The organism is Nocardia xishanensis NBRC 101358 (assembly GCF_001613365.1).
Classification (GTDB): domain Bacteria; phylum Actinomycetota; class Actinomycetes; order Mycobacteriales; family Mycobacteriaceae; genus Nocardia; species Nocardia xishanensis.
Genome location: NZ_BDCF01000005.1, coordinates 1 through 57213 on the forward strand (window position 1 = coordinate 1; position 57213 = coordinate 57213).

The window sequence follows — 57213 nt, forward strand, 5'->3', positions numbered from 1 at the left end:
CGATCTGATGTGATCCGGCCGCACCTGGATGGGCGACCACCACCGTGGTCGAGGCAAGGCTGTACCGGCCGAGCGATTGGACATGATCGTTCGAGATTCCGGCGACGATGACCCAGTCGGTGGACAGGATGACCTTGACGGGGTTCTGGGTCTTGTCCACTTCGGCGATCGCCCGGCCTATTGCGGCCTCCTTGTTGGCGGAGATCGCCGCGGGGCAGGTTGAAATCGCGGGGTTGTTGTACGCGTGACGGTCTTCGCTGATCCAATTTTCGACCGTCGATTCATCCAGCACGTAATCATCACCGGTCACGCGATAATAGTGGTCGAACAATTTTTTGGCGACGGGGCGATCTCTCGAGCTGAAGTAGATCCCCACGGCCGCCGCTTGGGTGGCATTGGCTTGAATCAACTCGCCGGTGAAATCGTGAAGCGTCTTGAATTTACTCGTGTCCACTACCGGAAAATTTGGATGGATAGAAGTGTCGTAGCTCTTGATCGGCGGAGCCTGTCCATTCTCGCCACCTAGAACTTCCTCGTACATCACATTCTCCAACTCGCAGGCCTTCGATACTCCTGCGGGGTCCGATTCCGGTCAGCCACTCGGACTCTACTTCGCCGGGGGTTCGATGGCCACTCGCGGTAGCACCGAATCGGCTGCGGTGCAGCGCATCCGGGTTATCGGCGGTCAGTCCAATCGCAATCCGTGCAGGGCGAGCTAGTACTCCAGCCGCAGTTCGTGATGTTGTTGGGTCGCACGCGGTTTCGTGCTGGCGCGCCACCCGCCACGCGCGTCGGCGCCGAGCGGTTGGACGCCAGGTAATGCGGTCTGACATCCGCGGTGCGAGGTGGGCGAGGTTGCATATCCCGCCCTCACCACCGGAATCATCGGTCGATCAGCGGACGACCGGGAACCGACCTGAGCGCACAGCGTGGAGTCCGAAGTGGTCGGCGATGTGTAAACCGTGGTGTGTGAATCTCAGTATTCTGACCTCGGCGGTGATCGGGCAAGGGCCTCGGCGCCAGGGCAATTCGGGCTGGCGGCGATCACGATTCGGGCCAGCGGTGTGGCGATTTGGGCGGGCGGGACTTCGTACTGCGACGTCAGACGGGGGAGTGGGCGCTGAGGCGGCGGCAGTATTCTCCGACGGGCACGAGTTCCGCCGGACCAAGAGGATGCGTCGATGTCGTCACCGATACCGGGAGCCCTAGCCTGGGCGGTGATCGGTTACGTCGCGGTTCTCTTGGCGGGTCGGTTCTGGCTCGTCGGCGGCGCTGCTATGGATCGGCTCGTGAACCGCATGGGTCTGTGGAGCATCGCGGCTCTGCTGATGTACCGGTGCGCATCGACGCCGACCCTCGATGACCCGGCGAATCAGGTTGCCCTTGGCTGCGTTCTCATGAACACCACATACCTGTACAGCATCGGTCGGCTTGTCGGCGCCGATGCTGAGCAGGACGTTGTCAGGCGCCACCAGCGCAACGGCGCTCTGCTCGCCTTGGCCGCGACGGCCTCGATAGTCCTGACCGCGACATCAGCGAGATACTCGGGACGATCTGTCGACCTGCGCCTCGTGGAGGATGCACTGGGCATCGGCTGCGCCTTCGCGGTACCACTCACCTACAACACGGTTGTGTTCACTCGCAGATGTCTGGGCGCACTCCGCGATGTCGATACCCCGCGCGCGGCGCGGATCGTGTGCATCGGCCTGATCGGCAGCAATGTCATTCTCTGGGGCGCGCTGGCACTCTCGCTTTTCCAGCCGGCCACCGGGTGGCCCGACGGACCGCAACTGTCGCTGGTTCAGGCCGCGTTCACCTTGTGGGTCGCGATCGATTCGACACTGCTTGCGATGCCGCTGGTCGCGGAGCTGGTGCTGCGAGCGGGTATGGATCGCGCCACCAGGACCTGCCGTCGGCTGTTGCCGCTGTGGCGTGATCTCACCGCTGCGGTCCCGCAAATCGTCATGCCCGCCGATCCGCGGCACGGCTCTGATCCAGCCACCCGCCTCTTGAGAATGACCGTGGAGATCCGCGACGCGATGCTCCACCTAGGCCCTTACCTTCCGCCCGAAACCGATGAAACGCAACGCAATACGGTCCCAGAGCCCGAATCGGACCGCGCGCTTACCGATTACGCCCATCGGCTGATACGGGCGGCGCAGGCCAGAAAGGCGGGCCTACCACCCGCAGGCACCGGCGCACCACCGCCATTGCCTGTAATCGCGCACGATTTCGACACCGAGCTTTCGCACCTGATGGACCTGGCCCGCGTCTGGCCGCGGGCCAGGGCTGCGGCGGAACCAGCCGACCGCGCGTCGGTCGATCAGCGAACGACCGGGAACCGGCCTGAGCGCCAGTCATCGATGCGACGGCGGATGCTGTCGAGCATCGGTAGTTCGTCGATCTCGTCCGGCGCGAACCAGGCGACCTCGTGCGACTCGTCCGAGACCGCCAGTTCGCCGCCGACGGGACGGCCCAGCAGGCAAATCGAAAACTCTTGCCGGACTTCGCCATCGGCGTAGGTGAAGACGTGGCCGGGATTCGCGCTCTCGTTCGCGAGTCGCTTCGCCGTGCGGTGAGGGCGGCATGGCGGGCCAAGCGGTGCGGTATCAGTGCGGGATGGAATCGATGAGCGCGCGAGCGCCTTGGCGGAGCAGGTCGGCGCCGACGAAGAAGCCAAGGGCCTTCGGGTCCTCGGGCACGCCCCAGTGTTTGGCGTCCAACCACCGGCTGCCGTCGCTGTCGAAAACCTTGCCGTGCAAGGTGAGCCGTCCCGCGGGGTCGGTGGTGGCGTACCCGGCGATGGGGGAGTTGCAGTGGCCCTGTAGCGCGTGCAGCATGGCGCGTTCGGCGTCGGCGTGCCGGTGCGTCTCCGGGTGATCCAGTTCGCCGCCGACATCGCGCAGCCAGGCGTCGTCGGCGCGGCATTCCAGCGCGATGACGCCCGCGCCGACCGGCGGGCACATGATGTCCAGGTCGAGGATCTCGGTGATGCGGTGTTCCTGGCCGACCCGGTGCAGTCCGGCCACCGCCGCGATGAGCACGTCGACGTGGCCCTCCTCGAGCCGTGCCAGACGGGTGTTCACGTTGCCGCGCAACGGTTTCACGGTGAGGTGCGGGAAATGCAGATTCAGCTGCGCCTTTCGGCGCACCGAACTGGTGCCGACCACGGTGCCCTCCGGCAGCTCCGCCAATGGCGCGCCGCTCGCGGTGATCACCGCGTCGTGCACGTCCTCGCGGGCCAGGAATCCGGCGAAGGCCAAGCCGTCCGGCACCGGGATGTCGCCGGGAATGTCCTTGAGGCAGTGCACCGCGAGGTCGGCCTCGTCGGTCTGGAGGGCGAGGTCGATCTCCTTGACGAAGGCGCCCTTGCCGCCGAGTTTCGACAGATCCCCCATCCAGCGGTCGCCCGCGGTGGTCACCTTCACCAGCTCGCTGTCCACCCCCAGCCCGGCCAGCAGTGCCGCCACGTGCTCGGCTTGCGCGAGCGCCATGGGGCTGGATCGGGTAGCGATGCGAATGATGCGCGTCCGCGACATGGGCAGCAGACTACTCCCGGGGTGATCGCCCCGTCGCCGAGGGCAAGGAGAAGTGATGAGCTGGAACGCCGCCGGGCTGCTGGTGCAGGGTGAGGTCGGATCCCATGTGCTCGCGGCGCTGCCGGGAGACCCCCGTGAATCGGGCGAAAAAGGTTCGGGCGACGAGGTTTTCAGTAGCGGCTTTGCCGCCGATTACGCGGTCGCGACGGTCGGCGGCTGGACCGTGCTCGCCGACCCGTGGATCAGCGCGCTCTACGACGAGGAACTGTCGCCGCGCCTGGCCGAAGGACGCCGGGTGCTGACGTTCATCGCCAACGGGATGACCGATACCTACGGCATGGGCTGGTACATCGACGGCGCTGTCGTGCGCGATGTGCTCGTGGTCGAAGGGGAAACGGTCGCCGAGGAAGGGGTCCCGCTGCCCGAAGAGGAGGGGATCGCTCTGTCGGAGGAGGACGATGTCTTCGCCCTGATCGCGCGGCTCACCGGGGTGGACTTCGGAACCATCGCGGAGGCCGAGTATCGCTTCCTGATCAACACCGGAGCGGAGTGACGCGCGGCGGGGCCGGTCGGTGACCGGCCCCGCCGCGAGCGTCGGCGTCAGTAGGCGCTGCCACCGGTCGCCGGGGTGCGGCCGTGCCGCATGACCACCGCGATGAGCAGTGCCAGTGCCGAGGCGCCCGCCGCGACCCAGAAGCCAAGCTCGTAGCCGTGGTCGCCGAAGATGCCTGGCACCGGGCTCGGTGGAGCGGGTTGACCCGCGACGCTGACCAGCGCCCGCATCGGGCTGGCGTTCAGGAACGCCGTGACGATGGCCAGCCCGATCGCCACGCCCATGGACTGCATGACCCCGAGCATGCCCAGGCTGATGCCCTGCTGTTCCTGCGGGACCGCCTCGACCATGAGGATCGGCATGGCCGCGTAGTAGAACCCGAATCCGATGCCGAACGCGGCGCTCACCCAGAGAAAGGTCACCCAGGTGTGCGGGAGCACGGCGTAGCAGACCCCCGCGCCGACGAACAACGCGAGCGCAACGATCAGCGGCAGCCGGGCGCCGATCCGGCGGGCCAGCGCACCGGCCAGCGCGCCGCACAGCATCGCGAGCACGGCTTGCAGCAGAGCGATGCGGACCGCGAATTCCAAGAGGGTGTAACCGTTTCCGTAGGTGTAGCCGGGATCGAGGGTCACCTGCACGGCCTCGGCCGGTATCGGTTGTCCGGTCTGCTGCTGGATATGCGCCAGCGTGGCCTGCTGCACGCCCGCGGTGACAGTGGCCTGGTCAGGCGTCTGCGTCATGTAGCCGAGCGCGTAGGACTGCACGCCGATCAGGAACGACGCGAACAGCGCGCCGGCGAGCACGAGCGCGACCCTCGGGTGGAACAGCAACCGCATGTCCATGATCGGCCTGCTGACCCGGTTCTCGATCACCACGAACAGCACGATCAGCACGAGACCGGCCGCGAGCCAGGCCAGCGTCGTCGGCCTGCTCCAGCCCCAGTCCTGGCCCTTGTCCAGGTAGATCAGGGTGAGGCCGGCGCCCGCGGACAGCAGTACCGCGCCGACGACGTCGATGCGTTCCGGCACGCGCAGCTTGGACTCCGGCACCACGAAGTAGACCAGCGGCAGCATCAGCAGCGTGAACCCGGCCAGGCACCAGAAGATCGCGCGCCAGCTGTAGTTGTCCACCAGGAACCCGCCGAGCAGCGGACCCGCGATGGCCGAGAGGCCGAGACCCGTCGCGGTGATGCCGAGGCCGATCGGAACGTACTTGCGCGGCATCAGATCCCGGATCAAGCCGTAGGCGATGACGGCGGTCGCGATGGCGGTCGCCTGGAGCCCGCGCCCGAGCAGGAACAGCGCCCAGTTCGAGGTGATCGCGTCGAGCGCGCAGCCGAGCATGAACAGCACGCCGCAGACGAGGAACATCCGCTTCTTGCCCCAGACGTCGCTCATCTTGCCGATCAGCGGCGAGGCGGCCGCGCCGATGAGACCGAAAACGATGATGGCCCAGTTGATGTTCGCGCCGACGCCGGGAAAGGTCGGCGCGATCTTCTGTAGTGCCGCGGCCACGATCGTGTACTGCATCGGGGCGACCTCGGTGAACAGCACGATGACCGCGAGCACCGCGAAGATCCGGCCGCGCGACGCGCCGTCGAGTCTTCCGGTGCCGTCGGCGGATTCGGAGACGACGCCCGGACTTTCGGTGGTCGCGGGGTCGCGGGGAATGGTGGACATGGATCGCCCTCCGATGTTCTGGTGATACGTGTTGTGAAACCTGTCACACCGGGGCCGGATCGATGCCTCGCGAATCCCACTCACCGAGATTTCTCACCTGTCATATGCCTAGGCGATATAGTCCTAGCGTGACCGATGCCAAGCCTGTTTCCGTGGACGCCGGGGTGCCCGATCTACCGACGACGAGCTGGGCCGTGCTCGGAATGCTCTCGCACGCCGAGGAATTGTCCGGCTACGACCTGAAGAAGTGGGCCGACTGGAGCCTTCAGTTCTTCTACTGGAGTCCGTCGTTCAGCCAGATCTACGCCGAGCTCAAGCGACTGGAGAAGCACGGCTACGCCACCTCGCGCACCGTGCTGCAGGACGACGGCGTGCGCGGCAAGCGGATGTACGCCATCACCGAGGCCGGTCGCGCGGCGGCCGCGCACTGGGTCAATCACGCGCCGGTCGAAGCGCCCGTGCTCAAGCACAGCGTGATGCTGCGCGCTTGGCTCGGCCACCTCGCCGAACCGGACCGGCTGCGCGAGATCCTCACCGAGCACATCGGCTACGCCGAGCGGATGCGCAAGCTCGCCGAGGTGGACGCCGAGGGCGCCGAGGAGAATCCGGACTGGGCCTTTCCCGGCGCGGTGCTGCGCTGGTGTGTGCGGCACTACGAGGCCGAGCGGGACTTCGCGCGGGAGTTGCTGGCCGACGTCGACAAGCTCGCCGAGGAGCGGCGTCCCAAGCGCGCCGCCAAGGGCAAGGGGCGTCGCGCGTCCTGAGCGTGGCCCGCTGAGCGGGACTACCGCTTTCTATATCGATTAGGGATATTTCTACTAGTCATATAGGAGGAGGTGGTCATGCGTACCGAATTCGCAGGACAGCGGACGTTGGATCCGGTCGAGACGGCGATCGCGGCGATCGCCGCGGGCGGGATGGCGGTCGTCGTCGACGACGAGAACCGCGAGAACGAGGGCGATCTGATCCTCGCCGCGGAACTGGCGACCACGGAGTCCATCGCGTTCCTGGTCCGCCACACCAGCGGCGTGCTGTGCGCCCCGATGGCCGGACCCGATCTGGACCGCCTGCTGCTGCCGCCGATGACCGCGGTCAACGAGGACCCGAAAGGCACCGCGTACACCGTGTCGGTCGACGCGGCGCACGGCGTCGGCACCGGCATCTCGGCCGCCGACCGCGCCCACACGCTGCGCACGCTCGCCGACCCGCGCACCGAGGCGCACGAGCTCACCCGTCCCGGGCACGTCTTCCCGTTGCGCGCCCACCCGAGCGGCGTGCTCGGCAGGGCGGGGCACACGGAGGCGGCGGTGGATCTCGTCCGCCTCGCCGGACTGCGCCCGGCCGGGGTGATCGCGGAGGTCGTGCGTGACGACGGCGCCATGGCCAGGCTGCCGGAGCTGTGGGAGTTCGCGCGCGCCCACGGCCTGCCGATCATCTCGATCGCCGACCTGATCGAGTACCGCCGCCGGGTCGAGCGGACGGTGACCCGGGTGGTGCAGACCAGGATGCCGACCGAGTACGGCGAGTTCCGCCTCGTCGGCTACCGCGACGAGCTCACCGGAAGCGAAGCGCTCGCCATGGTCTTCGGCGAAACGGGCGCGGACGCGGTGCTCGCGCGGCTGCATTCGGAATGCCTCACCGGCGACGCGCTCGGCTCGCTGCGCTGCGACTGCGGCGACCAACTCGACGCGGCACTGCGCGCGGTCGCCGCCGAGGGGAGCGGCGTGGTGGTGTATCTGCGCGGGCAGGAGGGGCGCGGCATCGGACTGCTGAACAAGTTGCGCGCCTACGAGCTTCAGGATCTGGGCGCCGACACGGTCGAGGCCAACGTGGCGCTCGGGCTGCCGGTGGACGCGCGCCGCTACGCGGCGGGCGCGCAGGTGCTCGCCGATCTCGGCGTCCGCTCGGTGCGCCTGCTGAGCAACAATCCGGCCAAACAGGCCGGACTCGAGGAGCACGGCATCGCCGTGGTGCGCACGGTGCCGCTGCAATCGACGCCGACCGAGCACAACATCCGATACCTGCGTGCCAAGCGCGACCGGATGGACCACCAGCTGCCGAAGATGGACGCGGAGCTGGAGCGCGCCAGCTCCTGAGAGGGCGCGGCCGGAGCGGGGCGGATGGAGTACGAGGGGAATCGGATCTTTTCCGGTTCGGTGGTCCCGGTGGCGGGTGAATGCTGGCTATTTGCTTCCGGTTTGCCCTCTGCTGAACCCCGCACGGTGAAGAATTTCCGTTCGGGCCGCGCGGTATGAATTCTGCTGCTTTCCTTGTCGAGTCAGGATCGACAGTCCGCGAGCGGGGAGAGCTGGAAGCCGGGGACAGGGGTGCACCGAATACCGATACAGCAGGGTCGTTTTCGGATGGGCTGGGTGTGGTCGGTCGTCGGCGCGACGATCGCGGCGGTCGGCGTCGCGGTGTGGGCAACGTGGCCCGAAGCGGTCTCGTGCGAGCCGGCGGCGGACACCGGCGTGCGGGCCCTCCCGACGTGGTCGCCGGTGACCGGGAACAATTCCGGTGCGCCCGCGCGGCATTGGCCGCCGCTGCCGCCGATGCCGGGCGAGGCACGGTACTACTCGTCCAAGGCGACCGTCGCGTGCTCGTTCGAAGACCTGCCCGCCGACGGTCTCTACGCCGGGCTCTCCACCGCTGAGTTCGGCCGCGCCGACCTGTGCGGCGGCCACCTCGACGTCCGGGGTCCGCGCGGCGCGGTGCGCGTGCTCGTCGCCGATCGTTGCCCGGGATGCGCTCCGGGACAGCTGGATCTGAGCACCGCCGCGTTCGACCGGATCGCCGACCGTGCCGACGGCGTCGCGCAGATCAGCTATCGGCTGGTGCGAGACCCCGAGCCCGCCCCCGAAATCGGTTACGCGGTGAAGCCGGATTCGACGAGAGGCTGGCTGGCCCTGCTGATCACCGGCACCGGCAACCCGATCCGTCAGGTCGCGCTGCGCGACGAGGCGGGTGAGCAGTGGCGCGAGCTGACGCGCGGGACGGACAACTACTGGACCCTGGTCGGGGCCGGATCGGGACCGTTCACCGCGCGGATCACCGACGCTTACGGGCACGAAGCCGAGATCGTCGGGGTGTCGATGGATTCCGGAGAACGCCGGACCGGCGTGCGGCTGTATTCCGCCGCTGCCGTCCCCGCGCCGATCATCGTGCCCGCCACCTCGCGGGCGCAAGCCGAGTCGTCGGTCGCCACACCATCGCTCTGCGTTCGCTAGCGCGGCGGGCGTGCCGCGGCGCCAGGCGGACCCGAAGTTCGGCGAACGCCACATCGCCTCGGCGTCGCCGGGCCATTAGCCTGGTCGGGTGAGAGCGAGTGGACTCGACCGCGATCGCGGCGCCGACTGGGAGATCGGACGCCCCGACGGCGCCGCGCCGGTCGGCGGCGCCTCGGTGATCGGGTACCGAGGTCGCGGCGCCACCGCGTTGGACCTCCGTGTCGTCGCGATACCCGCGATCACCTTGGTGATCGAGTTCGGGGACAACCAGCTGATCGTCGACAGCGCCGCCGGTCGGCAAACGCTCGCCGGCTTCGCCTCGGGGTTCTCCGCGGGAACGATGCGTGTCCGCGGCGAGCGCGTCGAGTGCATCGAGGTGCGTCTGTCGCCGGTGCGGGCCTACTCGCTGTTCGACGTGGCCCCAACGGATCTGGGTGGCGCGGTCGTCGGACTGGACGACCTGTGGGGGCGGCGGGCGCTGTTGCTGCGTGAGCGACTCGCGGCCGCCGCGACATGGGACGAGCGCTTCGCGCTGACCAGATCGTTTCTGGCTCGGTGCGACGACCCGGCGCGCACGCCGCACCCGGAAGTGGTCGCCAGCTGGGAACGCATCGTCGCCCGCCGGGGGCGGGTCATGGTCGGCGAGCTGGCCGAGGCGTGCGGGTGGAGCCGCAAGCGGCTGTGGGCCCGGTTCGAATCGCAGATCGGTCTGACGCCGAAGCGCGCCGCGATGCTGGTCCGGTTCCGGCACGCCGTCGAAGGACTCGTGACGGGCGTTCCCGCCGCCGACGTCGCCGTGACCTGCGGCTACACCGATCAGTCCCACCTGTGCCGTGACGTGTCGAGCTTCGCCGACATCACGCCGGGGGTGCTGGCGGGGGAACCGCTCGCCGGATTCTCGAAGGACCGCCACGAGGCATGGGGAACCTTCTTCCAAACCCGACCGGCGCGGGACCTCGGGAACGCACGACGCGCCCGGTCCGGCCAGGGGAGTAGCCGGGAGTGCGCGCGCGGCGGCGAGATCGTGTCAGACTGATCCGAGCCCGTCACATCGCGAAGAGGTGATTCGGAGTGCATCGATGATCGCGTGGCGAGTCCGCCGCCCCGGCCCGATCGAGGACGGGCCGCTGGATCTGGTGCGTGAACCCGTGCCCGAGCCGGGCGCGGGAGAACTGCTGGTGCGGGTGCTCGCCTGCGGTGTGTGCCGCACGGATCTGCATGTGGCGGAGGGTGATCTCCCGGTGCACCGGGTCGGTGTGACGCCCGGGCACGAAGTGGTGGGCGAAGTGGTCGCGCTGGGTCCCGGGGCGACGGCGTCCGCCGGGCGGCCATTCGCGCCGGGCGACCGGGTCGGTATCGCCTGGCTGCGCCGCACCTGCGGGGTGTGCCGCTACTGTCTGCGCGGCGCCGAGAATCTATGCCCCGACTCGCGCTACACCGGCTGGGACGCCGACGGGGGATATGCCGAGTTCGCGACTGTCCCAGCGGATTACGCGCATCACCTGCCCGCGGGGTACGACGACGCCGAGACTGCGCCGCTGCTGTGCGCGGGCATCATCGGCTACCGCGCGCTGCAACGCGCCGACCTTCCCGAGGGCGGGCGGCTCGGGATCTACGGCTTCGGCGGCAGCGCCCATATCGCCGCGCAGGTCGCGCTGGCCCGCGGTGCCGAAGTGCATGTCATGACCCGTGATGAGGCCGCGCGCGAGCTGGCCCGCGAGCTCGGCGCGGCGTCGGTGCAGGGCGCCGCGGATCCGCCACCGGCGCCGTTGGATTCGGCGATACTGTTCGCGCCCGTCGGCGAGTTGGTGCTGCCCGCGCTCGCGGCGCTGGACCGTGGCGGCGTGCTCGCGATCGCCGGAATCCACCTGAGCGATATCCCCGCGCTGAACTATCAGCGACACCTGTTCCAGGAGCGGGAAATTCGCTCGGTCACCGCGAACACCCGCACCGACGCACGGGAATTCCTGGCCCTGGCCGAAAAACACCGGATAACCGTGACGACGCAGGGGTACTCCCTGGACAGGGCGGATCGCGCCCTCGCCGACCTCGCGCACGGACGATTCACGGGCGCAGCGGTTCTCGTCCCGTAGCGCCCCCGCCGCACCGGGCAGCCTTCGCGCACAACGATTGTGCGGTGACTCGGTCTCGCTTGGATTGAGTTGCTTGACGCAACTCACTGCCGTTCTTACCTTCGCGGATATAGCCGAGTGATAGTCACTGACAACCGTCACTCGGTGTTCTCACAACGGCGTGAGTGGGTGATCGTCATGGCGAACCGGAAGGTAAATCTGTTCCGAAATCGGCCTCTGGCAAGGGCATTCGCAGTGCTAATGCTCGTAGCGGGGGTCGGAGCGGCGACAAGTCTCGGCACGCAGGCGTCTGCGGACGCGTGCGCCGCGGTGGACGTGGTCGTGGCCCGAGGTACCGGGGAACCGGGGTGGTTGGGCAGTGTGGTCGGCGATCCGCTGTACGGCACGCTGCTCCAGACACTTCCGGTCGACTCGACCGCGTACGCGGTGAACTACCCTGCGAACCTGCTCGTTCCGTCCTCGGTGAGCGACGGCACGCGAGACATGACCGCGCACATCATGGCCCAGGCGGCGATGTGCCCGGATCAGCGGTTCGTTCTGGTCGGTTACTCCCAGGGCGCGGTCGTCACGCACGGCGTGCTCGGCACCGGCATCGTGACCGTGCTGCCCGGCATGTATGTCCTGCCGTACGAGCTGGAATCGAGGATCGCCGCGGTGCTGCTGTTCGGTGATCCGGTCCGCCTGCTCGGATGGAACGTGCCGGGGCTGTACGCCTGGCGCACCGCCAACTACTGCACCGGCGGTGATCCGGTGTGCGGCGGCGGTTTCGATCCGGCGGCACACGGCAACTACGGTTGGGCGATGTGGCCCGCCGCGGAATTCGCGGCCGCCCACATCTGAGCACCCGGCCGGGAAATCCGGGACGTCGGGGCCTGGCGGCGACGCCAGGCCCCGACACTTGTGTGCGCGCCCGGAGCCGTTGTCGTCACTCCTGCGGCAAGGGCAGGCGAAGTTCGGTGACGGCGATGCGGGCAGTCTCGGCGATGGCGGCGTCGACGACGGGCAGGTGCGGATCCGCACGGGCCGCACGGGTGAAAATCGCTACCGCGACAGGATATTCGCCGGGAAATTCGACCACCGCGACCTCGTTGCGGATGACACCGATGGTTCCGGTCTTACCCGCCGTCGAGACGCTGCGATGGGGGAAACCCGCGGCCACGCGATGCGGCCAGACCTGGTGTCGCATGACGGTGCGGACGAACTCGGTCTGCTCCGCGGACAGCACCGTGCCGCTCCACAGGGCGCGCAGCAGTCGGGTCATCTCCTCTGGCGTCGTCGCGCTGGTGTAGGACGGGTCGTACGCCGACACCGACCACGCGTCGTCGTTCTCCGCGAGCACCGCGAACGCCTCGGCCGTGGTGTGCGTGTCGGTGTCGCGGACGAGACTGCGGTGCAGGTCGGCGGTGCCACCCACGATGCGGGTGTTGGTCAGGCCGAGGTCGTCCACCAGGCTCTCGACGGCACCGAGGCCGGTCTCGCCCAGCAGGACATCGGCCGCGGCGTTGTCGGAGACGGTCATCATCGATGTCGCGAGGTCGCGCAGGCTCATGGTCACCGGATCGCGCATGGCGGCGATGCCGGTCGGACCCGGCGTGCAGTCGGACGGGGTCACTGTCAGCCGGGTGGCTGGATCGATGCGCCCGGAGTCGACATGGCGGCAGAACGCGACGAACAGCGGCAACTTGTACACCGACGCGAGCACGACCCGCTCGTCGCCGCCGACGGAGATCTCGGTCGCTGAGCCGTCGCACCGGCGGGCGTGCAGCCAGCCGCTGCATCCGGCATCGGCGAACACGGCGCGGATTCTGTCCTCGGCGGTGCTCACCGCAGCCGCTCCCGGTACAGCACGCGGTCGACCGCGTCGGCATAGGCGTCGGCGCCGGCGCGGTGGACGACGCGGACTCGCAGAGCGACGGCCTGCGGTGCGATGCGCAGCCACGTCACGCCGGGCGTGGACGACGGAGGCATCGTGGTGAGCCCGAAACTCGTTCCGGCCGCCACCGCCGCGAACACGGTGCGATCGTCGGGCGCGGGCACGGTCGGCGCGTCGAGACCCCGCTCGCGCAGCAGGTCGACGACGGTGTCGAAGGCCGGCGGGTTGGCAGCGCGCGGCGGACAAGCGAAACTGAGTCCGCCGAGCATGGGGAAGGTGGGGCGTTCGGCGCCCGCGCTGCGATGTTCCGACGGCACCACCAGCCACCGCGGCACCTTGACGACCGGGCGGACCTCGACCCCGTCGACGAGGGCCGGATGCTCGATCACCGCGACATCACACAGTCCCGACCGCACGTCGGCGACCAGGTCGACGCTCGTGGCCACCGTCGTGGACACCGCGGCATCCGAGGCCACCCCGGTCCGCAATGCGCCCACACACGCCGTGACCACCCGATCGGGCAGCGCCGCGGTCGCGCCCCAGTGCACCGCGCCGTGGGTGTTCGCGATGCGGTGCGCCTCGGCGATCAGGCGCTCGGCGTCGTCCACGAGCAGCCGAGCCCGCGGAAGCAGTTGCAGACCGGCGGACGTGAGCACGGCTCCCTGCCTGGTGCGGTGAACGAGGTCGACGCCGAGATGCCGTTCGAGCCGCCGGAGTCCCTGCGACAGCGGTGGCTGGGTCATATCCAGCGCGGTCGCCGCCCTGCCGAAGTGTCCTTCGTCCGCGACCGAGACGAAGAAGCGGAGGTGGCGGATCAGGTCCATGCGGTCATTGAACCAGGGGGTTCGCCGACCTCGGCTTCGCTGTCCGACCGCGCGGTCCGCGCGAGGGTCGAAGCGCACCCGAACCTGCGACGATATCCAAGTCGACTCGCCCGCGCCGGAGCCGGATATTGGTGTCGGCGGGCGTGTCGATGGTGTGGTGCGGCGGTGATCTTTTCTGTCTTCACTCACCCTGGCCCGCTCGGTCGTCGTCGGCTCCTGGCCGCCGTTGCGGTGTCCGCGCTGTCCCTCGCCACCGCCGCGTGCGGGTCCGGTACCGATGTGTCCGCGGCCGCGAACACCACACCGGCGGCCGCGACAACGTCGTTCACCGAGATGGAGGCGAAGCACTCCGCGCGGCTGGGGGTTTACGCGATCGACACCGGCTCCGGCCGCACCGTTGCCCATCGAGACGGGGAGAGGTTTCCGATCGCCTCCACGTTCAAGGGTCTCGCGTGCGGCGCCCTGCTGCGCGACCACCCGCTGTCCACGGGCTACTTCGACCAGGTGATCCACTATTCCCGCTCCGAAATCGTCGTGAACTCGCCGGTGACCGAGCAGCGCGTCGACACCGGCATGACCGTCGCCGAGCTGTGTGAGGCGGCGATCACCGTGTCCGACAACGCCGCGGGCAACCAGTTGCTGAAACTCCTCGGCGGCCCGGAGGGTTTCACCGCATTCCTGCGGTCCATCGGCGACACCACCTCGCGCCTGGACCGCTGGGAGCCCGAACTGAACACCGCTGTTCCTGGCGACGAGCGCGACACCACCACCGCCGCCGCCCTCGCCACCGACTACCGCAACCTGGTTCTCGGTGATGTTCTCGCCGAACCCGAACGGGCGCAATTGAAGTCGTGGCTGATCGCCAGCAGGACCGGGGCCGACCGTATTCGCGCCGCGCTGCCCGCGGACTGGACCGTCGGCAACAAGACCGGCAGCCCCGCTTACGGCAGTGCCCTCGACGTCGCCGTCGTCTGGCCGCCGGGACGCTCTCCGCTGGTCATCGCCGTACTGTCCACGAAGTTCGAGCAGAACGCCAAGGCCGACAACCCTCTTGTCGCCGAGGCCACCCGCGCCGCCGTCGGGATGTTCGGATAGCGGCGAGCGCTTCGACGATCGGTCCCAGGGCGAATCCGTCACGCTGCCCGCTCATTCGGTGACGAAATCGGCCATCATCGCCATGTCCTCGTGCTCGAGATTGTGACAGTGCAGCATGAACGGCCCTGGATGGTCCGTGAAGCGCACCGCGACCTCTACCGCCTCCGCGGGACGAAGGTCGACGGTGTCCTTCCAGCCCGCGTCGAAGCGGCCCGGCGACCGGTTGTTGCGACCGATCACCTGGAACGGATCGAGGTGGACGTGCACCGGGTGGTGGAAATCGGTGAGGAAGCGCCAGATCTCGATCGTGCCGAGCTTCGGCCTGGCCAGCGGCTCGCCCGGCGCGTAGAGCTTGCCATTGATCGCCCAGCCGTGCTCGCGTAGCTGAAAGTGGAAGGTGCGCACCGCTACTGCCGCGTTCGCGTCGAGGGTGGCGATCCGGCTCAGCCGCTCGGGGACGGTGGTGTCGTCGCGACGCGCTGACCCGTAGGACGTCGCCGAGCACACCGTTCATGTACGCGTCGATGACGCCCGGGGCGCGCAGCGCCGGATCCGCTTGCGGGTAGGCGAAGGATCCGTCCTCGGCGAACGAGCGGTCGGCGACCAGCAGCGGAATGTCGCGGTCGCCGGTGGGCAACCCGAGCGCGGCCTCCTCGTCGTCGGTGATCAGGTGGAAGCCGGCGAGGCCGCGCCACACCGCCGGACCGGTGAAGCCGTGGCGGTGGTCGTGATACCAGAGTGTCGCCGCGCGTTGGTTGTTCGGATAGTGATAGTCGCGCTCCCCGTGGACGATCGCGTACCCGGCCCCGGTCGAATCGTGGTGGTGCGCGTCGGCGGCGGTGGTCGCGCCGCGCGGCAGGATGACGTCCATCGGGTAGCCGTCGTTGTCGGCCGGGGTATGCCCGCCGTGTAGGTGCACGACTACCGGATGTGGCAATTCGTTGCGGTGACGGACCACTGACCGGCGGCCGGATCGCGCCAGGATGGTCGGACCGGGAAAGCTGCCGCCGTAGGTCCACGCCGATGTCCGGAGACCGGGCAGGATCTCCAGATTCGTTTCCTGCTGGACGATTTCGTAGTAATCGGCCTCGGCATCGCTGCGCACCGGAGCGAGCACGGCGGGGACGGGCAGCGTTGCCTGGAAGGCCGGTGGCGGCGGCACCGCGCTCGGCAGCACGCGGCCCGGCGCCCCGGGTGTGAGCAGCATGCCGCCTCGGATGCCTGCCGCACCCAAGGTCGCCGCGACGCCGAGGCCTGCCCCGGCCGCCAGGAATTCGCGGCGGCTCATCGGGCTCACGCGCGCCACCGCCACGCCCAGACGGTCAGCAGCGCGGTGCCGATCGACAGTCCAACGGCCATCGGCACATGCACCGCCAGGGCCCGCTGTTCACCCAAGGGGATGAGCGCACCGGCGACGATCGTCTGCACGACGCTGGTCCGCACCGGCCAGGACGGGCCGGAACCCGATCGCCACAGCAGGATCGCGGCGATCGTCTGGATCGCCATGCAGAGTGCGACGACACCGCCGTTACGGCCGTGCGCCGCGAGCGCCTCGAAGTGCCCGGACAAGAACTCACCCGCGAGCAGCGCCTGGCTCAGTACGAGCAGCGCCGCGACGGCGGTGCAGGATCGAAACAGCGCGAGCGGCCAAAAGCTGCGTGCGGCAAGGGATTCGGTCACGAACTTCCTCCTGGAACGAGAACGACGGAGCCGGGCTCAGCGGGCTTGGCGCACGCCGCGCCGCCAGACTTCCGCGAGCGCGGCGGTCGCCGTGATGTCGGTGGTGGGATCTCCGTCGACCAGCACCAAGTCTGCGCGCAGTCCCGGCGCGATCCGGCCGCGGTCGGCGAGCCCGAAGTGCCGGGCAGGCAGGCTGGTCGCCGCGGCCAGCGCCTGCTCCGGCGTGAGACCGACCTCGGTGAGCAGGCGTAGTTCGGTGTGCAGGTCGACGCCGTGCGCGGGGACGAACGGGGTGGCGTCGGTGCCCGCCAGTAGCGGGACACCCGCGCGGTGCAGTGCCTGCGCGACTCGTACTGCGCCGTCGAATGTTCCCGTCCGCGCGCAGTCCGGCGTGTGCGCCGACCGATCCGATATCGCGGCGAAGTACACCAGCGTGGAGACGACGAAGACGCCCTGGGCGGCGACGCGCTCGACGAGCGCGCCGTCCTCGTCCGTCCACACGTGCGCCAGCCCGTCCACGCCCGCGTCCAGGGCGATGCGCACCTCGGCGGCGGTGACGGCGTGCGCGAGGACGCGCAACCCGGCCGCGTGCGCCGCGGTGACCAGCGCCGTCGCAGTGTCCGCGCCGAGCGCGGGCAGCCGGGTGCCGTGCACCGCACCGTCATCGATCACGATCTTCAGATAGTCCGCGCCCTCGGCGACGCGGGCGCGCACGAAATCCTCTGCCTGGTCCGGTCGTTCGATGATGTCGAACGGCGCGACGTCGAGCGCGTCGATGCCGGGCGCCGTGAGTAGCTGACTCGGATGCCCGCCGGGCGCGGTCGCGAGGGTGCCCGCGCTGCGAAAGTCGGCGACGTCGTCGCGGTCGGCGGCCAGCGCGCGCTGGGCGGGGAGGTGGCCCGGTAGGCAGAACATGTCCAGCTCGGTCGTGACGCCGTGGCGCAGCGCCCGCGCGAGATCGTCGCCGAACACGTGGGTGTGCGCGTCGATCAGTCCGGGCAGCAAAGTCTTTCCCGCGCCGTCGATCTCGATGTCGCCAAGGTCGCCGTCGTAGTCGGCGACGCGGTCGTCCACGATCAGGACGGTGGCGTCGGTGCTTGTCTTCTCCCCGTCGAAAAGCCGGACGTCGCGAATCACGGTGCGCATGGGTGCTCTCCTTCGTTCTCGGCGGCGGGCGCCGCGTACGGACATCAGGAGGTGGGGGAGAGGCGGGAGTGTGACGTTCGGGTGAGATGGATCACTCCGCGGCCGCGTCGCGTCACATTGCGGCGCGGCGCATCCCTCTCATGCACGAAACGAGCGAGCGTGGACAGGAGATGTGATGGAACACCGGCCCGCAGGCGCCATGGACACCGATGCCGCGACCGAGGTGTTCGTGCGACACCGCGAGCTGTTGTTCTCGGTCGTCTACACGATGCTCGGCAGCGTCGCCGACACCGAGGACGTGCTACAGGAGACGTGGCTGTCGTTGGCGCCGCGCAATACGGCGCTGTCGGCCGACGAGATCGCCAACCCGCGCGCCTACCTGGTTCGGGTGGCCGTGAACCAAGCGCTCGCCCGGCGCGACGCGATGATCCGGCGACGGGAAACCTATGTCGGACAATGGCTTCCGGAGCCCGTGGTGCGCGAGGCCGAAGCCGAGCCCGACGCCGCCGATCGCGTGATGCGCACCGAGGCGTTCTCGATGGCGCTGCTGGTGATCCTCGAATCGCTCACCCCGCTTGAACGCGCGGTGTTCGTGCTGCACGAGGTGTTCGGGTACCCGCACACCGAAATCGCCGAGATCATCGGCCGCAGTCCCGCGGCGGTGCGCCAGATCGCGCACCGGGCGCGCGGTCATGCGCGAGCCCGTCGCCCGCGCGGGCACGCCGACCCGAAGACGCGCCGCGAGGTGACCGAACGGTTCGTCGCGGCGGCGATGGGCGGCGACCTGGAGGAACTGCTCGCCGTCCTCGCCCCCGACGTCACGCTGTGGACCGACGGCGGCGAGCGCGGCCCCGCGACCAGCCTGCGCCCGGTGCACGGGGCGGGCGCGGTGGCGCGGTTGTTCGCCGAGGTGGCGCGCGGGCTGCGGCCCGGTTACCGGGTCAGGTACCGGGCCGTCAGCACCGATCCGTGCGCGGTGCTCTTCGACGGTGACGCCCCGCTGGCCGTCGTCGTGCTCGACGTGACCGCCGAGGACACCGTGCGCGGCATCTACTCGGTCACCAATCCGGACAAGCTGACGCGCGTCCGCTGAGCCGCGAACCGGACTACCACTGCAGGCCGGGCACCACCCGCGCGACCCTGGCCGCCGGGTTCGGCAGCGCCATCAGCGGCAGCAGCACCGGCCCGAGCAGGGTGAGCGGCCCGCGTCCCGAGCTGCCCTCCGCGGCGCCGGGGGAGACCGCGACCTCGTTCGAAACGCCCCGTGCCGCATGCGATTCGCCGAACATGCGGAACCCCTGGTGCAGGATCGTGCGCTTCACCGATGGCATCAGCAGATCGACCGCCTGGGCGAAGGTACCGACCGGCGTGTCGATGCGGTGCGGCCGGTCCTCCAGCGCGCGCACCACGATGGCCGCGGCCCGGTCGGGATCGGGCACCGGCAGCGAGCGGTACAGATCGGTCGGCGCGATCATCGGGGTGCGCACCAATGGCATGCGCACCGAGGTGAAAGTGATACCAGCGTCCCGGTTCTCGACGGCGGCGATCTCGCTGAAGTTGTCCAGCGCCGACTTGCTGGCCACGTAGGCGGCGAAGCGCGGGACCTTGGTCTGTACCGCGATGGAGGAGATGTTGACGATGTGGCCGAAGCGCCGCGCCCGCATCGACGGCAGCAGGCCCAGGATGAGCCGCACCGCGCCGAAGTAGTTCACCGCCATGGTCCGCTCGAAATCGTGCATCCGGTCGGTGGAATTCACCACCGAGCGGCGGATCGAGCGGCCCGCGTTGTTCACCAGGTAGTCGACGTGGCCGTGGTCGGCGAGCATCGCGCGCACCAGGCCGTCGACGGACTCGGGGTCGGTGATGTCGCACGGATAGGTGTACGCCGCCCCGCCTTCCGCGCGCACCGACTCGGCCGCGGCGAGCAGGTCGGCGCGGCCGCGCGCCACCATGAGCACGGTGGCGCCGCGCCGCGCCACGGCGTGCGCGGTGGCCAGGCCGATGCCGGAGGAGGCGCCGGTGATGAGCACGATCCGCCCGGACAGCGGGTCGCCGCTGTCGGCCGGGCGGTCCCGGTTCGGATCGAGGTTCGCGCGCCAGTACTGCCACAGCCGCGCGGCGTAGTTCTCGAACGGCGGCACCGAAAGCCCGCTGCCGCGCAACTGGGCCTGGGTGGACTCCGAGACGAACTCCGAGGCGAAAGAAACGTGCGGCGCGACCTCTGGGGGAATTCCCATCTGCGACAGAAGGAAATCGCGGACCGCGGGCACGCCCGGCAGCTGCGCGAGCCCGTTCAGCGCCAGTCCGCTTCCCGGTACGGGGCCGATGCCCCCGGGTGCGCCCGCCGCGGCGGCGAGCGCGTTGTACACGGCGTCGAACGGCTGCGGCCGCGGGTTCACCAGGTGGAAGGTGCGGCCGTCGAGGCCGGATTTGCGCACCAGTTCCACCATCGCGGCAGCGACGTAGTCGACCGGGACGATATTGGTGGCGCCCAGGTCGGGCAGCGGCATCGGCAGGTCCGACGGCAGGGCCGCGAGCTTGGCGATGGCGGAGAAGAAGTAGTACGGCCCGTCGATCTTGTCCATCTCGCCGGTGCGGGAATCGCCGACCACGATCGCGGGGCGATACACCCGCCAGCGCACCCCGCGCGACTCGCGAACCAGCTGCTCCGCGGCGAATTTGGTGCGGTGGTACGGGGAGGTGAGGTTCTGGCCGAGGTCGAAATCCTCTTCGAAGAACTTGCCCTTGTGGTCGCCGGCGACCGCCACCGAGGACACGTGGTGCAGCACCGCGCCGAGTTCCCGCGCCAGCGCGATGACCGAACGGGTGCCCGCCACGTTGGCGGCGTGGGCGGTGTGCTCGTCGGCGGTCATGTCGTATACCGCGCCCAGGTGGATCACGTGATCGGCCTTCGGCGCCTGATCGCGCAGGCCGAGCCGCTCGGCCGTGAGGTCGCCGACCAGGGCGAAGACTCGTTCGCCGCCGTGCCAGCCCTCCGCCAATTCCGTGAACTTGGCTAACGATTCGGCGCGGACGAGCACGTGGACGATCGCCTCGGGATCAGCGTCCAGCAGCCCTTGTACGACCCGTCGACCCAGAAATCCGGTTCCGCCCGTCACGATGTAGGAGACCATCGTCCCTCCTGCTGTTCACTCGAACCTGTTGTCGCGCACCATTGATCCGGCATGCGGCGGTGAATGCGGAGTCAACGAATCGGCCCCCGGTGACAGCGGTCGGGCCGAAAGTAGGAACACCTTCGTCCTGACTTATGCGGAACTGTAATCGGTTCAGCGTCGGCGGGGCAAGCTGATCGGCGTCGGCCGCGGTGTGGGACTGCTCACCGTCGGCCCAGGTCAAACGGTATGTGTTACAAGTCTTTCCAGTTACCCGATGTGGAGGCTGCGCCCGAGCAACCGCTCGGCTCACTTGGTCAATTGACCAAAATACTGGCGACGACGTCGGCCATTCTCGCGCGGAAGGCGGACGGGGCGAATGTGGTAGCGTGCGCGCGAATTTCGGCAGGACTGTAGACGGACGGGTCGAAATCCGTCATGGCCGCGGCGAGCGCGGCCGTCACCGCTTCGTCCGGTCCCGGCTCGATGTAGTCGCCCGTGACGCCGGGCCGGACGGTGTCCAGCGCGCCGCCGAGCCCGACGGCCAGCACGGGCGCGCCGCAGGCCATCGCCTCGACCGGGACGATGCCGAAATCCTCGATGCCCGGCATGAGCAGCGCGCGGCAACGCCGGTACATGCCCTGCATGACCTCGTCCGAGACCGCGCCGAGGAAGGTGGTCTCCGGCCCCGCGAGCGTGTCGAGGTGCGCGCGGAAACGTCCGCCGCCGACGATCACCAGGCGGCAGCCCGCCCGCTGCGCGGCGCGGATCGCGAGGTCGGGCCGCTTGTACGGGACGAGCCTGCCCGCGAAGAGGAAGAAGTCCTCGCGCGCTACCGCCGGATCGGGCGTGAAACGGTGGATGTCCACCGGCGGGTTGATCACGGTGGCGGGCCGCCCCCACCAGTCGCGGACGCGATCGGCGACAGCATGCGAGTTGGCGATCACGTGCGTCAAGCGTGGGGCGGCGCGCGTCTCGCACCGGCGAGCCAGCGCGCCGAGGGCGGTGAGCGCGAACCGGCCCGCGGGCCCGCTCGCCTCCTGGGCGCGGAAACCGGGCTCCCAGGCCCAGCGGGCCGGGCTGTGCACGTAGGCGATGGTCGGCGCCTCCGTCGCGAACGCGGCCTGGGTGGCGAAGGCGTGATGACTGATGACGACGGCGTCGAAGCGTCCGTCGAGTGGCAGGCCGCGCAGCGCGCGCGGCGCCAGCGGCAGCAGCGGGGCGTGCGAGCGCCGCCCGGTGGCCGCGTGGACGCGGCTCAGCCAGGTGTCGTGCACGCGGTTCAGCGGCGGACGGACACCCGCCGGATCCACGATCGCCGCGAAAACCTCGGAGCCGAGCCACGTTTCGTGCATCTCCGCGACCACTGCCTCGGAGCCGCCGTATTCGGTGAAGCGTTCGTGGACGATCGCGACGCGCGGTGCGGGCAGGGTTCGCGGTCCGGTCGGCTCGGTCACACGCCCGCCGGTTCGGCGCCGATCCGGCGCGGTTCGGCGTGTTTGCGCAGCGCGGGGGCGACGGGCCTGCCGTGCAGCAGTCCGTCGACGCTGCCCTGCTCGATCGCCTTGCGGTAGCTCGTCGCCGCCTCGCGGCAGGCCGAGATCGTCTGCGCCACATCGATTTCGGTGTGCGCAGCCGAAGTGACGAAGGACTGGCCGAGCACGCCGCGCTCGAGCAGTTCCTGGAGGAACAGCGTGCGATAGGCCTGCGACGGCTTGCCGTCGGCGTCGCGGGTGGCGAAGATCAGGCACGATGGCCTGCCGAGCACCTCCAGGTATTCGGCGATGCCGAGTTCGGCGGCGACGGCGTTCACCCCGTCGGCGAGCAACCGCCCCGCGTGTTCCATGCGGGCGACCGGATCGCCGGTCGTGTACTCGCGCACCACCGCGCGAAAGGCCGCCAGCGACGAGGATTCCGGGCCGTGCGTGGTGGACAGCAGGAACACCCGCTCCCGGTCGGTGCGCAAGCCGCCCAACTCCATCAGGTCGCGCCTGCCCGCCAGCGCGGAGATGGGAAAACCGTTGCCCATGGCCTTGCCCCAGCAGGACAGGTCGGGCCGCACGCCGTACACCGCCTGCGCGCCGCCCGCCGACCAGCGGAATCCGGTGATCATCTCGTCGAAGACGAGCAGGGTGCGGTACCGGTCGCAGAGTTCCCGCACGCCTTCCAGGAAGCCGGGGTCCGGTTCGGCGAGCGCGGTGGCGGCCTCCATCACCACCGCGGCGACGGCCTCCGTCTCCAGCACTGCGGCGAGCGAGGGCAGGTCGTTGTAGCGGAACCGCATCGTCCCGGCCGCGGCCGCGGCGGGAATGCCGTTGGCCATCGGCGTGGTGCCGATGAACCAGTCGTCCACCGAGAAGAACGGCTGGTCGCAGACCGCGATCACGGTGCGCCCCGTGGCGGCGCGAGCCAGCCGGACGGCCGCGGTGGTGGCGTCGGAGCCGTTCTTGGCGAACTTCACCATGTCGGCGCCCGGGACGAGCGCCAGGAAATCCTGTGCCGCAAGCAGTTCCAGCTCGGTTGGGCGGCTGAAGCTGACGCCGTCGGCGATCGCGGCGGCCACCGCGTCGAGCACCGGCCGGTAGCCGTGGCCGAGGGTGACCGAACGCAGGCCCATGCCGTACTCGATGTAGCTGTTGCCGTCGGCGTCCCAGACTCGGCATCCGTTGCCGCGCACCAGGATCGGCGCCATCGACTCCGGATACTGGTCGGCTCCGCGCGCGTAGGTGTGCGCACCGCCGGGCACCAGGTCGTGCAGGCGCGCCTGGAGTTCGTTGCTGCGTGTGAACCCGCGATGTCGCGGGGTCGGTTCCTCAGCCGTGCCGTGTTCCACGTCCCGATCTCCTGGCCTCGCCGTGCGACCGCGCGCACCGTGAAAGTGTTTGTGCGCGAAGGATTCCGCGCATAACTCTACGTCCGCTGCGACGCCCTGTCGTCCGGAACGGTGACCGCCCACAGATCGTGGTCGGCGCGGCGGCCGGTGGCGCCGACGAACCGGCTCATCCTGCCCTCCCGCACCATGCCGACCTTGGCGGCGACGGCCGCGGCGTCGCGGTCCTGCGGCTCGATCGCGGTGGCGATGCGGCACAGGCCGAGCGCATCGAAGGCGTAGGTGACGAGCAGCCGGGTGGCGTCGGTGCGCACCCGGTCCGCGGCGTCGCCGAGCGCGGGATCGGTCCAGACGAACATGCGCGCGTTGCGGTCGAACATGTCCAGATCGAACAGGCGGCACTCGCCCGCGTAAGCGCCGTCCACCTCGATGGCCAGCACCAGCCCCGCCGTCGAACGCAGCCCAGGTCTGGCGCGCAGCACTTCGCGCAGCCAGCGCACCCGTGAATGGGCGTCCACCCAAGTCGACGGCGGCGCTTCGCCATTCGGGTCGAGTGCCGCTCTGGCCCGCAGCCGGGCCGCGCGCCACTGCCTGCCGTCCGCGAGCCGCCGCTTGCGCAGCACGAGGCGTGACCGGTCCCGATCGTCGAGCGTCGGCACACACGAGGCGCGTAGCGGATCAACCATGTGCAGCACGCGCCCGGCGAAATACCTTGCGGCGGCGACAATCACGGTCCCGGTGGCGACGGGCGGACCGGTTCGCTCGGCGGTCGGCGGCAGGGGCGCAGGCGTCGAACGGTCGGCGCGGTGGCTGCGCACCCATGCGGCGGCGAACCCGCCCGGCGGCACCATGGCGGCGGTGAGCGCCCACAGTTCGTGATCGCTCCGAGCGCCGCCGGCGTCGAAGTAGCGGGTCATCACGGCCTCGCGCCGGAACCCGAGCCGGGCCGCGCCGCTCGAGGTCGCCACGTTCGCGGGTGAGATCGGGGCGGTGATGCGCTGCAACCCGATCGGCCCGAAGCCGAAGTCGAGCAACAGCGCCACCGCCAGTCCGCCGATGCCGTGCCTGGCCACCTCCGAGTCCACCCAGACGCCGAGTTCCGCACTGCCCGTCGCGGTGTCGATGGAGATCAGCTCGACCTGCCCGGCGAAGCGGCCATCCATTTCGACGACCATCGCCAACCGGCGACCGGCGCGCGCCTCGTCGCGCCCAGCGAGGCATTCGCGCACCCACAGTTTCGCGGTGTGCCGTTCGTGCCACTCCAGCGGGGAACTGGACCAGAACGGTTCGATCAGGCTTCGGTCGCGCAACCGGATCCGGCGCCACTGCCCGTGATCGGCGATCCGGGGCGGGCGAAGCAGCACGGTGGCGCCGTGCAGGACCACCGGACCGAGCCGGACGCGCGACAGCGATGGCTGGTCGGACACGGAATCACTCCTTGGGTCGCTGGCGGCCGAGGGACGTCGTCCGTAGCGCGCCGTCGGTGGTCACCGACAATCGCCAGTAGCCGCCCGCGGTGTCCTTGAGCACGATGCCTGTGTCGGGACGATCGGACAGCCACGCGCCGCTGGAAAGCACGGCCGACCGGACGGTTCCGTCATTGCTCTGCGCCTGGAAGATGTCGGCGTCGCTGTGGCCTGCCCGGCCGACGAGGGTGCCGTCGAATCGAGGCGTGTGCAGGCTGTCGCGGCTGATCACGGTCCAGCCGTCCGGGAACAGTCCCGGCGCGAGATTGTCGGTGGCGCTGGAGATCAGGTTCACCGCGGTGCCCTCGGGACAGCCGGTGCGATCGACCCGCACCTCGACGGGGTGCCTGTCGAGATCCTTGTCGAACTGCACGTTGGCCAGGTAGGGCTGGCGGCAGTAGGCCAGCTCGAGGCAGACCTCGCGCGCCGCGACCTTGCAGTTGACCATGCCGAACTGCGCGGGCCCGCCGCGCTCGCGCCGCCCGATCGCCAGCGCGGTGTCGGCGCCCTCGAACCAGACGTTGGTCAGCCACCAGTCGTTGGCCGCCCCGTCGACGTCGATGTGCCGCGCGGTGGTGCGCGGATCGCTGTCGGAGACGAATTCGACGTTGCTGAGCGCCAATCCGGCGTTGTGATCGTTGCCGGTGCCGAGCACGCCCACATAGTTGCTGGTCAGCTTGGACGAGGTGACGTAGTTCTGGATGCACGAGGTGACGATGCCGAAGCCGAAATTGTTGATGTCGCAGTTGACGAACGAGGTGCCGCCGGTGTTGTCCCTGAGCACCACGCCACGCTGCTCGAGAAAGCGCGGGTGGTTGCCGCTGAGATGGTTGCCGCGGATCACCACCGAGTCGAACGAGCAGCGGAAGCATTCGGACAGGTCGACGGCGGTCGCACGCGGGCCGGAGACATAGATGCCCAGCCGCGCGAACCGGACCCGATTGCGTTGGCGCAGCGAGATCAGCGTGGTGTCGGTCTCGCACACGATCAGCGAGACATCGCCGCCGTCGCCGAGCACGGTGGCGTAGTCCGCCATCGGTGGCCAGCTCGTCACTCGATAGCGGCCGGCGGGCAGATAGAGCACCAGCGGCATGCCCTGCACGGCGGCGGCGGCGGCGATGGCCGCGGTGTCGTCGGTCACGCCGTCGCCGATCGCGCCGAAATCGCGCACATTGCGCGCCGCGGGCGCGTCGCTGACGTGCGGGGAACGGAATCCGGTGCCTGGCGTCTCCGGATCGGCGCAGGCCGCGGCCAGCGGTACGGCGGCCGCGGCGCCCAGCGACGCGGCGAGTAGCAATCGTCGTCGGCCCAGGCCGTCGTCGGTCATCTCCGCAGCCTTCCCACGAGCCGCTGCATGCGGTTGCCCGGCCTGCTGTACGCTACCGCGCCGGTGAGCCGCTCGGAGCCGAATGTGGCCAGTGCGCCGCGCAATTGGGGCGCTGTGGTGGCGCCGAGCTGCACGACGCCGAGCGTCCGTTCGCACAGCGGCGCTACCACGATGGCGTCCGCGGCCGCGGCGACCGGGGCGGTCTGCACGACGACGTGCTCGAAATCCGCGCGCAGTTCGGCCAGCACGCTCGAGAACCGTTCGGAGGCGAGCAGATCCGCGGTTTGCGGATCGGCGTCGCCGAGGGGGAGCACGGTGATGCCGGTCTCCGGCCATCCGGCCAGCGCCTCCGCGGCGGGCGCGCCCCGCAGCACGGCGGCCAGCCCATGCCCGGGACCGGTGCCGAAGCGCTCCGATCCGCCCCCGCCCGAAGTGTCGGCGTCGACGAGCACCACCGAGCGGCCGGTGTCGGCAAACGATTTGGCCAGTGCCAGAGCGACTTCCGGTTCCGAACGCGGGGACAGGCCGGTCACTTGGATGACGTGTGTCTGCCCCTCGTGCAGCAGCCGGGTGCGCATCCGGCGCGTCTCGTCGGCCGCGCCGGGCCTGCCCTCGTCGATGATGGCGAAGATCGGCACCGGCAGCAGCGCCTCGAGATCATTGGACGTGCGCAGCGTGCGGTCGGTGCGATCGCGCACGAACGCGGCGAGCCCGCCGAGCGCCAGGCCGGCCAGCAGACCAAGCGCCAAGACGCGCCCCGACTGCGGGCCGTTGGGTGAAGTCGGCAGCTCCGCACGGTCCACCACCGCGACACGCGCCGCGGGCGCCGCGTCGCGCTCGATGGTCTCCAATTCGTCGATGAGTCTGCGGAAGTGCGCGACGACAGTGTTGGTGAGGTCACGTGCCCGCTGCGCATTGCCGTCGGTGACCGAGATGACGATGAGGGTGGTGGCGGGCGGCGAGGTGGCGGTGATCTTGCCGCGCAGTTCGCCGGGGGACATGTCGATGCTCAGATCGTCGATGACCCGTTCCGCCACCGTGGCGCTGGTCGCCAGGTCGAGGTAGGAGCGGACCCGCTGCTGAGCCGCCAATCCGCCCTGGTAAGAGTCGTTCACCGAGGTGCCGGTCGCCATCGACACGTACATGCTGCTGGAGGCCGAATAGCTGGTCGGCTGGCCGCCTAGATAGACCGCCGACGCCGCGAGGCACACCAGCGCCACCCCGGCGACGACGAGCCAGCGTCGGCGCGCGATCCGCCAGTATTCGGTCAATCCCATTGCCAGGAACCTCTTTTCCCTACGCTACGACGGACGAAACGACCGGCGGCGGCGCCTGACGGGTGCGGCGCCGCACCTCGGTGACCACCGCGTGGATGAGCCAGGCCAGCACGGCGGCCTGCAGAAACTTGCCGAGATTCTCCATGCTGCCGAGGATTCCGCGTTCGAACAGCGCCGAGGAGCCGGTGACGGCGAGGCCGAGCACCACCACGGGGAGAAGCCGCGAGGACAGCGCCCACGCCCAAGCCAGCAGCAGCGCGAAGGTGAACAGCGCGCAGACGAGCACGCCGGTGTACCCGCCGAGCACATAGCCCTCGTTCAGATTTCCCTCGGCCAGCGACACCGAGACCTTGCTCATGTCCACCGAGGCGCCGCGCACGTCCTGCGCCCACGCGGTGCCGGACTGGAACTTCTGGGTGCCGAGCAGTTGGGCGGGCACGAGGCTGAGGACCGCGTTGTTCAGCACCTCGCCCGGCGTCAGCCAGTAGCCGGGACCGTGGAAGTAGGCGTCGGTGGCGGCCTCGAGCAGATCGAACCGGCGCAGGATGCTCAGGAACGGGCGCACGCCCGGCGGGTAATCCGAATCGATCAACGCCGCTTCGGCTTTGGCGAGCTCGGTGGTCTTGAACGATTGCAGCCAGCCGAACCCGCCGATACCGAACACGCCGATACCGGCGACGCCGAACGCCTTGACCCGCGTCCACCCGGAGAGGGCGAAGCGGATCGCGACGGCCATCGCCGCGCCCATGATCGGCGTCTTCGATTCCACCACCGCGGTCCAGGCGAGCTCCCCGGCCAGCAGCGCGCCGACGACGAGCACGGCGACCTCGGGACGCGCCGGGCGAGCGAACACGATCAGCCCGAGCGCCGCCACCGTGGCGAGGATCGAGACGAAGCTCAGGATCGGGTTGGCGCTGGTGACATCGCCCGCGCTACCGACCGCGCCGGTGGCCACCGCGGCGGCGCGACCGAGCAGGCCGAGCGCGTACATGGTGACCAGCGTGGGGATCAGATCCGGGTCGCCTGCCAGGGCGGGCGCGGCGGGCGGGCGCCCGCGCGCCCACACCGCGTAGGCCACCACCAGCGCGGCGTACACCCACAGTCCGAATACGACGTGGTCCAGAACGAGATCGATGCCGCGGTCGTAACCGAGTTCGGCCAGTCGCGGGTCGGGCACGTTGTCGCCGTAGTGCGGTTGCGGTCGCACCGCGAGCAGCACCAGCGGACGCGCGATGTAGGACAGCGACCAGAACGCCGCCTGGGCGATCACGAAAACCCGGACCACACCGGGAATCCAAGCGGCCGCGACGACCAGCGTGAGCAGCGCGCCCGCGACGGCGGCGAGTTCGGCGGCTGGATTCATACCTGCGTCTCCAACGCGGCGAGGATCTCCCGCGCCCGGTCGACGTAGCGGTGGCCGCCTTCGACGATCCTGCGGTGCCCCGCGTCGGCGACGGCGGCGGCTCGCTCCGGGTTGGCCGCGCACCAGTCGAGGATCTCGGACAGCTCGGCGGTGTCGGTGAACAGGAAGCACTCGACCTCGTCGCGCAGCAGTTCGGCGTGCTCGTCGGTGCGCTCGCCGACGAAAAGGCCACCTGCGGCAGGCACTTCGAACGTGCGGCAGGTATGGGTGTCGCGGTTGCCGGAGTTGAGCAGCACCAGGTTGGCGGTGACGGTGGCGATCACCGCCGAATAGTGCTGCCCGTATACCGGGCCCGCCACCACCGCTCCTGTCGTCCGCAAATCGGGTACCCGCCGCCAGCCGGGGCCGCGAATGAGCATGCGGTCGCCATACTTTCGGGCCAGTGCGACGAGTTCGTCGCGGCGGTCCGGACGGCACACGCCCACGAAACCGGCCAGGAATTCCCGCCGGCCGCGTCGCGCCGCGCGGTGATGCCAGGCCGGATCGTAGGCGCTGCGCACGAAAGCGACCGCGCGGGCGCCGCGCTCGCGCAGTTCGGCGACGTTGTGCCGCTTGGTGGTCACCACCAGATCCCAGTCCGGTTCGTGCGCCAGGTACTCGGGAGTGATGTTCTCCGGATTGGCTACGTCGTCGGGGCTGTAGTGCACGTGGCGGGCCACGGGCACCTCGAGCAGCCGCCGCTGGTCGAGGTGCACCGATTTGAACGCGAACAGCACGTCTGGACGGAAAGCGGCTGCCGCGCTGTCGATCTCGTTGTGTAATCGCTCGACTGTCCAGGGCGCGCGCCGCCGCGCCGCCTTGGCGTAGAGCCACGGCGGGGACAGTCGCGCCGGCAGCGTCACGGGCGTGGAGTCGACGACGAGCACCTCGTGACCAGCCTGGCGGAAGCCGTCGGCCAGCGAGCGGGCATTGCTGCCGATCCAATCGTCGCCGACATAGAGGATTCTCACGCGCCGCCCTCCTCGCGCATCATCACCACGGCCGGATCGCAGGCCGCCGTGGGTGTCCGCTCGCGGACGATCAGCCGGCGCACGCGCGCGAGATACCAGGCGGCGACGGTGCATTCGACGATCACCGACCCGTACACCAGCGTCCAGACCGAGTGGGTGCGGAACGCGATGGCCAGCGCCGCGGCGGCCACGCAGGTGCCGAGCGCCGCGCCGATCAGCACGCCCGCGGTGTCCTGCCGCACCGGAAGCACCGCGGTCGTGACGAACGACGTGACCGTTGTCGCGGGCAGCATCAGCACCTCGACGCGCAAAAGCCCGATGGCGCCGGTGAACTCGTCACCGAACACGAGATGGACGAGCACCGGCGCGGCCACCCAGACCGCAACGGCCGCCACCGTCGCCACGCACACTGCCGCGGCGAGCGCTTGCAGCGCGCGCCGCCAGAACCGGTGGTCGGCGCTGCGTTCGGCCATGCGCGGCAGCAACGCGAAACCGATGGGGTCGAGCATCGATTGGATCGCCCGGACCAGCCGATCGCCCGCCGAGTAGAGGCCGAGCGCGCCAGGGGCGAGCACCGCGGCGTAGACGGCCGCCGCGCCCTGTCCGTACGACGTGATCAGCAACCGCGAGGCCAGCACCGGTGCGCCGGTGCGCAGGATGGCCCGCACCAGCCCGGGCCGGGCGGGCCTGCCGTAGGTGCGCAGGGCGTCCCACCACGTCAGCGCCACGGTCGGTACCGAGGAGACGAGCAGGCAGAGCAGCGCGACGTGCGCGTGCGGTAGCCGGGGAAGCAGCAGCACGAGCAGGATGAGATACCCGATCCGGCCCACCGCCTGATACACGGTCGAGGTGCCGAACCGGCCCTGCCCGATGAGCAGCCAGTCCTCCGACGTCGACCAGAATCCGCCCGCGAACAAGCCGAGCAGGACCATGTCGACCTGGTCCGGCACGCCGACCGCCGAGCCTGCGGCCAGCGCGGCGCCGAGCACCGCGAGGCCGGTGGCTCGGATGGCGAAGTAGTCGCCGCGCAACTGGTTGACGTAGTCGCGCCGGTCGTCGCGGTCTCCGGTGGTGTCGTGCACCCGCGCGGCGAGGAACGAGGTGGTACCGAGGTCCACCAGCAGCGAGCCGAGGTAATAGGCGGACATGCCGATCGCGAGCAGGCCGAGCCCGTGGGCGCCGAGCACGCGCGCGATGAGCGGCACGGTCACCACCGTGATGACGTATTGGCCGTACTTGCCGAAGCTGACGAACCCGATATCGCGCAGCACCGCGAGCAATCCGTGCGAGCGGTGCGTGCCGTTGCCGGACGGCCCGCGCGCTCCGTCGTCCCTGCGGTGCGCGCCGCCCGCACCGGCGCGGTCCGCGGCATACCGCGCCTCAGACATGGGCGGCGTCCCGGCGCTGGACGATCCGGCCGAGGAAGGCGGCGACGGAACGGGCGGTGACGGTGACGTCGAAATCCGCGGCGCGTGCGCGACCCGCCGCGGCGAGGCGCGTGCGCAGGTCCGGATCGGCGATGAGGGAGTCGAGCGCTGCGGTGAGCGCGGTCTCGTCGCCGCCGGGAACCAGCAGACCGTCGGCGCCCGAGTGCACGATCTCTTCGGGACCCCCTGGCCCGGAGGCGATCACGGCGCAGCCCGCGTGCATGCCTTCGACGACGACCTGACCGAACGGTTCGGGCAGCACCGAGCAGTGCACCAGGATGTCGGCGTCGCACAGGTACAGGCCGGGGTCGTCGACGTGGCCGGTGCGAATCACCGGCAGTCCGAGATCCGCTGCGAGACTGTCCAATTCGGCGGCGTAGGGCTCCTCGTCGAAGAAAGCGCCGCCGATCAGCAGCACCCGGCGCGGCCGAATCCTCGTCGCGGCGACCGCGCGCAACAGCACGTCCTGTCCCTTCCACGGGGCGAGCCGCCCCAACACCGCGATCACCGTCTCCCCGGGTTCGCGCTGGGCGGCGCGGGTCGGCAGAAGCCCGAGTTCGACTCCGGGATAGGCGACTTCGGCCGGGCGTCGACCGGTACGCAGCGTGGCCAACGTGGTCCGGCTGTTGGCCAGAAAGCCTTGTGCCCCAACCCGTCCGAGCAGACCGATGACGAGTGCGGCCGGGCGTCCGAAGTAGTCGGCCGCGATCCGGTCGTGCACCTGCCATACCAGCGGAATGCCCGCCCGCCGCGCCGCTACCGCGCCCATCACCAGCGCCTTGGTGCTCTCGGCGACCAGCACGTCGGCCTGCCCGACAGCCGGGTGCGCGCCGAGCGTCCAGCCCAAGCGCAGCAGTGCCACCGCGCCCGCCAGCAATCGCAGCGGCCCTGAGCCGATCGTCATGGCGCGGCTGTCGAACGCGCCGCGGACCACGTGCGTATCGATGCCGCGCGCTCGTGTCCGCTCGACCATCGGACCGTCCTCCGTGTAGATCGCGGCGACCTCGGCGAGCCGCTCGGCGCGCAAGGCGGAGGCCAGTCGCAGAGTGGCCAACTCGGCGCCGGAGGGGGCCGCCGTATGCGCGAGGAACACCGCCCGGATCGTCATGCGATGGTCCGATACATCGCCACGTGGCGTTCCGCGGCGGCATCCCAGGAGAAGGTCTCCGCGTGCGCGCGGCAGCGCTCGGTCGTCGGCAGCGCGCCGTGCAGCGCAGCGGTGATGCGCGCGCCGAGCGCGTCGGCCGCACCGGCCGGGACGATGAGCGAAGGATCGAGTCCGCGAACCGAATCCGGCAGCCCGCCGCAGTCGGTGACGATCGGCGCCCGGCCCGCGGCGAGCGACTCCAGCGCGATCAGTCCGAAACCCTCGAGCGCGATGGTGGGCACGACCGTGAGCGCGGCTTGTTCGTACAATTCGGCGAGCCGGTCGTCGGTGACGTGCCCGGCGAACACGACGGAGCCATCCAGGCAGATCTCGGCGGCCAGGGTGCGCAATTCCCCTTCGGCCGTGCCTGTTCCGACGATCACCAGACGTGCGTCCGGGTGCTCGGCCACCACGCCGGGCCAGCAGCGCAGCAGTGTATCGATGCCCATGCGGCGTTCCAGTCTGCGCACGCAGAGGACGGTGCGGGTCGGCGCGTCGACGGGCGGCGGCGCGGCGTTGAAGCGGGAAAGGTCGACGCCGGGCGGGATCACCGCGATCCGCTCATCCGGTACCCGGTACTCGGAGCCGAGCATCTCGCGAAAGTGGTTGGACAGCACCACGAATCGATCCGCGCCCGCATAACGCAGGCGTTCGATCAGGTACTTCGCCCTGGCCGCGGGCTCGCTCTGCCCGGTGAGCCTGCTCTCCGCCGCCCATGGCCCGTGAAAATGCACCACCAGCGGCAGTCGTCCCCGCCCGCCGATCGCGGCGGGACCGTAAAGGCAGAAGTGACGATCCAACACGGTGGCGCGGCGCAACGGGGCTCGATCAAGGAAAGCGACGCGGGCCCGCCGCGCGGTGGAACCCCCGGTCGTACCCCAGGATCGCGCGCCCGCCGGATCGTCGTCGCCGGTCGCGCCCCAGGCCACCGCCGACACCGCGACCTCCGGCCTGCGGGCAAGCGCGTGGAACAACTCGGTGAAGTATCGGTTGAGTCCGCCTGGCTCCGCGGTGAACCATTCCGAACCCGTCATGTGGACACGCAGCGACCCCGTCCCTGCCGTCACCCGGCCCCCTACTCCCTGCACCGGTCGCGCGTATCGTCCGGCCGAACTCGCTTCCCGCGCAACAGTCTAAGTCACGAAGGCGTACTCGGCGTGGCGTCGCGAGCGCTGGCCGTCGCGGGTGCCGTGGGGTAGATTGCACAGCGAGTTCGTGCTCGGCACGAGCCGACCCGCGGGGGACAGGCGGGAGGACTGACACAGTGGGGATCGGTAGTTCCGTGCCCGAGCGAATCACTCTCGCCGAGCGCGATATTCGCGTGCTCGTGGAGAACGGTGAGTACTGGCTGCGCAATCGCGGTGACATCGCGATGATGGTCACCACCGTCGAACGATTGCGTGCTCGCTGGCCGCAGGCGCGCATCGGAGTGCTCACCCACCAGCCCGCGGTGCTGCGCGCGCTGCTTCCCGGGGCCGAGCCCATCAGCGGACCCGACTGGTCCTGGGGATCGGGGGGCTGGCCGGGGCGCGTATCTCACACGGCCGCAACCAAATTGATCGGACCCGCCGCATTGCGCTGGCGCGCGGCCACGGACGGGCCCAAGGACCGGATTCGCGCGCTGCGCGAGCAGGCCGTGACCGCCGTCGCCGAGCCCGAAAGCGCCGATCCGCGGGCCACGGTCCCCGCGGCGGTGAACGAGGCCTCGCTGGTGCTCGCCATCGGCGGCGGATACATGACCGACGTCGACAAGTACCAGGCGCACCGCACCCTCGATCTACTGGAAGCGGCGCGCGCCCAGAGCATTCCGACCGCGCTGGTCGGCCAGGGCCTCGGTCCGCTGCGGGATGGGCGCCTGCTCGACCGCGCCGGCGAGGTGCTGCCGGGAGCGGACTTCGTCGCGCTGCGCGAGCGGCGGCGCGGACCGGAACTGCTGGCGCGGCTCGGCGTCGCACCGGAACAGACGATGGTCACCGGCGACGACGCGGTGGAATTCGCTTACCGCATGCGCGACGCACGCATCGGCGCCGACCTCGGCCTGTGCCTTCGAGTCGCGGAGTACGCGCCGGTCGGCGCGGCGGCGAGGGAAACGCTGGGCCGGGTGGTCCGCGACCGCGCCGCGGCGCTGGACGCGGGACTGATGCCGCTGATCATCTCCGAATACGCCTCCGAGGACCGCCGTTCCACGCTGCCGCTGCTCACGGGCGCGGCCAGGCGCAGGCCACCGGTCGGACGCGGGGGTACGCCGCGGGACGTGGCCAGGCAGGTCGCTCGCTGCCGTGTGCTGGTGACCAGCGCCTACCATCTGGCTGTTTTCGCGCTGTCCCAAGGCATTCCGGCGGTCGGCATCACCGCCTCGGAGTACTACGACGACAAGTTCCACGGCCTGGCGGGCATGTTCGGCGCGGGGCTGCGGGTGGTGCACCTGGACGATCCCGACTTGGACTCCGCGCTGCGTCAGGCCATCGACGAGCTGTGGGAAGCCGCGCCCGGATTGCGGGATCCTTTGCAGCAGAAGGCCGTCGAGCAGATCGAGGCGAGCAGAGCGGGTCTGGAACGGGTTTTTCGACTGGTGGAGAACGGCCCGGTCGCCCGGGTCGACGGCTAGGGAGCTGACATGGCATCGCTGTCGGTGTGCGTTCCTGCGTACAACTCGGGGCGGACGCTCGCCGCCACGCTGGACTCGGTACTCGCGCAGGACGAGGATTTCGAACTGGTGGTGCTGGACAACGCCAGCACCGACGACACGGGAGAGATCGCGCGCTCCGTCGACGATCCCCGGGTGCGCGTGCTGCGCAACGACACCGTGCTGCCGATCGGCCGGAACTGGGACAAGGTCATCGGCGCATCGACCGGAACGCTGGTCAAGGTCGTCTGCGCCGACGACGTGCTGCGGCCGGGCGCGCTGGCCGCGCAACTGGCGGTGATGGCCGACCCCTCGATCGCCATCTCGTCGAGCCGCTTCGAGGTGATCGACGAGGCGGGGGAGGTGATGGAGTCCGGTCTGGGTCTCGCGGGCCTGCTCGGCAGGCAGACCCCGCGCGAGCTGGCGCGCACCATCGTGCGACGCGGACCCGCCGACTTCGGGCCGACCGCCGCGGCCATGTTCTACCGCGAGCACTACGACAAGGTCGGCGGACTGCGCGGCGACCTGGTCTTTCCGATGGACGTCGATATGTTCGCCAGGGTCGGTTCGTTCGGCGCGTTCTTCGGGATGACGGAAATTCTCGCCGCCTGGCGCAATTCGTCGTTCAACCTGTGCAGCCGGTCCTCCACGGTGAGCAAGCTGACCGAGATGTACCGCTTCCACCACCGCATCGCGCACGACTACCCGGAGCTGGTGCACCGCGGGGACGTGCTGGCGGGAGACACCAGGCTGGCGAAGGCGGCGCTGTACCGGCTGCGGGTGCGGACGCTGGCGACCGTGCGGAACCGCCCGGATCTGCTGGTCTGATCCGGGCGGCCTGCGGCGGGCTCAGATCGTCCAGAGCCTGCCGTAGGTGATCACCGTGTCGCCGTTCGCGCCGACGATCATCACGAACGGGCGAATGTTGGTCTGCCCGAGCACCCCGGTGACGCTGCCGTGGAAGCCCGACATGCGAATGAAGCCCGACGTGCCGGAGATCTCGCCGCTCGCGCATTCGATCGTCTGGATACCCGGCCCGAAGCCGGCCTCCACCTGGAGGCCGAGCCTGGGAATCAAACTGTCGATCTTGAGCAGCGCGCCATCCCCGCCGCCGAGATCGACGCCGAGTCCCGGTGTCGAATACTCGAGGCGGATCTTGCCGTTCAGCGTGGCGGGGTAGCCGACCTGGTAGCCGATGGTGATCCGGCCCTTCCAGTCCTCGGCGTGTGGACCGGAGATCTTGAAACCCGCCTCCCCGTGGTGGAACCACTCCCTGGTGAGCGGGTTCCCGTCCAGCGGAGGCACGAAATCGATGCGGGTATCGGCCTGGATGGCCTCCACCACGCGGTCTTGGCGGTCGACTACGGTGTTGCTGCTGTCGATTTCCGCGGCGGCGGAACCGTTCCCGAAGACCAGCCCGGCCGCCAGGACGGAAGCGAGCGCCAAGGCGCGCACGCTGTGGCGGAGCTGGTTGGTGTCACTCATCAGAATCCCCTCTGTGTGAATACTCGTCGTACCGAAGAAGAACGCGGTCCTGTGGCAACGAATCACGTTGCGGCGCGTCCAAGTGTCGCTGTCTCGATGCCTCCTTCCCGAGGCCCGGACGGCGCGTCGACCATCCAGCGTCCGTCGAGTTCCGGGTAGGTCGCGCGCACCTCGGCCAGCAGGTCGGGCAGTGTCAGGAGCACGAGATCCGGTCGCGCCGCGACGAGTTCGCCGGGGGAGACGATCGGGATGTCGGTTCCCGGCATGCGCCGTCCGTGCTTGCCGGGGGAGGCGTCGGCGACCCCGGCGATCACGCCGCGGTGCGCCCCGGACAGGCTGAACAGGGCGACCGCCCGCGACGCCGCGCCATACGCGTAGACGCGAAGGCCGCGCGCGGCCCGCTCGTCCAGCCATCGGCGCAGCGCGTCCGCGTGCCGGTCGGCGGCGCGCTGAAGCGCGGTCAGTCCGCTCGGATCGAGATGGGGCGCTTCGCCGTCGAGCACGGCGCGGACCGAATCGTGCTCGGCTGCCGCGCCGTGCACCGCGCGCAGCAGCACGGTCCCGCCGTAGAGATCGAAGGTCCACGCGTGCGTGACGGTCATGCCGGCCTCGTGCAGCAAACCTTGCAGCGCGGCCAGCGAGTAGTAGGCGAAGTGCCCGTGGCGCAACGCGTTCCACTGACCGGCCGCCACGATGGTGGCCAGCGAGTGGTACTGGATCAGCAGCGCGCCGTGCGGCGCGGTGGCTGCCGCACGGCGCCGGAACGCGGCCCGCTGGTTGGGCTCGTGCATGATCCCGAAGCAGTCCAGCACCACGTCGGCCCGGGCGGCTGTCTCGGTGAAACCGCGCGCCGCGAGCAGCGGCAGCCAGGTGCCGCCGTGCGGGCTGCCGAACTCGCGTGCGGTGCGCCCGGTGAGCAACCCGGCCGAGGCCACCGAGGCCACCGCGTCGGCCGCCTGATCGCGCAGCGCCCGCGGCTCCACGCCCCGCGGTTCCCCGGTGACCGTATCGTCCTCGGCGAGCTGGGCCAGTCCGCACGCGGCGCAGTAGTCCATGCGCAGCGGATGTCCCGCCTCGCCGGCATCGATAGGACTGTTCGCACTCGGAAAGTGGTCGGCCGCAGGCACTTTCCCGAGATCGAGTACGGGGCGCAGTGCCGCGTCCGCGCAACCGCGGCAGCGATTCCCCCGTTCGGAACTCATGCCGTATTCCCCTCTCTCATGGCACGATGACCGCGTGCGTATCGAGCAGACCGAGCTCGCCGACGTCCTGCTGCTCGTTCCGCAGCCGTTCCACGACGCTCGGGGCTTTTTCACCCGGACCTTCGACGCGGAGGCCTTCGACGAGCGGCTCGGCGCGCCGGGCGCCGCCGCGGCGTTCGTCCAGGACTCCCAATCCCGTTCCGCGCGCGGTGTGATCCGCGGCATGCACGGCCGCTCCGGGCGCGGCGAGGCCAAGCTGGTCCGCTGCGCGCACGGCGCCGTGCACGACGTGCTCGTCGACATCCGGCCCAGCTCGCCGACATTCGGTGTGCAGCAGGCATTCCGGCTGGACGACAAGAACCTCCATCACCTGTACGTGCCGCCCGGCTTCCTGCACGGCTTCCAGGCCCTCACCGCGACGGCCGACGTCTGCTATCGCATCGATCGGCCGCACGACCCGGCCGAGGACATCGGCGTCGCCTACGACGACCCCGACCTCGGCATCGCATGGCCCCTCACGGTGACCGAGATCTCGGCGCGCGACGCGGCGGCGGGCAGCTGGGAACAACTGCTGCGCACCGTCTGGCGGCGTCCCGCGTCGCGCTGAACCGACGAGTGTTTCAAGCCTTGGCCGTGGCCTCGGTCCCGACCCGGCGCAACGCGGCGTCGAGCACGCCGGAGTCGCACAGCTTGCGCAGATGCGGCAGCCGCGTGAAACGGTGGAAGAAGTCGGCACTGGTCAGCCCTCTCGCGGTGTACTCGCGGTACAGCTCGGCCGCGCCCGCGGGCACGGTCCACTCGGCGCGGAACCCGATGGCCTCGCGCGCGGCGGAGAAATCGACGCGATAGGAGCGCGGGTCGGCGCCGTTCTCACCGGTGACGAGCAGCCGGGAGCCGGGCACCGCGGCCACCACGGCCTTTGCGATCTCCGCGACCGTCAGGTTGTTCTCCTCGGTGCCGATGTTGAACGCGCGGGCGTGGATCGCCTCGATCGGCGCGGTGAGGCAGGTCGCGAACGCGGTGGCGATGTCCCGCGCATGCACCAGCGGTCGCCACGGCGTGCCGTCGGAGAGCACCTTCACCTCGCCGGTGAGCGCGGCGTAGCCGACGAGATTGTTCAGCACGATGTCGGCCCGCAGGCGCGGCGAGAAGCCGAAAGCCGTCGCGTTGCGCAAGAATACGGGCGAAAAGCCGGAATCGGCCAACGCGGCGACATCGTCCTCGACGCGCACCTTGCTCTCCGCGTACGGGGTGATCGGCCGCAGCGGCGCGTCCTCGGTCACCAGGTCATCGCCCGCGGCGCCGTACACCGAGCAGGTCGAGGCGTACAGGAACCGGCGCACGCCCGCCGCTTTCGCCAACCGGGCCAGCCGCACCGACGCGTGATGGTTGATGTCGTAGGTGATCTCGGGCGCGAGCGCGCCCAGCGGATCGTTGGACAGCGCGGCCAGATGCACCACCGCGTCGAATCCGCTCAGCTGCTCGATCGCCACATCACGCAGGTCGACCGACAGGCCGGGCGGATCACCGGGGAACGCGCCGAGGACGCAGTCGGCGAAGAACCCGGAGTCGAGTCCGGCCACATCGTGGCCCGCGGCGCGTAGCACCGGCGCCATGACGGTGCCGAGATAGCCCTGGTGTCCGGTGAGCAGTACCCGCATGTTCAGTTGCCTCCCAGCTCGATGACGGCCTTGTCCAGTACGAATGCCTCCGCGTGGCGGCTGCGGCTCTGCACGCCGCGCAGCCGGGACAGGCCGGTGAACGCGGCCTCGTCGAACCAGTCGCGCCCGGTCTGGGAGGGGTAGTGCTTGTGCAGCAGCCGCGCCTTCTCCTCGGCGAGGTCGACGGAGACCGGCTGGAAGACGGTGGGGCGCGGCGTATCGGTCTCCCACTTGAGGATCTCGTAGCCGAGCACCAAGTGGTCGCGGAACTCGGTTGGCGTCAGCTCCGCGAGCAGCCGGTGATCCTGGTGGGCGTCGCCGCGCTGCGGAGCGAACACCAGGTCCGGCGCGCAGCCGACGCGAAAGACGGCCAGCGCGTTCTTGATTCGGTCCCAATGTGCTGGCGCGCGACCGTCCGGGATATCGAGGACGGTGAGCGCGAGCGCCGCGCCGGGACAGAAATCGGCGAGCGCGGCGCGCTCCTCGGCCTCGCGTTCGGTGCCGCCGCCGGACAGCACCAGCGCGTGCACCCGCAGGCCGGGGCGGCGGCGCGCCAGGGTGAGCAGGGTGGCGCCCATGCCGATCGCGATGTCGTCGCAGTGCGCGCCGAGCACCGCGACCTCGGCGACGGGCGCGGCGATCAGGGGGATCACGCCGGCTCCCACACCATCCACGGCCGCACGCCCGCGCGGTAGCCCGCGTCGAGTTCGGCGCGTTCCTTGAACGTGTCGGCCGGCTTCCAGAACCCGAGGTGCCGGTACCCGAACAGCCTGCCCTGCCCGGCCAGCGTGCCGCAGGCGTCGGCCACCAGGTCGCCGTCCGGCGGCAGCAGGTCGAACACCTCCTGGGTGAGCACGAAGTACCCGCCGTTCTCCCACAGCGGCATCCTGGCGACCGGCATGATGTCCTTGACCTCGCCCGTCGGGGTGAGATCGACGCAGTGGAACGAGGATTGGGGCGGCACGACCATCATGGAGGCCGCCGCGCCGGAGCCGGTGAACTTCGCGATCATCTCGTCCAGCGGTGCATCGGTCAGCACGTCGGCGTAGTTCGCCAGGAACATCTCGTCGTCGCCGAGGTACTGACGTACGCGTCGCAGCCGCTCACCGATGGCCGATTCCACGCCGGTGTCCACGAAGGTGATCGACCAGTCGCTGATGTCGCTGCGCAGCAACTCGACGCGGCCCTCGCGGATGACGAAGTCGTTGGAGACCGACTCCTGGTAGGTCAGGAAGAAGTTCTTGATGTGCTCGGCGCCGTAGCCGAGGCACAGGATGAACTCCTTGTGGCCGAAGTGCGCGTAGTAGCGCATCACGTGCCACAGCAGCGGTCGCGGGCCGACCAGCTGCATCGGCTTGGGAATCATGTCGTCGGAGCCGTCGCGCATCCGCATCCCGTAGCCGCCGCAGAACAGAACGACTTTCATCGTGCGTCCCTCCCCGTGAAGTGTTCGAAGTCGTTGTCGGTGGGCGCCGTGAACCCCGCGGCGGTGGACGGGTCCGGGTCGTCGTCTCGGACCGCGCCGGTGAGGTCGGCGCGATGTACGGTCGGCAGCGGGTAGACGAGCTCGCCGCCCCAATCGGCGATGTGGCGCAGTTGCGCGGTGAGCTCGGTCTCCAGATTCCAGGGCAGCACCAGCACCACGTCCGGGCGATCGGCGTCGATGCGTTCGGTCGGGTGGATCGGGATGCGCGTGCCCGGCGTGAAGCGGCCGTGCTTGTAGGGATTTCGGTCGACGGTGTACTCGAGCAGGTCGGGCCGGATGCCGCAGTAGTTGAGCAGGGTGTTGCCCTTGCCCGGTGCGCCGTAGCCGACCACCCGCTTGCCTTCGGCGTGCCAGGCGAGCAGATAGCGCAGTAGCTCGTGACGCACGTGCGCGGCGCGCGGTGCCAGATCCCGGTAGCCGTCGGGGTCGTGTAGCCCGGCGGCGGCCTCGTCGCGCAGCACCGCGGCGACGCGCTCACCCGGCGCGCCTGCCGCCGCCTCGGGTCGCGCCCACAGGCGGATCGAACCGCCGTGTGTGGCAAGCAGTTCCACGTCGACGACGGCGAGCCCAGCGGTGGCGAGGGCTCGTTGCGCCGACAGCACCGTGTAGTACTGGAAGTGCTCGTGATAGATGGTGTCGAACTGCCCGAGCCGCACCAGGTTGGCCGCGTGGTGCACCTCGATCGTCAGCCAGCCGTCGTCGGCCATCAGCTCGCGCAGCGCGCGCGTGAAGCCGCGCAGGTCGGGTACGTGCGCGTAGACGTTGTTGGCGACGACCAGGTTCGCGGGTCCGTGCACCGCGCGTACTTTGGCCGCCGAATCCTCGTCCAGGAACTGGGTTTCGGTCGGCACTCCGAGTGCGCGAGCGGCCACACCGACGTTCACCGACGGTTCGATGCCGAGACAGCGGATGCCCGCGGCGACCACGTGCCTGAGCAGATAGCCGTCGTTGCTCGCGGCCTCCACGACGAAGGATTCCGGCCCGAGGCCGAGCCGTTCGACGGCGTTCGAAACGAATCTTTCAGCGTGCCGCACCCAGCTTTCGGAATACGAAGCGAAATACGCGTATTCGGTAAATGTTTCCTCGGGAGTGATCAAGGCCGGAATTTGTAAGAGCAGGCAGTCCTCACACAGCCGGAGATGTAGCGGATAGGTCGGCTCGGGTAGATCCAGTTCGTCCACCGCGAGGAATTTCTCGCACGGCGGTGTCGCGCCGAGGTCGAGCACGCTGGAAAGGCGCGCGGAATCACACAGACGACAACGCATGCAGACCCACCTTCTGCCGAGAGATCGGATCGCCCGGCGGACGGCCGGTACGCCCCATGCGGCGAGGCGATCCAGTGAGACGTTACAACCAACGGTCCCGGCGCGGCGGATGAAATCAGTTGTGGGATAGCGGTTTACGGACAGGTCTCCCGGCGTGTCGCCGGTCGGCATCGGGTCCGCTATCCGGGGTTTCCTCGGTCGGTCCCCCTGGTCGTGGTTTCGCCGCGAAAGCAATTCGGGCGCGCGACCTGCCGCGATATTCCGATCGGGCGGAATCCGGGATTCGGGGGCGAAACAGACCGCAAGTCGGTCCGCTATTTTCTGGAATACGCTGTGACCCTTGGCATTCGATATGTGCGGCGTTTCCGGCTCTGTAACAATCTGCTGTTGGCCGTCGAATGACCGAACACCCCGGGACGGCCGATGCGGGGCTGCGGGGGACCGATCGACGGGGATCGGGAGCGACGAATTCTCTCTCCCAGGGGGAGGTGTGTGTTCATGAGCCACGAGCTCACCGACGGCGACGACCTGGACATATCCGGACCGTCGCACATCCCGCCGCGTTCCGAGCGGGAACGCTGGCAAGCCGACTACGTGAAGCACTTGGCCGCAACGGATCTGGCCGTCATCGCGGCGGCGGTCGGGCTGGCGCAGGTGATCAGGTTCGGCGGGCCCGCCGCGCCGCCGCTGGCCTGGCGGTTGCCCTACGAGATCGGCTACACGGTCGTGTCCGTGGCCCTAGCGCTGACCTGGGCGCTGTTCCTCGCCGCGGGGAACACCCGCTCACCGCAGGTGGTCGGTTCGGGAACCGAGGAATACCGGCGGCTGGTCTCGGCGACGCTGCGCCTGTTCGGTGCGGTGGCCATCGTCTCGCTGATCGTCCAGATCGATTTCGCGCGCGGCTATTTGGCGATCGCGCTACCGCTCGGGGTGCTCGGACTGATGTTCAGCAGGCTGGCCTGGCGCTGGCACACCCGCGGCAGGCGCCGCGATCGTGCGGAGTACCTGACCTCGGTGCTCGTGGTGGGCGCTCCGGAGGCGGCGCAGGCGATGGCGAGCGCGTTCTCCCGTGACCCGGACGCCGGTTATCGCGTCGTGGGCGTGTGCATCCCGGACGGGGTCGCCGCGACGGGACCCTACTGGCTGCGGGCCTCCGGAAGAACCTTCTCCGTCGTCGGCGACGATCGCTCGGTGCTGGAGGCGGTGCGCCGCAGCGGCGCGGACACCGTCGCGGTGACCGCGACGGACTACCTCGGTCCGGTCGAATTACGCAGGATGGCTTGGGAACTCGATCCGCTCGGCGTCGAGCTGATCGTCGCGCCCGGCGTGGTCGACATCGCCGGGACCCGGCTGACCAACCGGCTCGTCGCGGGAATGCCGATGCTGCACATCGACAAACCGCAGTACGACCGCGCCAAATCGACCGGAAAGGCGCTCTTCGACGCGTGTTTCGCCGGGGGCGTGCTGCTGGCGATCGCGCCGGTACTGCTCGCCATCGCGCTCGCGGTCAAACTGACCAGCCCCGGGCCGGTGTTCTACCTGTCTGAGCGGATCGGCCGCGGCGGCAAGCCTTTTCGAATGATCAAGTTCCGCAGCATGTATCAGGACGCCGAGCGCACCGTGTCCGCGCTGATCGAGGCCAACGGCGGCAACCCGGTGTTCTTCAAGATGAAGGACGATCCGCGGGTGACGCCCATCGGGCGGGTGATCAGGAAGTTCAGCCTGGACGAGTTGCCGCAGTTCCTCAACGTGCTGCGCGGGGAGATGAGCGTCGTCGGCCCGCGGCCGCAGGTGCAGCGCGAGGTCGACACCTACGACGGCGAGATGCGGCGCAGGCTGCTGGTCAAACCGGGCATCACCGGGCTGTGGCAGGTGAGCGGCCGATCGGATCTCTCGCTGGAGGACTCGGTTCGGCTCGATCTGTCCTACGTGGAGAACTGGTCGATGGTGCTGGACCTGTTGCTCATCGCCAAGACCATCGGCGCGGTCGCGCGGGGCGAGGGCGCCTACTGACCGTCAGGACGGGCGGCGCGCCGGGAACTCCGCGGCGAGTTCGGCGAAGATCGCGGTGTTGTGGTCGAAGGCGCGCTGACATTCCTCGAGCACCCGCCTGCACTCGAGCTCGTCCACCGCCAAATCGTCGAGCAGCGCGCGGTATTCGCGTTTGAAGGCGGCCGGATTCGCGATGCCGTCGAAGACGTAGAAACGGACGCCGTCGCCGCGCCGCGGCAGGTCCCACAGCTTCTCGGCGGTGCCTCGGATGACCTGACCGCCGGAAAGGTCGCCGAGATAGCGGGTGTAGTGGTGGGCGATGTAACCGGCGGGCCAATCGCGCGCACACTCCTCGATGCGCTCGGCATAGGCGACGGTGGCGGGCAGCGCCCGCAGCTCGGTGCGCCAGTCGGGGCCGAGCAAGGCGGCGAGATCGCGCTCGAGCTCGGCGGTCCTGGCCAGCTCCGGCTTGATGAAGGGCCCTGCGACGGTGTCGCCTGCCAGCTCGGGCCAGCGCGCCTCCAGCGCGCGGTAGATGAACCACAGCTGGCCGGTGTAGCGGTGGTAGGAGTCGATGCCGAGCGCGCCGCCGAGCATGTCGCTGATGAACGAGGAGTTCTCCGCCTCCGCGTGCTGACGCGCGGTAGCGGATTGGATGCGTGCCGAGAAAGGTACTGCCTCCGACATACCGAACCACCTCATCGTCGTCCGCGGCAGCCCGCTTGTTTGGCTACCCTAACTAATCGCAGAGACCATACCGGAGCGGCCGGGTTTGCCGCATCCGAGTCGCGGCACGGTTTCAGTGTGCGGGATTCGCGCGCCGCCTGCGCCGGACGATCGGGCGTCGCAGCGAACCGAAGCGGCTGAGAATTCGCGGGCGGCGCAGCGTGCGGTCGCACCATTCGCCGAGCGTCACTCCCGCGGCCAGTGCGCAGCCGATGCCGAACGCGGCGAGCAGCTGATCGAAGCCGAGCAGCGGTTCGTCGCTGAGCATCGCGTAGAGGCCGCGATACACGCTGAGGCCGGGCAGCAGGGGCGTGATGCCGGCGACCGCGACGACGAGCGGCGGCGTCAGCGCGCGGCGGGCCATCAGACCACCGGCCATGCCGACCAGGGTGGCGGCCACCCCGGAGGAGATGATCGGACCGAATCCGGCGTGCTGCACGAGCAGGTAGGTGATCGCGCCCGCCGCACCGCCGAATGCCGCGGCGGCAAGCGCGCGTCGCTCGGCGTAGCAGGCGAGCGCGAAGGCCAACGCCGCGACCGCGCCCGCCGCGATCTTGATCGGCAGGTCGGTGATGTCGCGACCCGAAGTCATATCGATGGACGGCACGGTCGCGCCGGCCACCTGCCCCAGGCGCAGCGCCAGCGCGATGCCCGCGACGATGCCGCCGGTCATCATCACCACCTCGAGCAACCGCGCGGTGGCGGTGATCGGCGCCCCGGTGATGGCGTCCTGCACAGAACCCACCAATTGCAGACCACTGAGCAACACGGTGATACCCGCCGCGATGATGAGCGTGGGATCCGCGCGGAAGCCGAGCGGTTCGGCCAAGGTGGACAGGACGATGGCCGGGACGGCGGCGATGAGTCCGCCCATCATGTGCTGGAAGAAGAAGGGCAACCCGTAGCGGTTCAGCACCCGGTTCGTCCGGTCGATCGCCGCGGTGGTGGCGAAGCTGAGCGCCGCGACGACGAGATTCGCGCCGAGTAGCGCTGCGATGGCGGCGGCGAGCAGCGACCAGCCGAACGTCGCGGTCCAGCGGTGATACGGGTGCGGCGCCGTGGTGATGGCGTCCAGCGCGGCGCGCGCGTCCTCTGGTGCGACCACCTGGGTGCGGATGCGCCGGGTGAGCCGGTCCACCGCGGCGAGCCGGGTGAAGTCGAGCGCGCGGTACTGCACGACGCGCATCGTGCTCGCCGGCGGCAGCAGCGGACCGCGGTCGGCCCAGATGCGGATCGAGTCGTAGGTGACGTCGACATCGCAGCGGGCCAAGCCGTAGGTGGCGGCGATGAAACGCACCTGGGTGGTGGTGTCCATGACGCCGGTGCCAGAGGCGAGCACCACCTCCCCGACGCGAACGGCGAGATCGAGCACCTCGGCCACCCTGGCGTCGTCGGTGAGGTCGATCGGTTGCAGGGGAGTGGGCGCGGCCACGATGGTGTCGGCGGTGGCCTGGCGGTCGGCGACCAGCAACCCGACGGCCTCGCTGACGCCGGGTAGATGCGGGCCGCGACGTGGCCACACCCGGTTGCGCCAGCCGAGGTGGTCGGCTCGCGGGTTCGTGTTGTCTCCTCCCGGCAGCGTCTCGAGACCCATGCCCGAGACCGTAGTCGTAGTGGTGCGGGTCCGGCATCCGCGCTCGTCAGCGCCTGTGCGCGGGCGTGGGAACCATGGTGCCTGGCGGCGAAAGGTGGTAGAACTTGTTCTAATTTCTGGCGATGGGAGTGCGTGCGATGCGGTACGGGATCGTGTTGTTCACCAGTGACCGGGGCATTCAGCCCGCCGACGCCGCGGCGGCGGCCGAGCGGGCCGGCTTCGATTCGTTCTATGTGCCCGAGCACACCCACATTCCGGTGGTGCGCGCGGCCGCCCATCCGCGCACCGGCGACGCGAGCCTGCCCGACGACCGCTACCTGCGCACCCTCGATCCCTGGGTGGCGCTTGGTACCGCCGCGGCGGTCACCGAGCGGATCACGCTCTCGACGGCGGTGGCGCTGCCCGCCGAACACCACCCGATCACCTTGGCCAAGGCGATCGCCTCGCTGGACCACCTCTCCGGCGGCCGGGTCAGCCTCGGCGTCGGATTCGGTTGGAACACCGACGAACTCGCCCACCACGGGGTGCCCGCCAACAAGCGGCGCACGGTGCTGCGCGAACACCTGGACGCGATGCGCGCGATCTGGAGCGAGGAGGAAGCGAGCTTCTCCGGCGAGTTCGTGAACTTCGGACCGAGTTGGTCCTGGCCCAAGCCGACGCAGAAGCGCATCCCGGTGCTGCTCGGCGCGGCGGGCGGAGAGAAGTCGTTCACCTGGCTCGCCAAGAACGCCGACGGGTGGATCACCACGCCCACCGAGGCCGGCCTGGGCGAGAAAATTGAACTGCTGCACCGGATCTGGCGCGAACACGGACGCACCGAGACGCCGGAGATCGTCGCGCTGGCCGGGCGGCACGACGCCGCGCAACTGGCGCAGTGGGCCGAACTCGGTGTCACGGAGGCGGTTTTCGGACTGCCGGACCGCGACGCGGAGGAGGTGCACGCCTACCTCGAGCGCTTGGCGGGCAAGCTGGGGTTGACCGGAATCGACCGGCGCTGAGCGCCGTGCGCCGCCGCTCGCGGACGAGCGGCGGCGCACAGGTCGGGGGCGGCATGGCGTCGAGTCAGCGCAAATCGCGGCGGCGGTAGGCGGTGATACCGGCGGTGAGCAGGACGGCGGCGATGCCGAGCAACCATAGGATCGGCGTCGCCTCGAACGCCGCGCCGGGCAGCTTCGGCGGGTGCACGAACGGCACCAGGTCGACCATCCACTGCGGCAGTCCGTCCAGGGAGCCGACGAAGTACAGCACGACCATGCCGCTCAGCACGCCCCAGGCGACCGGCGTGTAGCGCGGCGCGAGCCCGAAGATCGCGATCGTGATGCCCGTGACCACCCAGACCGCGGGCACTTGCACCGCCGCGGCGGCCAGCGATTCCGGCAGCTTCTCGCCGAGCTCGCCGGTGGTGAGACCGTAGACGAGGCCGATCGCGAGCCCGGCGGTGAGCAGGGCGAGCGCGGGCCCGGCGAGCGCGAAACCGATGTGGCTCAACGCGTATCGGGTCCGGCCGACCGCGGTCGCCAGGGTGGCCTCGGCCCGCTGGCTCGACTCCTCGTCGTGCAGGCGCAACGCCGCGGAGATCGAGAAGGCGGAGGCCGCGGCGGCAAGCATGGCGATCGCGTAGGCGATGAACGACTCCTCCAGGCTCTCCGAACCGCCCATCCTGGTGACCAGATCGGCGATGGTGCCGCTGTCGCCGAGCATGTCGCTGACGCTGTGCACCGCGCCGCCGATCAGCAGACCGTAGAGGCCGAAGCCCACCGTCCACGCCGCCAGCGTGCCGCGTTGCAGACGCCAGGCCAGCCCGATGGGACCGGAGAGACGGGGCGCCGCGGCGGCGGGGCCCGGCCGTTCGGCCAGCAGCCCGGAGCCGGTGTCGCGCGAGGAGAGCAGGGCGTAGGCGGCGCCCGTCGCCAGCACGGCGACCGTGGCGAGCGGAAGCAGCACCCACCACCGTTCGTCGGCGTAGGGGCGGATCTGCAGGCACCAGCCGATCGGCGAGAACCACGACAGCACACCGTTGCCCGCGTCGCCGACCGCGCGCAGGGCGAATGCGGCGCCCAGCGTCGCGAACGCGACGCCGCGCGCGACCCGCGCACCGGCGCTCACCTGAGCGGCGACCGCGGCGATCGCGGCCCACACGATGCCGGACGCGGCCAAGGCCGCACCGAAGGCCAGCGAACCCGCCGCGGGCAGATCGGCGCCGTACAGCGAAGCGGCGCAAGCGATTCCGGCGATCAGTGCGCCGCCGAAGGTGAGCGTGAGTGCCGCGGTGAGTCCGGCGAAGCGGCCGATGCTGGTGGCGCCGACCAGTTCCGCGCGACCGGTCTCCTCCTCGACCCTGGTGTGCCTGATGACGGTCAGGATGGTCGCGATCGCGATCATCGTGTACATCGCGCCGGCTTTCCAGGTGCCGATCGAGCCGAGCTCGGTGCTGAACACCGGTCCGTACATGGCGACCAGGGCCGGACTGTCGGCGGTGGTCCGCGCGAAACCGTCCAACTGGCTCTGGTCGGTGTACAGATCCTTGATGCTGACCACCTGGAAGGCGGGCATCAACCCGATCAGCAGCGACCAGAGCGGCAACACGATCCGGTCGCGGCGCAGATACAGCCGTAGCAACTGCCCGGTACCGGCGAAATCGGCGGATGAGCCGAAAAGCGTTGTGGCAGTGGTCCGGTGAGCAGTGGCAGTGGTCATGCCCGCACCTTCTCTCCGTGCGTCGCCGCGGTGTCGCCCGCCTGGCCGTCGACGTGGTAGTGCCGCATGAACAGCTCCTCGAGCGTGGGCGGCGCACTGGTGAGGCTGCGCACGCCCGCGTCGCCGAGCACCCGGATGAGCTCGCCGAGGTGTTCGCTGTCGACCTGGCAGCGCAGCGTCGAGCCGTCGCGCTCGATGTCCTCGACGCCGCCGATGCGGCTGAGATCACCGGGGTCGCCGAGCAATTCGGCAGTGATCGCGGTGCGCGAGAGATGGCGCATCTCGGACAGCGAGCCGGTCTCCACGGTGCGCCCGGCCCTGATGATGGTCACCCGATCGCAGAGCGCCTCCACCTCGGACAGGATGTGGCTGGACAGCAGTACGGTCGCACCGCGCTGCTGCGCTTCGCGCACGCACTCGCGAAAAACCTGTTCCATCAACGGATCCAGGCCGGAGGTCGGCTCGTCGAGTAACAGCAGCCGAACGTCGGACGCGAGTGCGGAGATCAGCGCGACCTTCTGCCGGTTGCCCTTGGAGTAGGTGCGCGCCTTCTTGCGCGGGTCGAGATCGAAGCGTTCGATCAGCTCGGCGCGGCGTTCGGCGTTGATGCCGCCGCGCATCCTGGCGAGCAGGTCGATGGTCTCGCCGCCGGACAGCGACGGCCACAGCGTGACATCGCCCGGCACATAAGCCAATTCGCGGTGCAGGCCGACCGCGTCGGTCCACGGGTCGCGGCCGAACAGCCTGACCCGGCCCGAGGTGGCGCGCAGGATGCCGAGCAGAACCCGGATGGTGGTCGACTTGCCCGCGCCGTTGGGTCCTAGAAAGCCGTGGATTTCGCCGTCGCGAACCGCGAGGTTCAGCCCATCGAGGGCGGTGACGTGGCCGAAGGTCTTACGCAGATCCTCGGTTTCGATGACCTCGGACATCAGTGCTCCTTCATGACAGTGTCCATCAGGGTGGTGTCGGTGAGCAGGCCCTGGGTGTAGAACTCGAGGGCCGGTGGGGTGAGTTCTTCGGTGATCGCGCGGATCGCCTTGCGGAAATCGATCGGTTCGCCGTCACGGCGGTGCAATTGCACCCACAGCAGGATGGCGCCGACATTGAGCATCATCAGATACCTGGCTCGGGCTTTGTGGTCGCGGCTCGGCTTGACGGTCCCCGCGTCGACGGCCTGCCGCATGTAGACCTCGGCGTCGGCGACCATGTGCTCGAACAGCGACTCGGCCATCGGTCCGCCCGCTTGCAGGCTGCGCACCATGTAGGCGACGAGCGGGCCGTACATCTCGATCTCGGCCAGTGCGGCGAGCATGCCCGTCGCGGCGTTCGGTGCGGTGATCGCCTTGACCTTCTCGTCCCGGATCAGTTCCAGCACCCGGTCGTCGCACACGGCGCGCAGGCCGTCCTTCGAGCCGAAGTGGTGGTTGACGAGTCCGGGGGAGACGCCTGCCGCCGCGGCGATCGTGCGGACCCCGACTTGGAATCCGTACTCGCCGAAGACTTCGATCGCGGCGTCTCTGATGCGGGCCGCCGTGGTCAGGTCCGCGGTGGATCCTTGCGATACGGACTGTTGCTTGAACACATGTTCAGTATATTAAACGCACGTTCAATCGGGGGCAAGAGTTTCGGCTCGAGACCGCGTGGTACGTGGCGACTATGGTCGAAGTCATGGCTACCGGCAGCAGCTCAACGACGGCAGAACACCTTCGTGCGGCACTCGATGGACCGTGGGGGTCCGTCCGCGAGGAGGCCCGAGCCCACCTGATCGGGGAGGAATTCACCGGCGACCCCTACCTGGACTACAAGGCGGCGCGGGCCCGGGTGCTCGAGCAGATGCGGGTGATCGCGACCCTCGGCATCGCCGAGCGCGGATTCCGCAGGGAGAACGGCGGAACCAGCGAACCGGGCGCGGCCGTCACCGGATTGGAGATGCTCGCCTACGCAGACCTGTCGCTGTGGGTCAAGGCGGGCGTGCAGTGGGGCCTGTTCGGCGGTGCGGTGGAGAACCTCGGAACCGAACGCCACCGCGACTACATCCGCAGGCTGATCTCACTCGACCTGCTCGGCTGCTTCGCGATGACCGAATCCGGGCACGGTAGCGATGTCGCCAACCTGGAGACCACCGCGACCTACGATCCCGAGACCGAAGAGTTCGTCGTACACAGTCCGACGCCGTCGGCACGCAAGGACTACATCGGCGGCGCCGCCGAGCACGCCAGGATGGCGGCGGTCTTCGCGCAACTCATCACCAACGGCGAGAACCAGGGCGTGCACTGCCTGCTGGTGCCGATCCGCGACGAGCAGGGCGCCGACCTGCCCGGCGTCACCACCTCGGACGACGGACTCAAGGGCGGCTTGCTCGGCGTCGACAACGGCCGTATCTCCTTCGACCACGTCCGAGTCCCGCGCGAGAACCTGCTCAACCGCTACGCCGACGTCGCGCCCGACGGAACCTACAGCTCGGAGATCGAGAACCCGAGCAGGCGCTTCTTCACCACCCTCGGAACGTTGGTGCGCGGGCGGGTCAGCGTGGGCGGCGCGGCGGCCGCGGGCGCGAGGGTCGCGCTGAGCATCGCGTTGCGTTACGCGATGAAGCGCAGGCAGTTCGCCGATCCGGACAGCGGCGAGGAGACGGTGCTGCTGGACTATCGCAGCCACCAGCGCAGGCTGCTTCCGCTGCTGGCGAAGTCCTACGCCTACGCCTTCGCGCAGAACGACCTGGTGCGCCGCATGCACTTGGTGCAGACCGGCCAGGATCTGGAGCCGGGCGCGCAGCGCGCGCTGGAGAAGCGCGCCGCGGGCCTGAAAGTCGCCCAGACCAGGCACGCCACCCGCACCATTCAGGAATGTCGCGAAGCCTGCGGCGGCGCAGGGTATCTCACCGAGAACCGGTTGGTGACGCTCAAGGGCGACACCGATGTGTTCACCACGTTCGAAGGCGACAACGTCGTCCTGACCCAGCTGGTCGCCAAGGAACTGCTGACCGCCTACGCCGACGAGATTCGCGATCTGGACGCGCTCGGCTGGGTGCGTTTCGCCGCCACCATGGCCGGTGACGTGGTGCGCAAGCGCTCCGGTGTGCGTCAGCTCATTCAGACGCTGCGCGACCGCGGCGACGACGGAATCGACGAGGGCGATCTGGCGCGGCGGTCGGTACAGCTGCAACTGTTCGCCGACCGCGAGGACTACCTGGTGCGCACCGCGGCGCACCGGTTGCGCGCGCGGGCCGAGGAGACCGGTCCCTTCGAGGCGTTCAACAACGCGCAGGACCACATCCTGGCCGCCGGCTCCGCGCACATCGACCGGCTGGTGCTGGAAGCCTTCATCGAAGGCATCGGCGACATCGAGGACCCGGACGCCAAGGCGCTCGCCGACGACGTGTGCGACCTGTTCGTCTACACCATGCTCGAGGAGAACTCGGCCTGGTTCATCATGCACCGGTTCATGTCGGTCGAACGCGCGAAGGCGGTGCGACGTGGGGTGAACGAGCTGGTGGACCGGCTGCGTCCGCACGCGCTGACCCTGGTGGAGGCGATGGGCGTGCCGGAGACGATGTTGCGCGCCGCGATGCTCGACGACGCGAGCGTCTACGAGCGGAGCTGATCGGCCCGCGCGGCGGTCAGTGACCTTTGATCAGCGCGCCGATCGCCGCGTGCGGATCCGCGACATCGACGACGATGCGGGTGAACGGCCCGCCGGCGAGGTCGATCCGGATCGCCTTGCCATCGAACCGGGTGTCCCAGAACTCCTTGCGCCCCTTGCCGTCCCGGTAGGTACCCGGCCGCGATGACGCGGGGCAGATAGGTGCCTGGGACGCGCAGCCACGGCGGCCGCAGCCACGGCTCGGCGGGCACGACCTCCCCGATGTGGGCGTGCTCGACAGTGATCGTGCGGCGCAGCGCCCAGAGCCGATGCGCGCCGAGCACCCGGATCGTGACGGTGCGGTGCGTTACCTCGAGCTCGACCACGAATGCTCCTCTCGGGTGATCAGCCCGGTCCGTAGGTGAGGATCGCCGTGACGACGAACCACAGCACCCAGGCGATGGCGATCACCATGCCGACCGTGAGCACCGCCCGCATCAGCGCGCGGCCCATATCGATGTCGCCCCGCTCGGTCGGGTACAGCTTCCACGGGCTGTACCACGGCGCCTTGACGATCGGCGCCCGCGCATCGCGCTCCTGCTGGGCCAGCTCCTCGGCGTACGCCTCCGCTTGCGCCTGCTGCGGGCCGCCGTGCCACAACGTGATGTCGATGGGGCCGAGGAAGCCCTCGTTGATCAGCTCCTGCGGTGCGGGCAGATAGGGGAGGATGCCGAGACCTCGGAAGGCGACCGCGACGTCGTTGGCGGTCCACAGGTGCTTCTCGCTCTCGGCGAGGGTGTCGAAGTAGTGCCGCAGCCTGCCCGGGTCGTTGCCGAGGATGACATCGAAACTCGGGTCGCTCCAACCCTGTTGGATCTGCAGCTCGGCGCCGCGCAGCGGGACCACGAGCGCAACTCCGTGCACCGCGCGCTGCCCGAGGCCGCGGGCGGCCAGCCAGTCCTGCAGCGCGAAGGTGTGATCGCGGGACTTCTCCAGCGGCGTGCGCTTGTCCCTGCCCTCCATCGCGGCGGGCTGGCCGTTGATCGTCCACGCGCCGTTCAACGGGATCTCCAGCACGCCGTCCTGGCGGGCGACGAGCGCCTCGGCCTCGATCACCACGCAGCTGGTCGGCGTCCAGACGACCGCGTCGAACTGGTGCAACTTGTCCTTGTGGAACAGGCTGCAATTGATGGTGGCAACGCCGTGCGGGCTCGCCGGGTCCTTCCAGGTGCGCAGCCAATCGATCAGTGCCCGTTCGGCATTCGTGCCAGCCGGGTTCTGTACTCGTACGAGCATTCGCGACCGCCCTTCACGTCGTCACTCGACAGTGGACAGGATACGAGCAATGGCGCGAGCCGCGCCGCGCCAACGCCGACACGCGGCGTGTCGGGCGTTGGCGGCGCGGCTCATTCGGGAATCTCGGCGGCGAGTTTCCCCGCCCGCACCGCGCGTTCGAGCTCGGCGTGGTCGGCCTCGGTGCGGTCGGCGTAGCGCACCGCGAAGTTCGCGACGGCCTCGTCGAAGCTCTCGTCGCCGTCCAGATATCCCGAGAGCAAACGGGGATCGAGCGACCGCGAATGCGCGCGGGCCAGCAGCGCGCCCGCCAGCCTGCCGTAGTCGTCGAGATCGCCCGCGGGCAGCGCGGCCGGGTCGATGCTGCCCTTGAAGTTGCGGAACTGCCGGACGATGAAAGACAGCTCGCGCCCGCCCAATTCGAGCGTCGTCCAGCCGAGCAGCATGTCGGAGTCGGACTGAACCAGCCTGGCGCCCTGCACGATTCGCTCGCCCTCGTGGCGCACCGGCGGGGCGGGCAGGTACGGCGCGAGCGCGGACGGGATGGACTGCTTGAGCTGTAGCACCAGCACCTCGCCGTCGTTGCCGTGCAGCAGCGCGACGTAGCTGTGCAGCCCGACGCTTCCGGTGCCGACGATGCGAAAAGCGACGTCGGACACGGCGAATCGGGCCAGCAGGTTGCGTCGCGACTCGCGCAAGGTATCGCCGTAGCGTTCCAGTCCGTCGATCACGGCGTGCCGCACGGCGTCCTCGACCGGGGTGAGAACCGGTGGGTCGCTGACGAATCGGTGCTTGCTGACGTCGGTCACGTGGTCGTCGATGTGCCTGGTCCACTTCGCGGCGACCTTGGCGCTGTTGTTCTTGCGCGCCTTCTTGGCCGCCTTCTTGAAATCGTCCAGCAGCGCGTCGGCCTTGGCCGTGCTGATCACCGATTCGTCGGGCAGCGCGGTCCACGACTCCATGAACGGCATTTCGGCGAGCGTGTCGACGGCGATCCGGTAACTGCGGGCGGCGTCGCGTGCGGCCCTGCGGCAATCGTCCTCGTCCGCGCCGGACTCGCGACCGGCCAGCACGAGGCTGGCGGCGAGGCGCTCCAGATCCCACTCCCACGGCCCGGTGATGGTCTCGTCGAAATCGTTGATGTCCATGATGATTTCGCCGCGCGCGGTGCCGTACAGACCGAAGTTCGCTGCGTGCGCGTCACCGCACAGCTGCGCGTCGAGCCCGCTGACCGGTCCGCCGGCCAGATCGGCGGCCATCAAACCGGCCGCGCCGCGGTAGAAGGTGAAAGGGCCGGACATCATCCGCCCCACCCGCAGCGGAACCAGGTGCGGAATGCGGTCCTCATGCGCGGCGCGCAGGAAGTCGAGCACGTCCGGCCGCCGCGCGCCGGTGGCCTCGCGGTCGCGCGCGGTCACCGGGACGCGCTCGCGCAGGGCCCGCCCACGCTCGCGCATCTCCTCGGCCGGGACGTAGGAGCGCAGATCGACACCACTGAACACGAGGGATCACGCTAGCCTGCCGACGCCGATTCCCGCGCATCGTGCGGGGTGGCTCAGGTCGCGGGCACCGGGGGATCGACCGGCGTGATCGGCAGGCGCAGCGCGCCCGGCGCCGTGGCGGGGACGGTGGGCTTGGCGGGTGCGACCGGATCGATGCGCCGGTAGCGCTCGCCCAGGGCCGGGCGCGGATCATCCTGGCCCTTGTTGGGCCAGAAGGCCATGGCCCGTTCGGCTTGGGCGGTGATGGTCAGCGAGGGATTCACGCCGAGGTTCGCGGTGACCGCCGAGCCGTCCGCGACGTGCAGGCCCGGATGCCCGAATACCCGCTGGTACGGGTCGACCACGCCGGTCTCCGCGCTCTCGCCGATCACGCAGCCGCCGATGTAGTGCGCGGTGGCCGGAATGTCGAAGACGTCCATGATCAGGCCGTGGGTGTCGCCGTCGACTTTCTCCGCGAAGCGGCGGCCGACGTCGTGCGCGAGCGGGATCCAGGTCGGATTCGGCTCGCCCGTGCCCTGCCTGGTCTTCAGCTGCCCGCGCTTGCGGAACGAGGTCAGCGAGTTGTCCAGCGACTGCATCACCAGCAGGATCACCGACTTCTCCGACGCGTGCCTGGCGTTCAGGCTGCGCAGGAACACCAAAGGGTGCAACAGGATCGCCAGCAGGAACCGCAGGAAGCGGAACGCGCCGCCGTCCACGATCGGCACCGACATCGGGAACAGCGCGTTCTGACCCTTGCCGTAGTGGCAGACCTCGATGTGCGTGTCGGCCTCGGGGTGGATGGAGGAGGTGATGGCGATGCCCTCGGCGAAATCGCGGCGAGCGCGGCTCACCACATTGAGGATTGCCTCGGAGTTGCTGCGGGTCAGCTCGCCGAGTCGCGGGGAGAGCGCGGGCAGCACCCGCTCGTCGCGCATCCGGTGCAGCAGCTTCTGGGTTCCAAGCGCGGCGCCCGCGAGCACCACCTGCTCGGCGGTGAACGTCTTGCGCTGCTTGCGGATCCAGCGATCCGAGCGCTCGGTCTCGACCGCGTAGCCGCCGCCGGACAGCGGGCGCACCGCCGTCGCCGTGGTCAGCGGATGCACCTCGGCGCCCGCTTCCTCGGCCAGGTAGAGGTAGTTGGTGGGGGTGGTGTTCTTGGCGTTGTGCGGGCATCCGGTGAAGCACCGCGCGCAGTGCACGCAGCCTCTGCGGCGCGGGCCGGCGCCGCCGAAGTAGGGGTCGTCGACCTCGGCGCCAGGATCGGACTCGTTGAAGAAGACGCCCACGTTCGTCGCGTGGAAGGTGTCGCCGACCCCGAGGTCGTCGGCGATCTCTTTGATCACCTCGTCGGCGGGCGTCATGCGCGGGTTGGGCGCGACGCCGAGCATGCGTTTGGCTTGGTCGTAGTAGGGCGCCAGTTCGGCCTTCCAATCGGTGATGTGCGCCCA

48 protein-coding genes and 2 pseudogenes (1 of these 50 only partly in view) are annotated in these 57213 nt (G+C 69.7%); 16 read left to right on the forward strand and 34 right to left on the reverse strand.

Translation table 11 applies throughout. The features are described from left to right. Window positions 1-541, reverse strand: a pseudogene (locus tag NX1_RS05395) (hypothetical protein); the annotation flags it as partial. Between the two features lie 640 nt (window positions 542-1181). Here NX1_RS05395 and NX1_RS38525 point away from each other — a divergent pair. Then, entirely contained in the window at window positions 1182-2522 is a 1341-nt protein-coding gene (locus NX1_RS38525; protein WP_307649953.1) for an MAB_1171c family putative transporter, read from the forward strand. 87 nt (window positions 2523-2609) lie between these two features. Here NX1_RS38525 and hemC read toward each other — a convergent pair whose 3' ends face one another. After that, window positions 2610-3539 carry a hydroxymethylbilane synthase gene (gene hemC / locus NX1_RS05405; protein WP_068054777.1) on the reverse strand — a complete coding sequence of 310 codons (930 nt, stop codon included), beginning with the start codon at window positions 3537-3539 and terminating at the stop codon, window positions 2610-2612. A 55-nt stretch (window positions 3540-3594) separates the two neighbouring features. Here hemC and NX1_RS05410 point away from each other — a divergent pair, with 55 nt between their 5' ends. Continuing rightward, a complete protein-coding gene (locus tag NX1_RS05410; protein ID WP_068054779.1) occupies window positions 3595-4092 on the forward strand; it encodes a DUF6461 domain-containing protein in 498 nt (165 codons plus the stop codon). Between the two features lie 47 nt (window positions 4093-4139). Here NX1_RS05410 and NX1_RS05415 read toward each other — a convergent pair whose 3' ends face one another. Then, window positions 4140-5774, reverse strand: a complete 1635-nt coding sequence (locus tag NX1_RS05415) for an MFS transporter (RefSeq protein WP_068054781.1) — start codon at window positions 5772-5774, stop codon at window positions 4140-4142. A 128-nt stretch (window positions 5775-5902) separates the two neighbouring features. On the opposite strand from NX1_RS05415, the gene NX1_RS05420 reads away from it, so the two are divergent. The 6 genes from NX1_RS05420 to NX1_RS05445 all read left to right on the forward strand — a co-directional run bounded on the left by NX1_RS05420 (window position 5903) and on the right by NX1_RS05445 (window position 11934). Further along, complete coding sequence (locus NX1_RS05420) at window positions 5903-6538, forward strand: PadR family transcriptional regulator (RefSeq protein WP_245668334.1); 636 nt, start codon at window positions 5903-5905, stop codon at window positions 6536-6538. A gap of 78 nt (window positions 6539-6616) precedes the next feature. Continuing rightward, window positions 6617-7870, forward strand: a complete 1254-nt coding sequence (locus tag NX1_RS05425; protein WP_068055182.1) for a bifunctional 3,4-dihydroxy-2-butanone-4-phosphate synthase/GTP cyclohydrolase II — start codon at window positions 6617-6619, stop codon at window positions 7868-7870. Window positions 7871-8137: 267 nt separating this feature from the next. Then, entirely contained in the window at window positions 8138-9001 is an 864-nt protein-coding gene (locus tag NX1_RS05430; RefSeq protein ID WP_068054787.1) for an expansin EXLX1 family cellulose-binding protein, read from the forward strand. 88 nt (window positions 9002-9089) lie between these two features. Then, window positions 9090-10037 (forward strand): helix-turn-helix domain-containing protein, encoded by a 948-nt coding sequence (locus tag NX1_RS05435; protein ID WP_068054790.1) that lies wholly within the window; start codon window positions 9090-9092, stop codon window positions 10035-10037. Window positions 10038-10080: 43 nt separating this feature from the next. Then, the gene (locus tag NX1_RS05440; RefSeq protein WP_068054791.1) at window positions 10081-11094 is read left to right on the forward strand and encodes a zinc-binding alcohol dehydrogenase family protein; all 1014 of its coding nucleotides are present in this window, start codon (window positions 10081-10083) and stop codon (window positions 11092-11094) included. Window positions 11095-11334: 240 nt separating this feature from the next. After that, complete coding sequence (locus NX1_RS05445) at window positions 11335-11934, forward strand: cutinase family protein (RefSeq protein ID WP_068054792.1); 600 nt, start codon at window positions 11335-11337, stop codon at window positions 11932-11934. 85 nt (window positions 11935-12019) lie between these two features. On the opposite strand, the gene NX1_RS05450 is transcribed toward NX1_RS05445, so the two are convergent. Further along, complete coding sequence (locus NX1_RS05450; RefSeq protein ID WP_068054793.1) at window positions 12020-12919, reverse strand: serine hydrolase; 900 nt, start codon at window positions 12917-12919, stop codon at window positions 12020-12022. Beyond that, a complete protein-coding gene (locus tag NX1_RS05455; protein WP_068054796.1) occupies window positions 12916-13791 on the reverse strand; it encodes a LysR family transcriptional regulator in 876 nt (291 codons plus the stop codon). Before NX1_RS05455 ends, NX1_RS05450 begins: the two co-directional genes overlap by 4 nt. Before the next feature lie 165 nt (window positions 13792-13956). On the opposite strand from NX1_RS05455, the gene bla reads away from it, so the two are divergent. Then, a complete protein-coding gene (bla, locus tag NX1_RS05460; protein ID WP_084501049.1) occupies window positions 13957-14886 on the forward strand; it encodes a class A beta-lactamase in 930 nt (309 codons plus the stop codon). A gap of 51 nt (window positions 14887-14937) precedes the next feature. Here the strand turns inward: bla and NX1_RS37720 are convergent, their stop codons facing one another. The 4 genes and pseudogenes from NX1_RS37720 to NX1_RS05475 form a co-directional block, all read right to left on the reverse strand. Beyond that, window positions 14938-15393, reverse strand: a complete 456-nt coding sequence (locus NX1_RS37720) for a multicopper oxidase domain-containing protein (protein WP_245668336.1) — start codon at window positions 15391-15393, stop codon at window positions 14938-14940. 217 nt (window positions 15394-15610) lie between these two features. Continuing rightward, window positions 15611-16174, reverse strand: a pseudogene (locus tag NX1_RS37725) (multicopper oxidase domain-containing protein); the annotation flags it as partial. Between the two features lie 5 nt (window positions 16175-16179). Continuing rightward, entirely contained in the window at window positions 16180-16566 is a 387-nt protein-coding gene (locus NX1_RS05470) for a hypothetical protein (RefSeq protein ID WP_068054799.1), read from the reverse strand. Between the two features lie 36 nt (window positions 16567-16602). Continuing rightward, entirely contained in the window at window positions 16603-17712 is a 1110-nt protein-coding gene (locus NX1_RS05475; protein WP_068054802.1) for an amidohydrolase family protein, read from the reverse strand. A 175-nt stretch (window positions 17713-17887) separates the two neighbouring features. On the opposite strand from NX1_RS05475, the gene sigJ reads away from it, so the two are divergent. After that, entirely contained in the window at window positions 17888-18805 is a 918-nt protein-coding gene (gene sigJ, locus NX1_RS05480) for an RNA polymerase sigma factor SigJ (RefSeq protein ID WP_068054805.1), read from the forward strand. A 13-nt stretch (window positions 18806-18818) separates the two neighbouring features. Here the strand turns inward: sigJ and NX1_RS05485 are convergent, their stop codons facing one another. The 11 genes from NX1_RS05485 to NX1_RS05535 form a co-directional block, all read right to left on the reverse strand. Further along, window positions 18819-20846 carry an SDR family oxidoreductase gene (locus NX1_RS05485; protein ID WP_068054811.1) on the reverse strand — a complete coding sequence of 676 codons (2028 nt, stop codon included), beginning with the start codon at window positions 20844-20846 and terminating at the stop codon, window positions 18819-18821. A gap of 296 nt (window positions 20847-21142) precedes the next feature. Then, window positions 21143-22255, reverse strand: coding sequence for a glycosyltransferase (locus NX1_RS05490; protein WP_068055188.1), 1113 nt, complete (start codon window positions 22253-22255; stop codon window positions 21143-21145). Window positions 22256-22278: 23 nt separating this feature from the next. Further along, entirely contained in the window at window positions 22279-23658 is a 1380-nt protein-coding gene (locus NX1_RS05495; RefSeq protein WP_068054813.1) for a glutamate-1-semialdehyde 2,1-aminomutase, read from the reverse strand. A 77-nt stretch (window positions 23659-23735) separates the two neighbouring features. Then, a complete protein-coding gene (locus tag NX1_RS05500) occupies window positions 23736-25082 on the reverse strand; it encodes a GNAT family N-acetyltransferase (protein WP_068054815.1) in 1347 nt (448 codons plus the stop codon). A 4-nt stretch (window positions 25083-25086) separates the two neighbouring features. Then, window positions 25087-26448: a glycosyl hydrolase family 28-related protein gene (locus NX1_RS05505; RefSeq protein ID WP_068054817.1), complete on the reverse strand. Its 1362-nt coding sequence runs from the start codon at window positions 26446-26448 to the stop codon at window positions 25087-25089. Then, window positions 26445-27725: a protein tyrosine kinase gene (locus NX1_RS05510; protein WP_068054818.1), complete on the reverse strand. Its 1281-nt coding sequence runs from the start codon at window positions 27723-27725 to the stop codon at window positions 26445-26447. The genes NX1_RS05505 and NX1_RS05510 overlap by 4 nt, the downstream gene beginning before the upstream one ends. 19 nt (window positions 27726-27744) lie before the next feature. Beyond that, the gene (locus tag NX1_RS05515) at window positions 27745-29088 is read right to left on the reverse strand and encodes a hypothetical protein (protein ID WP_068054820.1); all 1344 of its coding nucleotides are present in this window, start codon (window positions 29086-29088) and stop codon (window positions 27745-27747) included. Next, window positions 29085-30098: a CgeB family protein gene (locus tag NX1_RS05520; RefSeq protein ID WP_068054822.1), complete on the reverse strand. Its 1014-nt coding sequence runs from the start codon at window positions 30096-30098 to the stop codon at window positions 29085-29087. Before NX1_RS05520 ends, NX1_RS05515 begins: the two co-directional genes overlap by 4 nt. Further along, the gene (locus NX1_RS05525; RefSeq protein WP_084501051.1) at window positions 30095-31486 is read right to left on the reverse strand and encodes a lipopolysaccharide biosynthesis protein; all 1392 of its coding nucleotides are present in this window, start codon (window positions 31484-31486) and stop codon (window positions 30095-30097) included. The genes NX1_RS05520 and NX1_RS05525 overlap by 4 nt, the downstream gene beginning before the upstream one ends. After that, window positions 31479-32633, reverse strand: coding sequence for a glycosyltransferase family 4 protein (locus tag NX1_RS05530; RefSeq protein ID WP_068054824.1), 1155 nt, complete (start codon window positions 32631-32633; stop codon window positions 31479-31481). The genes NX1_RS05525 and NX1_RS05530 overlap by 8 nt, the downstream gene beginning before the upstream one ends. After that, on the reverse strand, window positions 32630-33706 hold the full coding sequence (locus NX1_RS05535) for a glycosyltransferase family 4 protein (RefSeq protein WP_068054826.1): 1077 nt from the start codon (window positions 33704-33706) through the stop codon (window positions 32630-32632). Before NX1_RS05535 ends, NX1_RS05530 begins: the two co-directional genes overlap by 4 nt. Window positions 33707-33936: 230 nt before the next feature. On the opposite strand from NX1_RS05535, the gene NX1_RS05540 reads away from it, so the two are divergent. Both NX1_RS05540 and NX1_RS05545 read left to right on the forward strand, forming a co-directional pair. Further along, the gene (locus tag NX1_RS05540; protein WP_245668337.1) at window positions 33937-35280 is read left to right on the forward strand and encodes a polysaccharide pyruvyl transferase family protein; all 1344 of its coding nucleotides are present in this window, start codon (window positions 33937-33939) and stop codon (window positions 35278-35280) included. A gap of 9 nt (window positions 35281-35289) precedes the next feature. Next, the gene (locus tag NX1_RS05545; RefSeq protein ID WP_068054830.1) at window positions 35290-36126 is read left to right on the forward strand and encodes a glycosyltransferase family 2 protein; all 837 of its coding nucleotides are present in this window, start codon (window positions 35290-35292) and stop codon (window positions 36124-36126) included. Window positions 36127-36147: 21 nt separating this feature from the next. On the opposite strand, the gene NX1_RS05550 is transcribed toward NX1_RS05545, so the two are convergent. Both NX1_RS05550 and NX1_RS05555 read right to left on the reverse strand, forming a co-directional pair. Then, window positions 36148-36783 (reverse strand): MspA family porin, encoded by a 636-nt coding sequence (locus NX1_RS05550; protein WP_084501053.1) that lies wholly within the window; start codon window positions 36781-36783, stop codon window positions 36148-36150. 62 nt (window positions 36784-36845) lie between these two features. After that, window positions 36846-37985 carry a methyltransferase domain-containing protein gene (locus NX1_RS05555; protein ID WP_068054833.1) on the reverse strand — a complete coding sequence of 380 codons (1140 nt, stop codon included), beginning with the start codon at window positions 37983-37985 and terminating at the stop codon, window positions 36846-36848. A gap of 34 nt (window positions 37986-38019) precedes the next feature. Between NX1_RS05555 and rfbC the strand changes: the two genes are divergently transcribed. Further along, on the forward strand, window positions 38020-38592 hold the full coding sequence (rfbC, locus tag NX1_RS05560) for a dTDP-4-dehydrorhamnose 3,5-epimerase (RefSeq protein WP_068055206.1): 573 nt from the start codon (window positions 38020-38022) through the stop codon (window positions 38590-38592). Between the two features lie 13 nt (window positions 38593-38605). On the opposite strand, the gene NX1_RS05565 is transcribed toward rfbC, so the two are convergent. From NX1_RS05565 to NX1_RS05580, 4 genes are read right to left on the reverse strand one after another with little or no spacing between them, the layout of a single operon-like run. Continuing rightward, window positions 38606-39646 (reverse strand): NAD-dependent epimerase/dehydratase family protein, encoded by a 1041-nt coding sequence (locus tag NX1_RS05565; protein ID WP_068054836.1) that lies wholly within the window; start codon window positions 39644-39646, stop codon window positions 38606-38608. Between the two features lie 2 nt (window positions 39647-39648). Further along, the gene (locus tag NX1_RS05570) at window positions 39649-40299 is read right to left on the reverse strand and encodes a PIG-L deacetylase family protein (RefSeq protein ID WP_068055209.1); all 651 of its coding nucleotides are present in this window, start codon (window positions 40297-40299) and stop codon (window positions 39649-39651) included. Continuing rightward, window positions 40296-41072 (reverse strand): glycosyltransferase family protein, encoded by a 777-nt coding sequence (locus NX1_RS05575; protein WP_068054838.1) that lies wholly within the window; start codon window positions 41070-41072, stop codon window positions 40296-40298. Before NX1_RS05575 ends, NX1_RS05570 begins: the two co-directional genes overlap by 4 nt. After that, on the reverse strand, window positions 41069-42397 hold the full coding sequence (locus tag NX1_RS05580; RefSeq protein ID WP_084501055.1) for a class I SAM-dependent methyltransferase: 1329 nt from the start codon (window positions 42395-42397) through the stop codon (window positions 41069-41071). Before NX1_RS05580 ends, NX1_RS05575 begins: the two co-directional genes overlap by 4 nt. 498 nt (window positions 42398-42895) lie before the next feature. Here NX1_RS05580 and NX1_RS05590 point away from each other — a divergent pair, with 498 nt between their 5' ends. Next, complete coding sequence (locus tag NX1_RS05590; protein ID WP_068055211.1) at window positions 42896-44410, forward strand: sugar transferase; 1515 nt, start codon at window positions 42896-42898, stop codon at window positions 44408-44410. Between the two features lie 3 nt (window positions 44411-44413). Here NX1_RS05590 and NX1_RS05595 read toward each other — a convergent pair whose 3' ends face one another. Both NX1_RS05595 and NX1_RS05600 read right to left on the reverse strand, forming a co-directional pair. After that, complete coding sequence (locus NX1_RS05595) at window positions 44414-45076, reverse strand: biliverdin-producing heme oxygenase (protein ID WP_068054842.1); 663 nt, start codon at window positions 45074-45076, stop codon at window positions 44414-44416. Between the two features lie 112 nt (window positions 45077-45188). Next, window positions 45189-46709, reverse strand: a complete 1521-nt coding sequence (locus NX1_RS05600) for a threonine/serine exporter family protein (protein WP_084501057.1) — start codon at window positions 46707-46709, stop codon at window positions 45189-45191. Window positions 46710-46846: 137 nt separating this feature from the next. Between NX1_RS05600 and NX1_RS05605 the strand changes: the two genes are divergently transcribed. Further along, a complete protein-coding gene (locus NX1_RS05605; protein ID WP_068055217.1) occupies window positions 46847-47707 on the forward strand; it encodes an LLM class F420-dependent oxidoreductase in 861 nt (286 codons plus the stop codon). A 64-nt stretch (window positions 47708-47771) separates the two neighbouring features. On the opposite strand, the gene NX1_RS05610 is transcribed toward NX1_RS05605, so the two are convergent. Genes NX1_RS05610 through NX1_RS05620 form a run of 3 tightly spaced genes read right to left on the reverse strand, consistent with a single transcriptional unit; the run spans window position 47772 to window position 50988 of the window. Then, window positions 47772-49406 (reverse strand): ABC transporter permease, encoded by a 1635-nt coding sequence (locus NX1_RS05610; RefSeq protein WP_068054845.1) that lies wholly within the window; start codon window positions 49404-49406, stop codon window positions 47772-47774. Next, on the reverse strand, window positions 49403-50335 hold the full coding sequence (locus NX1_RS05615) for an ABC transporter ATP-binding protein (RefSeq protein ID WP_068054848.1): 933 nt from the start codon (window positions 50333-50335) through the stop codon (window positions 49403-49405). The genes NX1_RS05610 and NX1_RS05615 overlap by 4 nt, the downstream gene beginning before the upstream one ends. Then, entirely contained in the window at window positions 50335-50988 is a 654-nt protein-coding gene (locus tag NX1_RS05620; RefSeq protein ID WP_068054852.1) for a TetR/AcrR family transcriptional regulator, read from the reverse strand. Before NX1_RS05620 ends, NX1_RS05615 begins: the two co-directional genes overlap by 1 nt. An 86-nt stretch (window positions 50989-51074) precedes the next feature. Here NX1_RS05620 and NX1_RS05625 point away from each other — a divergent pair, with 86 nt between their 5' ends. After that, on the forward strand, window positions 51075-53009 hold the full coding sequence (locus NX1_RS05625) for an acyl-CoA dehydrogenase family protein (protein WP_068055220.1): 1935 nt from the start codon (window positions 51075-51077) through the stop codon (window positions 53007-53009). A 384-nt stretch (window positions 53010-53393) separates the two neighbouring features. Here NX1_RS05625 and NX1_RS05635 read toward each other — a convergent pair whose 3' ends face one another. From NX1_RS05635 to NX1_RS05645, 3 genes are all read right to left on the reverse strand, one after another. After that, the gene (locus NX1_RS05635; protein WP_068054855.1) at window positions 53394-54284 is read right to left on the reverse strand and encodes a nuclease-related domain-containing protein; all 891 of its coding nucleotides are present in this window, start codon (window positions 54282-54284) and stop codon (window positions 53394-53396) included. 110 nt (window positions 54285-54394) lie between these two features. Next, complete coding sequence (locus NX1_RS05640) at window positions 54395-55738, reverse strand: DUF2252 domain-containing protein (RefSeq protein ID WP_068055223.1); 1344 nt, start codon at window positions 55736-55738, stop codon at window positions 54395-54397. A gap of 98 nt (window positions 55739-55836) precedes the next feature. Beyond that, window positions 55837-57213: the 3' portion of a GMC oxidoreductase gene (locus tag NX1_RS05645; RefSeq protein ID WP_068054858.1), read on the reverse strand. The gene runs 318 nt beyond the window's last position; 1377 of the gene's 1695 nt are visible here — the last part of the coding sequence; its start codon lies beyond the right edge, outside the window — the gene reads right to left on this strand; it ends in the stop codon at window positions 55837-55839.

What these genes read in the sequence shown, in the direction of transcription:
- NX1_RS38525 (WP_307649953.1), top strand. Translation starts at nt 1,182, where the DNA reads ATGTCGTCACCGATACCGGGAGCCCTAGCCTGGGCGGTGATCGGTTAC.
- hemC (WP_068054777.1), bottom strand. Translation starts at nt 3,539, where the DNA reads ATGTCGCGGACGCGCATCATTCGCATCGCTACCCGATCCAGCCCCATG.
- NX1_RS05410 (WP_068054779.1), top strand. Translation starts at nt 3,595, where the DNA reads ATGAGCTGGAACGCCGCCGGGCTGCTGGTGCAGGGTGAGGTCGGATCC.
- NX1_RS05415 (WP_068054781.1), bottom strand. Translation starts at nt 5,774, where the DNA reads ATGTCCACCATTCCCCGCGACCCCGCGACCACCGAAAGTCCGGGCGTC.
- NX1_RS05425 (WP_068055182.1), top strand. Translation starts at nt 6,617, where the DNA reads ATGCGTACCGAATTCGCAGGACAGCGGACGTTGGATCCGGTCGAGACG.
- NX1_RS05430 (WP_068054787.1), top strand. Translation starts at nt 8,138, where the DNA reads ATGGGCTGGGTGTGGTCGGTCGTCGGCGCGACGATCGCGGCGGTCGGC.
- NX1_RS05440 (WP_068054791.1), top strand. Translation starts at nt 10,081, where the DNA reads ATGATCGCGTGGCGAGTCCGCCGCCCCGGCCCGATCGAGGACGGGCCG.
- NX1_RS05445 (WP_068054792.1), top strand. Translation starts at nt 11,335, where the DNA reads ATGCTCGTAGCGGGGGTCGGAGCGGCGACAAGTCTCGGCACGCAGGCG.
- NX1_RS05455 (WP_068054796.1), bottom strand. Translation starts at nt 13,791, where the DNA reads ATGGACCTGATCCGCCACCTCCGCTTCTTCGTCTCGGTCGCGGACGAA.
- NX1_RS05475 (WP_068054802.1), bottom strand. Translation starts at nt 17,712, where the DNA reads ATGCGCACCGTGATTCGCGACGTCCGGCTTTTCGACGGGGAGAAGACA.
- sigJ (WP_068054805.1), top strand. Translation starts at nt 17,888, where the DNA reads ATGGAACACCGGCCCGCAGGCGCCATGGACACCGATGCCGCGACCGAG.
- NX1_RS05485 (WP_068054811.1), bottom strand. Translation starts at nt 20,846, where the DNA reads ATGGTCTCCTACATCGTGACGGGCGGAACCGGATTTCTGGGTCGACGG.
- NX1_RS05505 (WP_068054817.1), bottom strand. Translation starts at nt 26,448, where the DNA reads ATGACCGACGACGGCCTGGGCCGACGACGATTGCTACTCGCCGCGTCG.
- NX1_RS05510 (WP_068054818.1), bottom strand. Translation starts at nt 27,725, where the DNA reads ATGGGATTGACCGAATACTGGCGGATCGCGCGCCGACGCTGGCTCGTC.
- NX1_RS05515 (WP_068054820.1), bottom strand. Translation starts at nt 29,088, where the DNA reads ATGAATCCAGCCGCCGAACTCGCCGCCGTCGCGGGCGCGCTGCTCACG.
- NX1_RS05525 (WP_084501051.1), bottom strand. Translation starts at nt 31,486, where the DNA reads ATGTCTGAGGCGCGGTATGCCGCGGACCGCGCCGGTGCGGGCGGCGCG.
- NX1_RS05530 (WP_068054824.1), bottom strand. Translation starts at nt 32,633, where the DNA reads ATGACGATCCGGGCGGTGTTCCTCGCGCATACGGCGGCCCCCTCCGGC.
- NX1_RS05535 (WP_068054826.1), bottom strand. Translation starts at nt 33,706, where the DNA reads ATGACGGGTTCGGAATGGTTCACCGCGGAGCCAGGCGGACTCAACCGA.
- NX1_RS05545 (WP_068054830.1), top strand. Translation starts at nt 35,290, where the DNA reads ATGGCATCGCTGTCGGTGTGCGTTCCTGCGTACAACTCGGGGCGGACG.
- NX1_RS05550 (WP_084501053.1), bottom strand. Translation starts at nt 36,783, where the DNA reads ATGAGTGACACCAACCAGCTCCGCCACAGCGTGCGCGCCTTGGCGCTC.
- NX1_RS05555 (WP_068054833.1), bottom strand. Translation starts at nt 37,985, where the DNA reads ATGAGTTCCGAACGGGGGAATCGCTGCCGCGGTTGCGCGGACGCGGCA.
- NX1_RS05565 (WP_068054836.1), bottom strand. Translation starts at nt 39,646, where the DNA reads ATGCGGGTACTGCTCACCGGACACCAGGGCTATCTCGGCACCGTCATG.
- NX1_RS05575 (WP_068054838.1), bottom strand. Translation starts at nt 41,072, where the DNA reads ATGAAAGTCGTTCTGTTCTGCGGCGGCTACGGGATGCGGATGCGCGAC.
- NX1_RS05580 (WP_084501055.1), bottom strand. Translation starts at nt 42,397, where the DNA reads ATGCGTTGTCGTCTGTGTGATTCCGCGCGCCTTTCCAGCGTGCTCGAC.
- NX1_RS05590 (WP_068055211.1), top strand. Translation starts at nt 42,896, where the DNA reads ATGAGCCACGAGCTCACCGACGGCGACGACCTGGACATATCCGGACCG.
- NX1_RS05595 (WP_068054842.1), bottom strand. Translation starts at nt 45,076, where the DNA reads ATGTCGGAGGCAGTACCTTTCTCGGCACGCATCCAATCCGCTACCGCG.
- NX1_RS05600 (WP_084501057.1), bottom strand. Translation starts at nt 46,709, where the DNA reads ATGGGTCTCGAGACGCTGCCGGGAGGAGACAACACGAACCCGCGAGCC.
- NX1_RS05605 (WP_068055217.1), top strand. Translation starts at nt 46,847, where the DNA reads ATGCGGTACGGGATCGTGTTGTTCACCAGTGACCGGGGCATTCAGCCC.
- NX1_RS05610 (WP_068054845.1), bottom strand. Translation starts at nt 49,406, where the DNA reads ATGACCACTGCCACTGCTCACCGGACCACTGCCACAACGCTTTTCGGC.
- NX1_RS05615 (WP_068054848.1), bottom strand. Translation starts at nt 50,335, where the DNA reads ATGTCCGAGGTCATCGAAACCGAGGATCTGCGTAAGACCTTCGGCCAC.
- NX1_RS05625 (WP_068055220.1), top strand. Translation starts at nt 51,075, where the DNA reads ATGGCTACCGGCAGCAGCTCAACGACGGCAGAACACCTTCGTGCGGCA.
- NX1_RS05635 (WP_068054855.1), bottom strand. Translation starts at nt 54,284, where the DNA reads ATGCTCGTACGAGTACAGAACCCGGCTGGCACGAATGCCGAACGGGCA.
- NX1_RS05640 (WP_068055223.1), bottom strand. Translation starts at nt 55,738, where the DNA reads ATGCGCGAGCGTGGGCGGGCCCTGCGCGAGCGCGTCCCGGTGACCGCG.